Here is a 52,312-nt window from a genome sequence, read left to right as displayed (position 1 = left end):
TTGTCGAGCGCAACCTTGGCCGAACCCTTGGTGATCGGGATGTCGTCGCCGGGGAAGTCGTACTTCGACAGAAGCTCGCGGATCTCCATCTCGACCAGCTCGAGCAGCTCGGCGTCGTCGACCAGATCGACCTTGTTCATGAACACGACCAGCGCGGGAACGCCGACCTGGCGCGCCAGCAGGATGTGCTCGCGGGTCTGCGGCATCGGGCCGTCAGCGGCCGACACCACCAGGATCGCGCCGTCCATCTGGGCGGCACCGGTGATCATGTTCTTCACATAGTCGGCGTGGCCGGGGCAGTCGACGTGAGCATAGTGGCGCGCAGCCGTCTCGTACTCGACGTGAGCGGTCGAGATCGTGATGCCGCGGGCCTTCTCCTCGGGAGCCTTGTCGATCTGGTCATAGGCCGTGAACGTCGCGCCACCCGACTCCGCCAGAATCTTCGTGATCGCAGCCGTCAAAGACGTCTTGCCATGGTCAACGTGACCAATCGTTCCAATGTTGCAATGCGGCTTCGTGCGAGCGAATTTCTCTTTGGCCATCGTAGCCTCCGTCAGTCAAATCGTTGTTGCGTTTAAAGCAGGTCGGGCTGGTGATCAGGCGTATTTGGCCTGGACCTCGGCGGCCACCGCCGACGGAACCTGCTCATAGTGATCGAATTGCATGGTGTAGTTCGCCCGGCCCTGGCTGAAGGACCGCAGCTGGTTGACGTAGCCGAACATGTTGGCGAGCGGGACCATCGCATTCACGACGACCGCGTTGCCGCGCATGTCCTGGCCCTGGATCTGGCCGCGACGCGAGTTCAGATCGCCGATGACCGAACCGGTGTAGTCTTCCGGGGTCACGACCTCGACCTTCATGATCGGCTCGAGCAGCACGGAGCCGCCCTTCTGCAGACCTTCACGCAGAGCGGCGCGCGAAGCGATTTCGAAGGCCAGGGCCGACGAGTCGACTTCGTGGAAGGCGCCGTCGATCAGCGTCACCTTGACGTCGACCACCGGGAAGCCGGCGATCACGCCTGAGCCGATGACCGAGTTGAGGCCCTTTTCGACGCCGGGGATGTATTCCTTCGGAACCGTACCGCCGACGACCTTGGACTCGAACTCGAAGCCCTTACCCGTCTCATTGGGCTCGACCACCAGCTTGACGCGGGCGAACTGGCCCGTACCGCCGGTCTGCTTCTTGTGGGTGTAGTCGATCTCGACCTTCTTGGTCAGCGTCTCGCGATAGGCCACCTGGGGAGCGCCGATATTGGCATCCACCTTGTAGGTCCGGCGCAGGATGTCGACCTTGATGTCGAGATGCAGCTCGCCCATGCCCTTGAGAATGGTCTGGCCGCTCTCCTGGTCGGTCGAGACGCGGAAGGACGGATCCTCGTTGGCGAGCTTCGCCAGCGCCAAGCCCAGCTTCTCCTGGTCTGCCTTGGACTTCGGCTCGATCGCGATCGTGATGACCGGCTCGGGGAATTCCATGCGTTCCAGGATGACGGCCTTGATCGGGTCGCACAGCGTGTCGCCGGTGCGAACATCCTTGAGACCGGCCAGGGCGACGATGTCGCCGGCGAAAGCCTCCTTGATGTCCTCGCGGTTGTTCGCGTGCATCAGCAGCATGCGGCCGACGCGCTCTTTCTTGTCACGGGTCGAGTTGATCACGCCCTGGCCGGTCTCGACCTTGCCGGAATAGACGCGGCAGAAGGTGATCGTGCCGACGAACGGATCGTCCATGATCTTGAAGGCGAGCATGGAGAAGGGATCCTCGTCCGTCGGGTGACGAACGGTCTCTTCCTCGGTCTTGAAGTCGATGCCCTTGATCTCGCCGCGATCCACCGGGGACGGCAGGAAGTCGACGACGGCATCAAGAAGCGGCTGCACGCCCTTGTTCTTGAAGGCCGAACCGCAGAGCACGGGATGGAAGGCGCGACGCTGCACGGCCGTGCGGACGAGACGACGCAGGGTCTCGGCATCCGGCTCGGTGCCATCGAGATAAGCTTCCATAGCCGCATCGTCCATGTCGACGGCGGCTTCGATCAGCTTGCCACGATACTCGACGGCCTTGTCGAGCAGATCGGCCGGAATGTCCTTCTCCTCGAAGGAGGCGCCCAGCGCTTCGCCGTTCCAGACGATCGCCTTCATCTTGATCAGGTCGATCACGCCGGCGAATTCAGCCTCGGCGCCGATCGGGATCTGCAGGCAGACGGGCTTGCCGGCGACGCGGTCGATGATGTCCTGGACGCAGCGATAGAAATCGGCGCCGGTCTTGTCCATCTTGTTGACGAACACGACGCGTGGAACGTCGTACTTGTCGGCCTGGCGCCAGACGGTCTCGGTCTGGGGCTCGACGCCCTGGTTGCCGTCGAGCACGCAGACAGCACCGTCGAGCACGCGCAGCGAACGCTCGACTTCGATGGTGAAGTCGACGTGGCCGGGGGTGTCGATGATGTTCAGGCGATGCTCGCGCCACAGGCAGGTCGTCGCAGCGGAGGTGATCGTGATGCCACGCTCCTGCTCTTGCGTCATCCAGTCCATGGTGGCCGCGCCGTCATGGACTTCGCCGATCTTATGCGACTTGCCCGTATAGAACAGGATGCGCTCGGTCGTCGTCGTCTTGCCGGCATCAATGTGGGCCATGATGCCGAAGTTGCGATAACGGTCGATGGGATGGGTACGGGCCATGAGAATGCTTTCGTCTTTCCGAGGTCGAGCCGACGATTACCAGCGATAATGCGAGAAGGCGCGGTTGGCTTCCGCCATCCGGTGCGTGTCTTCACGCTTCTTGACCGCGTTGCCACGGTTGCTGGCCGCATCCATCAGCTCCGAGGAGAGACGCTCGACCATGGTCTTGTCGTTGCGGCCGCGAGCGGCCGTGATCAGCCAGCGGATCGCCAGCGCCTGACGGCGCTCGGTGCGAACCTCGACCGGAACCTGATAGGTGGCGCCGCCGACGCGACGCGAACGCACCTCAATCGCCGGAGCGACGTTCTCGAGTGCGCTCTTGAAGACGGCAAGCGGGTCGCTCTTCATCTTGCTCTCGATGATATCGAAAGCGCCGTAGACGATCCGCTCGGCGGTCGACTTCTTGCCTTCGTACATCACCGAATTCATGAACTTCGTCACGATGATATCGTGGAACTTCGGATCGGGAATGATCTCGCGCTTTTCGGCGCTATGGCGGCGGGACATCGTCTAGTCTCCGGTCAAATCTTCAACGCTGCGAACCGGCCCGGGCCTTGATGCCCCTGCCGGTCAGGCAGAAATTACTTGGGACGCTTGGCGCCGTACTTCGAACGGCGCTGCTTGCGGTTCTTGACGCCCTGGGTGTCGAGCACGCCGCGCAGGATGTGATAGCGCACGCCGGGCAAGTCCTTGACGCGGCCGCCGCGGATCATGACCACGGAGTGCTCCTGGAGGTTGTGACCCTCACCCGGAATGTAGCCGATCACCTCGAAGCCGTTCGTCAGGCGCACCTTGGCGACCTTACGCAGCGCCGAGTTCGGCTTCTTCGGCGTCGTCGTGTAGACGCGCGTGCAGACGCCACGCTTCTGCGGGCAGGACTCGAGCGCCGGAGCGGTGTTGCGCGCCTTGACGGGCGAACGCGGCTTGCGAATGAGCTGGCTGATTGTCGGCATTCTGGCCTCTCGCTCCCATTGAGCGTTTGGAAATCGCTAAATCTTGGCCCAGGCCGGTCGTTGCCATGACACAAACGAAGCCGCGCCATCGGCTCCCCGCAGGGGGCCTCAGGCGCGTTCGCCAGCAGAGGATCACGGATCGCTCCGCGTTCATGCATCTTGCCATGTCGTCAATCGACGCTGGAATTCCGGTGGAGTTTCGGCCGCGAAATTCGCCGGCAACAAGGCCAAGGCGACATACGTGTCCGACAACCACCGATAGTGGCGCGCTTATGCATCGGGGATAGATTCGCGTCAACCCCCAATCTGTAGGATCGAAACGCGAAAAGCCCCTGCCCTGCGGGTTTCGCGCCCCGAAACACCGCATTCGCTCAAATGCGACATGGCCGCCCCCTTGCGGGAGCGGCCATGTCCAACTGTTGCAGTCCGCGCGGGCGCGGACGAAGGATTACTCCGCCGCGGGCAGAGACGCCTCGACCGCCTTGGCGGCAGACGCAGCCGCCCTCGCTGCGGCTTCCGCCTTCTGGCTGACGATGAGATCGTCGCGACGCGTCGCTACCTGCTTGATGCGGGCAACCTGCGCGCCGGTTCCGGCCGGGATCAGCGAGCCGACGATGACGTTCTCCTTGAGGCCTTCCAGCGTGTCGTACTTGCCGTTGACCGCCGCCTCGGTGAGGACGCGGGTGGTCTCCTGGAACGACGCCGCCGAGATGAAGGAGCGCGTCTGCAGGCTCGCCTTGGTGATGCCGAGCAGCACGGGGACGCCGGAAGCGGGCTTCTTGCCCTCCTCCTTCATCTTCGCGTTGATCTCCTGCAGCTCGATGCGGTCGATCTGGTCGCCGGTCAGGATGTCGGTATCGCCGCCATCCGTGATCTCGACCTTCTGCAGCATCTGCCGGACGATCACCTCGATGTGCTTGTCGTTGATGCCCACGCCCTGGAGGCGATAGACCTCCTGGATTTCGTTCACCAGATAAGCCGCCAGCTCCTCGACGCCCTTGATCGCGAGGATGTCGTGCGGGGCCGGATTGCCGTCGAGGATGTAGTCGCCCATCTCGACGACGTCGCCGTCCTGGAGATGGATGTGCTTGCCCTTGGGGATCAGGTATTCGAGCCCCTCGGAACCGTCATGCGGCGTCAGCGTCACGCGACGCTTGTTCTTGTAGTCCTTGCCGAAGCCGATGACGCCGGCCTTCTCGGCGATGATCGCCGCATCCTTCGGACGACGGGCCTCGAACAGCTCGGCCACCCGCGGCAGACCGCCGGTGATGTCGCGGGTCTTGGCCGAGTCGGTCGAGACACGCGCCAGCACGTCGCCGGCCTTGATCGAGGCGCCGGGCTCCATCGAGATGATGCCCTCCACCGGCAGGATGTAGCGAGCCTCGCCGCCACGGGCCAGCTTGGCGATCTTGCCGTCGGGGCCGTGGACCGTCAGCGCCGGACGCAGGTCCGACGTACGGGCCGAGCCGCGCCAGTCGATGACGACGCGCTTGGAGATGCCGGTCGCCTCGTCGGTCGTCTCGGTGATCGACATGCCGTCGACCAGATCCTCGTAACCGACGGTGCCGTCGACCTCCGCCAGGATCGGGCGGGAATAGGGATCCCACTCGATCAGGCGCTGGCCGCGCTTGACCTTGTCGCCCTCGTCGATCCGCAGCTTCGAGCCGAACTGGACGCGATGCACCGCGCGCTCCGCCCCGTCCGGGCCGACGATGACCACGGCGATGTTGCGCGCCATGGCGATCAGGTCGCCGTCCGTGTTGCGGGCGAGGTTGCGGTTGCGGATCTTGACCGTGCCTTCGAAGTTCGACTCGGTGAAGGACTGGTCCGCGATCGTCGCCGCGCCGCCGATGTGGAAGGTGCGCATGGTAAGCTGCGTACCCGGCTCGCCGATCGACTGCGCCGCGATGACGCCGACGGCCTCGCCCATGTTGACGGGCGTGCCGCGGGCCAGATCGCGGCCGTAGCAGGTCGCGCAGACACCGTTCTTGGTGGCGCAGGTCAGCACTGAACGGATCTTCACCTCCTGCACGCCGGCAGCGTTGATCGCCTCGATATGGCTTTCCTCGATCATCGTGCCCTTCGGCACCAGGACCTTGCCGTCGATATCCGTGACGTCCTCGGCCGCGGAGCGACCCAGGATACGGATGCCGAGCGAGGCCACGACCTGGCCGGCGTCGATGATGGCACGCATCTTGATGCCGCTCTCCGAACCGCAATCGGTCTCGGAGATGATGGCATCCTGCGCCACGTCGACGAGACGACGGGTCAGATAGCCGGAGTTGGCCGTCTTCAGCGCCGTATCGGCCAGGCCCTTGCGGGCGCCGTGGGTCGAGTTGAAGTACTCGAGAACGTCGAGGCCTTCCTTGAAGTTCGAGATGATCGGCGACTCGATGATCTCGCCCGAGGGCTTGGCCATGAGACCGCGCATCGCGGCGAGCTGCTTCATCTGCGCCGGCGAACCGCGCGCACCCGAATGGCTCATCATGTAGATCGAGTTGATCGGCAGATCGCGACCGTTCTTGTCCTTCTTCACGGTCGAGATGCGCAGCATCATCTCCTGCGCGAGCTTGTCGGAGCACTTCGCCCAGGCATCGACGACCTTGTTGTACTTCTCACCCTGGGTGATCAGGCCGTCCTGGTACTGCTGCTCGTAATCCTTGGCCAGCGCGCGGGTGGTATCGACGATCTCCCACTTGTTCTCTGGCACGACCATGTCGTCCTTGCCGAAGGAGATGCCGGCCTTGAAGGCGTGGGTGAAGCCCAGCGACATGATGCGGTCGCAGAAGATCACCGACTCCTTCTGACCGCAGCCGCGATAGACGGCGTCGATCATCCCGGAGATTTCCTTCTTGGTCATCAGGCGGTTGCTGACGTCGAAGGTCATGTTCGCGTGCCGGGGCAGCGCCGTCGAGAGAATGACGCGGCCCGGCGTGGTGTCGTAGATCTTGGTGTAGTCCTTGCCGTCGGCGCCGAGGCCGGTCCAGCGGTATTTGATCTTCGAATGCAGCGTCACGACTTTCTCGTGCAGCGCGTACTCGAGCTCGCCGAAATCACCGAAGATCTTGCCCTGGCCCGGCTCGCCGTCCGAGACGATCGAGAGGTAGTACAGGCCGAGCACGATGTCCTGCGACGGCACGATGATCGGCAGGCCGTTGGCGGGGTGCAGGATGTTGTTGGTCGACATCATCAGCACGCGCGCTTCGAGCTGCGCCTCGAGCGACAGCGGGACGTGCACGGCCATCTGGTCGCCGTCGAAGTCCGCGTTGAAGGCGGCGCAGACCAGCGGGTGAAGCTGGATCGCCTTGCCTTCGATCAGCGTCGGCTCGAACGCCTGGATGCCCAGGCGGTGGAGCGTCGGCGCGCGGTTCAGCATCACCGGATGCTCGCGGATGACCTCGTCCAGGATATCCCAGACCTCGGGCTTCTCCTTCTCGACGAGCTTCTTGGCCTGCTTGACCGTGGTCGAGTAGCCCTTGGCGTCGAGGCGCGCATAGATGAACGGCTTGAACAGCTCGAGCGCCATCTTCTTGGGCAGGCCGCACTGGTGCAGCTTCAGCTCCGGGCCGACGACGATGACCGAGCGGCCGGAATAGTCGACGCGCTTGCCGAGCAGGTTCTGGCGGAAGCGGCCCTGCTTGCCCTTCAGCATGTCGGCGAGCGACTTCAGCGGGCGCTTGTTGGCACCCGTGATGACGCGGCCGCGACGGCCGTTGTCGAACAGCGCATCGACCGATTCCTGCAGCATCCGCTTCTCGTTGCGGATGATGATGTCGGGCGCGCGCAGCTCGATCAGCCGCTTCAGGCGGTTGTTGCGGTTGATGACGCGGCGATACAGGTCGTTCAGGTCCGACGTCGCGAAGCGGCCGCCATCGAGCGGCACCAGCGGACGCAGATCAGGCGGGATCACCGGGATGATGGTCATGACCATCCATTCCGGCTTGTTGCCCGAGAGCTGGAAGGCCTCGATGATCTTGAGGCGCTTCATCAGCTTCTTGGGCTTCAGCTCCGACGTCGTCGTCGCGATCTCATGCTTGAGATCGGCGTTGATCTGGTCGAGGTCGAGCGCGCGCAGCATCTCGCGGATGGCTTCCGCGCCGATCATGGCGGTGAAGGTGTCGGCGCCATACTCTTCCTGGCAGCGGACATACTCTTCTTCCGAGAGCAGCTGACGGTCCTTGAGGGGCGTCAAGCCCGGCTCGATGACCACATACGACTCGAAATAGAGGATGCGCTCGAGATCCTTGAGCGGCATGTCCATGAGCAGGCCGATGCGCGAGGGCAGCGACTTCAGGAACCAGATATGCGCGACCGGGGCGGCGAGCTCGATATGGCCCATGCGCTCGCGCCGGACCCGGGCGAGCGTGACTTCCACGCCGCACTTCTCGCAGATGACGCCCTTGAACTTCATGCGCTTGTACTTGCCGCACAGGCACTCGTAGTCCTTGATCGGCCCGAAGATGCGGGCGCAGAACAGACCGTCGCGCTCCGGCTTGAAGGTCCGGTAGTTGATGGTCTCCGGCTTTTTGATCTCGCCATAGGACCAGGACAGGATCTTCTCCGGGCTCGCGATCGAAATCTTGATCGCGTCGAAGGCCTGCTGCACCGGCTGCTGGCCGAAAAGGTTCATGACCTCTTGCTTCATCGCCTGTCTCCTCTCGCCGGCGGGGGTGGAGCACCGCCCTGCCCGGCTTCGTCAATTCAATGGCCGGCGGCGTCAGTGCCGCCGGCAAATTATCTCTAGCGCGGCGCGAACCGGCTCACTCGGCCGCTTCAGCCGGGGGCAACTCGCCCGGCTTCACCTTGTTGCTGATCAGCTCGACGTTGAGGCCGAGCGAGCGCATTTCCTTGACAAGAACGTTGAAGCTCTCGGGGATGCCCGCCTCGAAGTTGTCCTCACCGCGCACGATCGACTCGTAGACCTTGGTGCGGCCCGCAACGTCGTCCGACTTCACCGTCAGCATTTCCTGCAGCGTGTAGGCGGCGCCATAGGCTTCCAGCGCCCAGACCTCCATCTCGCCGAAGCGCTGCCCGCCGAACTGCGCCTTGCCACCCAGCGGCTGCTGCGTGACGAGCGAGTACGGACCGATCGAACGCGCATGGATCTTGTCGTCGACGAGGTGGTGGAGCTTCAGCATGTAGATGTAGCCCATGGTGACCTTGCGGTCGAAGGGCTCACCGGTCCGGCCGTCATAGAGCGTCGACTGGCCCGACGAATGCAGACCGGCCTGCTCCAGAAGCCGCTCGATATCGGCCTCCTTGGCGCCGTTGAACACCGGCGTCGCCATCGGCACGCCGCGGCGAAGGTTCTGGCCCATCTCGACGAGTTCGGCCTCATCCATCGAGGCGATGATCTCGTTGTCGTCGTAGACGGCTTCGAACGAGGCCCGCAGCGCCTTGTAGTCGCTCGACTTCTTGTAGGCGTCGAGCGCCGCGCCGATCTGCTTGCCGAGACCGGCAGCAGCCCAGCCCAGATGGGTCTCCAGGATCTGCCCGACATTCATGCGCGACGGCACGCCCAGCGGGTTGAGCACGATATCGGCATGGGTGCCGTCCTCGAGGAACGGCATGTCCTCGGCCGCAACGATGCGCGAAACCACGCCCTTGTTGCCGTGACGGCCGGCCATCTTGTCGCCCGGCTGGATCTTGCGCTTCACCGCGACGAAGACCTTGACCATCTTCATCACGCCCGGGGGCAGTTCGTCGCCGCGCTGCAGCTTCTCGACCTTGTCGAGGAAGCGCTGCTCGAGGCGCTTCTTCGACTCGTCGTACTGCTTCCGCATCGCTTCGATCTCGGTCATCAGCGGGTCGTCGCCGACCGCAAACAGCCACCACTGCGAACGCGGGAACTCGCTCATGCCCTCGCGGGTGATGACCGTGTCCTTCTTGAAGCCCTTGGGCCCGGCGAGGCCGACCTTGCCATTCAGGATGTCGCCGAGACGCGCGAAGGTGTTGCGGTCCAGGATCGCCTGCTCGTCGTCGCGGTCCTTGGCGAGACGCTCGATCTCCTCGCGCTCGATCGCCTGGGCGCGCTCGTCCTTGTCGACGCCGTGGCGGTTGAACACCCGGACCTCGACAATCGTGCCCTGCACGCCCGGCGGGACACGAAGGGAGGTGTCGCGGACGTCCGAGGCCTTCTCGCCGAAGATGGCGCGCAGCAGCTTCTCTTCCGGCGTCATCGGGCTTTCGCCCTTGGGCGTGATCTTGCCGACGAGGATGTCGCCAGCCGCCACTTCGGCGCCGATATAGACGATGCCGGCCTCGTCGAGGTTCTTCAGCGCTTCTTCCGAGACGTTCGGGATGTCGCGCGTGATCTCCTCCGGACCCAGCTTGGTATCGCGGGCCATGACCTCGAACTCCTCGATATGGATCGAGGTGAAGATGTCCTGCGAGACGATGTTCTCAGAGAGAAGGATCGAGTCCTCGAAGTTGTAGCCGTTCCACGGCATGAACGCGACGAGCACGTTGCGGCCGAGCGCGAGCTCGCCGAACTCGGTCGACGGGCCGTCGGCGACGATGTCACCCTTCTTGATGATGTCGCCAACGCGCACCAGCGGACGCTGCGTGATGCAGGTCGACTGGTTGGAGCGCTGGAACTTCTGCAGGCGGTAGATGTCTACGCCCGGCTTGGTCGGGTCCATCTCGTCGGACGCGCGGATGACGATACGCGTCGCATCGACCTGGTCGACGACACCCGAGCGACGGGCCGCGATGGCCGCGCCTGAGTCACGGGCGACCACGGCTTCCATGCCGGTGCCGACGAAAGGCGCGTCGGCGCGAACCAGCGGCACCGCCTGACGCTGCATGTTCGAGCCCATCAGCGCGCGGTTGGCGTCGTCGTTCTCGAGGAACGGGATCAGCGCCGCGGCGACCGAAACCAGCTGCTTGGGCGAGACGTCCTGGAAATCGACCTTGTCGACCGGCGTGACGATGACTTCACCGGCGCGGCGGCAGACGATCAGGTCGTCGGTGAGACGGCCTTCCTTGTCGACGGCGGCATTGGCTTGGGCGACGTTGTACTTCGCCTCCTCCATCGCCGAGAGATAGATGATCTCGTCGGTCTGCTTGCCGTCGCGGATGCGACGATAGGGGCTCTCGATGAAGCCGTACTTGTTGACGCGCGCGAAGGTGGCGAGCGAGTTGATCAGGCCGATATTCGGGCCTTCCGGCGTCTCGATCGGGCAGATGCGGCCGTAATGCGTCGGGTGCACGTCGCGCACCTCGAAGCCGGCGCGCTCGCGGGTCAAACCACCCGGTCCAAGCGCCGAAAGGCGACGCTTGTGAGTGACTTCTGAGAGCGGGTTCGTCTGGTCCATGAACTGCGAGAGCTGCGACGAGCCGAAGAACTCGCGCACCGCGGCAGCCGCGGGCTTGGCGTTGATCAGGTCCTGCGGCATCACCGTGTCGATATCGACCGAGGACATGCGCTCCTTGATGGCGCGCTCCATGCGCAGCAGGCCCAGGCGGTACTGGTTCTCCATGAGCTCGCCGACCGAGCGCACGCGGCGGTTGCCGAGATGGTCGATGTCGTCGATCTCGCCCTTGCCGTCGCGCAGGTCGACCAGCGCCTTGACGACCGCGAAGATGTCTTCCTTGCGGAGAATCCGGACGGTGTCCTCGGCGTCGAGGTCGAGGCGCATGTTCATCTTGACGCGGCCGACGGCCGAGAGGTCGTAGCGCTCCGAATCGAAGAACAGCGACTGGAACATGTTCTCGGCGGTCTCGAGCGTCGGCGGCTCGCCGGGACGCATCACGCGGTAGATGTCGAACAGCGCCTCTTCACGGCGCGAGTTCTTGTCCACGGCGAGCGTGTTGCGGATATAGGGACCGACCGTGATGTGGTCGATGTCGAGCACCGTGATCTCGTTGTAGCCCTTGGCGATCAGGTCGACGAGGTTGCCCTTCATCTCGCCGGTCTTCGCCTCGGCGGCCATCGTCAGCTCTTCGCCGGCCTCGGCATGCACTTCGCCGGTCTGGAGATCGACGATGTCCTCGGCGATGTACTGGCCGACGAGATCCTCGTCGGTCGCGCGCAGGAACTTCAGGCCCTTCTCGGCGAGCTGGCGCGCGGTACGGGCGACGAGCTTCTTACCCGCCTCGACCACGACTTCGCCGGTGTCGGCGTCGATCAGGTCGACGGTCGCCTTGAAGCCCTTCATGCGCTCGGCGTCGTAAGGCACGCGCCAGCCCTTGGCGTCGCGCACATAGGTGATGTGGTTGTAGAAGCGGCTGAGGATCTCCTCGCCGTCCATGCCGAGCGCGAACAGCAGCGACGTCACCGGGATCTTACGCTTCCGGTCGATGCGCGCGTAGACGATGTCCTTGGCGTCGAACTCGATGTCGAGCCACGAGCCGCGATACGGGATGATGCGGGCGGCGAACAAAAGCTTGCCCGAGGAATGGGTCTTGCCCTTGTCGTGGTCGAAGAACACGCCCGGCGAACGGTGCATCTGCGAGACGATGACGCGCTCGGTGCCGTTGACGATGAAGGTGCCGTTGTCGGTCATGAGCGGCATGTCGCCCATGTAGACATCCTGCTCCTTGATATCCTTGACCGACTTCGCCTGGGTGTCGGGATCGATATCGAACACGATCAGGCGCAGCGTCACCTTGAGGGGCGCGGAGAAGGTCATGCCGCGCTGACGGCACTCGTCGACATCGTATTTCGGTGGCTCGAAGGTGTACTTGACGAATTCGAGCAGCGAGGCGCCCGAGAAATCGCCGATCGGGAACACCGAGCGGAAGACCGACTGCAGGCCTTCGTCGCCGCGGCCGCCCTTGGGCTCTTCGACCATCAGGAACTGGTCATAGGACGCCTTCTGAACCTCGATGAGGTTCGGCATCTGCGCCACTTCCTTGAGTTTTCCGAAGAACTTGCGGACGCGCCTGCGGCCCTGGAGGGAATCGACCATGTTGTTCCTCGCAATCTCGGACGGCTTACCCGGCGATCCGCCGAGGGCGACAAGGGTCGCCGGGTAAGCCGCTCGACGCATCATCGCGCCGACATCATCTCAAAAACGGACCCCGCAACGCAAAGCTGCACCCAGGGCCTTTGCAACCTTCCCGCACCACCATGCGGAAACGACGCGACAGCCCCGGAGGTGGAGGCCACCCCGGGACTGTCAGGTCTTGACTAGGGTCGGACCGGCATCAAGCCGGCCCTGCTCACTTGAGCTCGACCTTGGCGCCGACGGCCTCGAGCTGCTTCTTGAGCTTCTCGGCCTCGTCCTTGGTCACTGCTTCCTTGACAGGCTTCGGAGCGGCTTCGACCAGGTCCTTGGCTTCCTTGAGGCCCAGGCCGGTGATGGCGCGGACTTCCTTGATGACCTCGATCTTCTTGTCGCCGATGGCGGCAAGAATGACGTTGAACTCGGTCTGCTCTTCGACGGCGGCGGCAGCGGGGCCGGCGGCCGGGCCGGCAACCGCAACGGCGGCAGCGGCGGAAACGCCCCACTTCTCTTCGAGAAGCTTGGCGAGGTCGGCGGCCTCGAGGACCGTGAGGGAGGACAGCTCGTCGACGAGCTTGGCAAGATCAGCCATGATAGGCTCCTATAGGGTTAAGAGGTTCGAACGGTTTTCAGGGGTAACTGGCCTGGATCAGGCCGCATCCTTGTCGGCATATGCCTGGAACACGCGCGCCAGCTTTGCAGCCGGAGCGGTCGAGAGCTGGGCGATCTTCGTTGCAGGGGCCAGCAGGAGGCCGAGCAACTTGGCGCGCAGTTCATCGAGCGAGGGCATGGAGGCCAGGGCCTTGATGCCTTCGGGGTTCAGGGCGGTCTTGCCCATCGCGCCGCCGAGGATAACGAGCTTGTCGTTTTCCTTAGCGAAAGCGATGGCGACCTTCGGCGCCGCGACCGGATCGTTGGAATAGGCGATCAGGGTGGGACCCGTCAGCAGGTTGCCGATGGACGCGACGTCGGTGCCTTCAAGAGCGATCTTGGCCAGCCGGTTCTTTGCGACCTTCACGGTGGCGCCATTGGCCTTCATCTCGCGACGAAGCTTCTGGAACTGAGCCACCGTCAAACCCGCATAGTGGGCCACGACAACGACCGACGTGTTCGCAAACACGCCGTTCAGGGTCGCGACGGCATCATTCTTTGCCGCTTTATCCACTGGGCTCTCTCCGGTAGGCGGCAGGCCTTTGGGGGCTCGCCGCCGGTTGCACTTGCCACCCCTCAAAAACCCCGGTTGACACCGGTGCTTCATCGGAGCGACGCTCAGTGCCCTGTCCCCTCTCCGGCTTCGAAGCCGCGATCGGGCGAGATGGTTCGAACCGTCTTCGGGATCTCGCGACCCCGCTTGAGCTCTTGCACCGTCTATGCAGGCCTCTTGGCGAAATTATGCCCTCGGGCGAACCCTCGGAGCACCTGCAGTCTCAGACAGGACTGGGTGATTCGAACCGGAAGATCGCTCTCCAGGCTCGCACAACCCATTCTTTGGCGGTAAACCGCCAAAAAACGCGAAACGGACCCCCTCGTGCGAAGCACGCTGGAGCCCACATCACTTATGGAAACAGGCAAGCGTCATAGCGCCTTCGCCCGCCTCTGCCAAGTGGCGTCTCGACCCGCAAAGGTCAAGACGCATGCTTTGGCCAGCGCGAACCGGCCAAAGCGCAGGCAAGCCCGGATCAGCCGCCGAGGACGGTGTTGGGCTCGATCTTGACGCCCGGACCCATCGTCGAAGAGATCGCGACGCGCTGGATATAGGTGCCCTTGGCGCCGGCCGGCTTGGCCTTGGCGACCGAGTCGGCGAAGGCCTTGATGTTCTCGGACAGCTTCTCGGCTGTGAACGAGACCTTGCCGACGGCGGCATGCACGATGCCGGCCTTCTCGACGCGGAATTCGACCGAACCGCCCTTGGAGGCGGCGACCGCGTTGGTGATGTCCATGGTCACGGTGCCGACCTTCGGGTTCGGCATCAGGCCGCGCGGGCCGAGCACCTTACCGAGACGGCCGACCAGCGGCATCATGTCCGGGGTCGCAATGCAGCGATCGAACTCGATCGTGCCCTTGGAGACGATCTCGACCAGCTCTTCCGCGCCGACGATGTCGGCTCCGGCCTTCTTGGCCTCTTCCGCCTTGGCGCCGCGCGCGAACACAGCGACGCGCAGGACGCGGCCCGAGCCGTTGGGCAGATTGCAGACGCCACGGACCATCTGGTCGGCGTGACGCGGATCGACGCCCAGGTTCATCGAGACCTCGACGGTCTCGTCGAACTTGGCGGTGGCGCGCTCCTTGACGAACGCGATCGCGTCGTTGAGCGGGTAGAGCTTGGTGCGGTCAATGCCTTCACGGCCCTTGACGACGCGCTTTCCGATATGTGCCATGTTCGCCCCCTCAGCCCACGACTTCCAGGCCCATGGATCGGGCGGAGCCCTTGATCATGGACGAGGCGGATTCGACCGAATCGCAGTTGAGATCGGCCATCTTCTTCTCGGCGATCTCGGTGATCTGGGCGATGGTGACCTTGCCAACATTGCCGCCGCGACCGGGGGTCTTGGAACCGGCGGTCAGGCCGGCGGCCTTCTTCAGCCAGTAGGACACCGGCGGCTGCTTCATCTCGAAGGTGAAGGAGCGGTCTTGATACGCGGTGATGATCACCGGGATCGGCATGCCCTTTTCCATCTGCGCGGTCTTCGCGTTGAAGGCCTTGCAGAATTCCATGATGTTGAGGCCGCGCTGACCCAGCGCCGGACCGATCGGCGGCGACGGATTGGCCGCGCCCGCCGGAACCTGAAGCTTCACGTAACCCGTGATCTTCTTTGCCATGATGGCTGCTCCTGCCGTCCGCCCCGATGCCTATCGGAACGACGACGACCCTGCCCGGACATTGCTTGTCCCGGACCCGGGTGGTTGCAGAGCGTGGTGCGGCATGAAGCTCCGGCTGGCGAACCGGCATGCCTCCCACGCATGTGAGGCGCGGCCTATGACACAGGACCGCGCCGAAGGGAAGAGACTAAAGCTTCTCGACCTGGCCGTATTCGAGCTCGACCGGCGTGGCGCGGCCGAAGATCGAGACGGCGACCTTCAGGCGAGCGCGGCCGTGATCGACATCCTCGACGACGCCGTTGAACGACGCGAAGGGACCGTCCGCGACCTTCACCTGCTCGCCGATCTCGAAGACGATGGTCGGCTTGGGACGCTCGACGCCCTCGGCAACCTGCCCCTTGATCCGCATCGCCTCGCTCTCGGGGATCGGCATCGGCTTGGCCTTGTCCGCGCCCAGGAAGCCCGTGACCTTCGGCGTGTTCTTGATGAGGTGATAGACCTCGTCGGTCATCTCGCACTTCACCAGCACATAGCCGGGGAAGAATTTGCGCTCGGCTTCGACCTTGCGGCCGCGGCGAACCTCGATGACCTTTTCGGTCGGGACCAGCACCTCGTCGAACTTGTCGGCGAGATTGCGCTGCGCCGCCTGATCGCGGATCGACTGCGCGACCTTGTTCTCGAAGTTCGAATAAGCGTGGACGATGTACCAGCGGGTGCTCACGTTCTTGATTCCGTTCAACGGGCGCCGAGGATGATGCCGAGCGACCAGCGGATGATGGTGTCGGTAAAGAGGAAGAACAGGCTGGAAACGACGACCATGGCGAGCACGAGGCCCGTGGTGATCAGGGTCTCGCGCCGCGACGGCCAAGTCACCTTGGACGCTTCGGTGCGAACGTCCTGCAGGAAGCTGAAAGGGCTGCTCTTGGCCATGGCACTCGCCTTAGGGTTCCGGTCATCCCGCCGCGAGCTTGTCGCCGCGACGCCGAATCGACCGTCCTGAAAGATTCGCGGCGCGGGGCTCAGGGAGCCGCGCGCCGTCATGGGATGCGTCTTACAACGGGCCGGGCCGTTAGCCAAGCACCTTTTCAGAAGGCGCGCGGCAGGTGTGTCAGACCCGCTGCGCCGCCATCAGCAGGAAGGCCGGGCGCTCCCGCTCCCTCGCCCATTCGCGATGCGCCAGAACCTGTTCCGGGCTCGGCCCCCATTCGACGAGCCGTTGCAGGGCAAAGCCGTTGCGGCTCAGCAGATCGAGATAGGTCGCGATCGTCCGGTGCTGTTTGACGACGCCCTTGGCGAGCCAGTCGGTCGTGCGCGGCCCCTCGTCGAGATAGCCGTTCACCGGCCAGGTCGCCCGCCCGGCGCCGTCCTGCGACCAGCCTTGCAGCACAGGCGCCGTCATCAGCGGATGCTCGACCGAACAGACCAGCCGCCCGCCGATGGGCAGCGCTACGGCGACGCGGGCGAGCAGGTCGCCGAGATCGACGAGATAATGAAAGGCCAGCGAGCTGTAGGCGAGGTCGAAGCCGGCCGGTTCCGGCACGAAGCCTTCGAGATCGGCGCGCTCATAGGTGATGGCAACGGCGTCGGTCTCCGTCCATGCCCGCTCCAACATTCGCTCCGACACGTCGATTCCGAGCACGCTCGAGGCGCCCTGCCCGGCCGCCCAGCGGCAAAACCAACCGAAGCCGCAGCCGAGATCGAGAACGCGCGCGCCGGCGAGATCGGGCAGCATCGCCTGGAGCGTCGGCCATTCCGGCGCGCCGTCGAGACCGTGAACCGATCGCGGCAACGCACTGTAGGCGCTGAAGAATGCGGGAGAGTCGTAGATGTTCTGCGTCATCGTCGTCCGACGGTGGCAGCGCCCGGCCGAAACTGGCACGAGGAAACTGGCAGGGGCGGTAGGGCTCGAACCTACGACAACCGGTTTTGGAGACCGGTACTCTACCAACTGAGCTACACCCCTGTAGTCGGCGGTGGTTTGCCTCAACCGCTCCGGCTTTTCAAGTCGAAAATCGCAGCAGGCCTACCGCCAGACACGAAAAAGGGCGGCGTTTCCGCCGCCCCTTCAAAGCTCTGCAGTCGGTGCCTGATCAGGCAATGATCGAAGCGACGACGCCGGCGCCGACGGTCCTGCCGCCTTCGCGGATGGCGAAGCGCAGCTTCTCTTCCATCGCGATCGGCACGATCAGGTGGACTTCCATGGCGATGTTGTCGCCAGGCATCACCATCTCGGTGCCCTCGGGCAGGTGCACCACGCCGGTCACGTCCGTCGTACGGAAGTAGAACTGCGGGCGGTAGTTGGTGAAGAACGGGGTGTGGCGGCCGCCCTCCTCCTTGGTCAGGATATAGGCCTCGGCCTTGAACTTGGTGTGCGGCTTGACCGAACCCGGCTTGCACAGGATCTGCCCGCGCTCGACATCCTCGCGCTTGGTGCCGCGCAGAAGCGCGCCGATGTTGTCGCCGGCCTGGCCCTGGTCGAGCAGCTTGCGGAACATCTCGACGCCGGTCACCGTCGTCTTCACGGTGTCCTTGAGGCCGACGATCTCGATTTCCTCGCCRACCTTGACGATGCCGCGCTCGACGCGACCGGTYACCACCGTGCCRCGRCCCGAGATCGAGAACACGTCCTCGACCGGCATCAGGAACGGCAGGTCSAGCGGACGCGCCGGCTGCGGGATGTACTCGTCGACCGTCTTCATCAGCGCGATCACCGCGTCATGRCCGATGGTCTTGTCGCCRTTGTCGAGCGCAACCTTGGCCGAACCCTTGGTGATCGGGATGTCGTCGCCGGGGAAGTCGTACTTCGACAGAAGCTCGCGGATCTCCATCTCGACCAGCTCGAGCAGCTCGGCGTCGTCGACCAGATCGACCTTGTTCATGAACACGACCAGCGCGGGAACGCCGACCTGGCGCGCCAGCAGGATGTGCTCGCGGGTCTGCGGCATCGGGCCGTCGGCCGCCGACACCACCAGGATCGCGCCGTCCATCTGCGCCGCGCCGGTGATCATGTTCTTCACATAGTCGGCGTGGCCGGGGCAGTCGACGTGAGCATAGTGACGCGCTGCCGTCTCGTACTCGACATGGGCCGTCGAGATCGTGATGCCGCGGGCTTTCTCCTCGGGAGCCTTGTCGATCTGGTCATAGGCCGTGAACGTCGCACCGCCCGTCTCAGCCAGAATCTTCGTGATCGCAGCCGTCAAAGACGTCTTGCCATGGTCAACGTGACCAATCGTTCCAATGTTGCAATGCGGCTTCGTGCGAGCGAATTTCTCTTTGGCCATGACACCCTGTTCCTGATCGACGGCCCTACGCGGCCGGAAAACGCGGTCGCATTAGGGGGTTTTCACCAGCAATGCAAGGTTTGCGCAGATCGGGTCCTTCAACCGGCCGCTGCCCCGGCCGCAGCGCTACACCCGACCAGATGCCGTGCGGCTCACGGGATGACTGCCAGCCCCTCGGGACCGAGCCTGTAGATCAGTTTGCTCACCGGAAAGCCGCCATCGGGAACCTTCGTCAGCGATCGCAGCGCCGCCACCGCCTCGGGATCGTCGGCGTCGGCAAAAACGAGCATGTCGCGCGACGGCACGCCGATGGCGACACTGCGCGGCAGATTCGGGACGTGCTTCCAGGGATTTGGCAAGATCAGGATCGACGCATTGTAGTCGCCATTGCCGACATGGAAGGCACGCAGCTTACCAAATTCCCGAATCTCCAATTTGTTGACGCGCCGGATCCAATTGTCCATGGCCGCGCGGAGCATGTCAGCGTCGCTCATCCCGTAGTCTGCGCCCTCGCCGACGGTGACGAAGCGCATCATCTTCGGCAGATCGCGCGCCACCGCGACGATGATGTCCCCGGCGAGCGGAACATGGACCAGCCGGGCCTGGGAGACGCCCTGCTTCCGCGCCATGCCGGCGAATTGCTCGAGATAGGACCGGTTCTTCAAAACCAGCACGAGTGTCGAGCGGAACCGCGCCGCCTCGGCCTCCGGCTTGGGGACCCGCTGGCCTGCCACCGCCTCGGCGACGCGTTGCGCCAGCTTGTCGAAGGCGCCCTGCCGGCTCTTCGCGTCCGGCAATCCATTGAACTTCGCGCTGAGCTGGGCCAGCCCCATCCTGACTTCATGGCCGCGAGGCGCCCGGAAGACGACATCGCCGCGTTCAATCCGCAAGTCGGTGACGCCGGTGCGACCGCTTAACAGGCCGGTCAGTAGCGCCGCCATCTCGGCCTCGCTCAGCGCACGCGGCTGGTCGAGCCGCTCGCGTCCAAGCGTCTGCGCTTCCGAGATCGTCGCGGCCGCGAGTGCGACGACGATCGCCACCAACATGGTCAGCCAGCGTGCCATGACGAGTTCCCCAACCCGCGATCACCATCGCACAAAAGAGAACATTATGGCAACATTCTTCATCGGTTCTTACGCCAGCATGGCCCCGAACACCCGCCGGTAACGAGCCACCGCTTCGTCCTCGCCCGAGACCTTCTCCGGGTTATCGGAGAGCTTGACCGCGGGCCGCCCATTCGCCTTCGAGACCTTGCAGACCAGCGACATCGGATCGAGCGCGCGCGAGCCGTCGGGCGAGCAGCCGACGAGGTCGTTGGTCAGGTCCGTGCCCCAGCCGAAGGCCATGCGGACCTTGCCGTCGAAATGGCGATGGACGCGCTCGATGGCATCGACGTCGAGCCCGTCGGAAAAGACCAGCAGCTTCTCCTTGGGATCGCGCCCGCGCTCGCGCCACCACGCGATGATCTCCTCGCCGGCCGGGATTGGCGGCGCCGAATCCGGACGAAAACCCGTCCAGTCGGCGACCCAATCGGGAGCATCGCGCAGGAAGCCCGTGGTGCCGAAGGCGTCGGGCAGCGCGATCAGCAGGTTGCCGCCATAGACCTGACGCCATTCGTCGAGGACGCGATAAGGCGCGCGCCCGAGCTCCTCGTCGCCATCGGCGAGCGCGGCCAGCACCATCGGCAGTTCATGGGCGTTGGTGCCGATCGCCTCGAGATCGTTGTCCATCGCCAGCAGCACGTTGGAGGTGCCGCTGAAGGCCGGTCCCAGCCCCTCTTTCAAGGCCTCGACGCACCAGCGCTGCCAGAGATGGCCGTGGCGCCGCCGCGTGCCGAAATCCGACAGGCGAAGATTCGGCAGCTTCTGAAGCCGCTCGACCTTGTCCCACATCTTGGCCTTGGCGCGGGCATAGAGCACATCGAGCGCAAAGCGCTTCTGGCCGTTCATGACCCGGCGTGCCCTGAGCTCGTTGATGATCGCCAGCGCCGGCACCTCCCACATCGTGGTGTGGGTCCAGGGCCCCTCGAAATGCAGCTCGTACTGCCCGTCGACCTTGCGAAGGTCGTATTCGGGCAGACGGAAATCGGCGAGCCAGGTGATGAACTCCGGCGAGAACATCTGCGTCTTGCCGTAGAACGAGTTGCCCGCCAGCCAGATCAGCTCCTTCTTCGAAAAGCGGACCTCGCGGGCATGGTCGAGCTGGGCGCGCAATTCCGCCTCGTCGACGATGTCGGCGAGGCGAATATGCCGGGAGCGGTTGATCAGCGAGAAGGTGACCTCCACCTCCGGATGGAAGGCGCGGATCATCTGCAGCATCAAGAGCTTGTAGAAATCGGTGTCGAGCAGGCTGCGGATGATCGGATCGAGCCGCCAGCCATGATTATAGGTTCGCGTCGCGATGTCGGTGAGCGTCATCGTCAGATCCTGTCGGCGTCTCGGCGCATCAGAACAGCGCCTTGAGCGCAAGGGCAAGCGAGGACGGCGCAAGCGAGGGCCAGGCCGCCGCGCCCAGCGAGAGCAGCGCGAGCGCGACCAGCAGTACGCCGAGCAGCGGCAGCACGGCCCGGAACACCGCCCCGGCCGGAACGCGGGTGATGCCGCTGACGACATAGATGAGTATGCCGAGCGGCGGCGTCAGACCATGGATCATCAGGTTGACCACGAGGATGACCCCGAACTGAATCGGATCCAGCCCCGCCGCGACCGCGACCGGCAACAGCAGCGGCGCCAACAGGAGGATCGCGGCGCCGATATCGAGGAACAGCCCGGCGACCAGCAGGACGAGGTTCGACAACAGCATCACCGCATAGGGTCCGCCACCCAGCGCCGTCACCAGCCCCGCCATCAGGTCCGAGACCCGGTCGAGCGCCAGCAGGAAGGCAAAGGGCGCCGAGGCACCGATCAGCACGCCGATCGCCGAGGCTTCCGTGGCGGTGCTGCGCAGCGCGGCGAGAACGCCCCGGCTGTTGAGGCTGCGCAGCGCGAGGCAGGTCACGAGCGCATACGTCACAGCCAGCGCCGAGGCCTCCGTCACCGTGACGACGCCGAAGCGGATGCCGACCACGACCACGATACCAAGCCCGATCGCCGGCAGCGCGCCGATGAGGCTCGATGCCCGCTCGCGCGTGGGCGCCTTTGGCGTCGCATCGACGACGTCGCGCACCGTCAGATGGATGCCGATGGCAAGCGCCAGCGCCAGCACGCCACCGGCGACGAAACCGCCGACCAGCAGCGCCCCGACCGAGAGATTGGTCGCCGTCGCCAGCAGCAGGAAGGCGATCGAGGGCGGAATGATGTTGTCGAGCATCGAGACGCCGGCGACGATCGCCGCCGCATGGGCCGGCGGATAGCCGCGCGCCACCAGCGTCGGCGCCATCACCTTGGCCCCGAAGGCGGCATTCGCGACCGATGAGCCCGAGGCGCCCGAGAACAGCACGCTCGAGACCAGCGCCGTCTGGGCAAGCCCCGCACGCCGATGCCCCACAAGGGCCGCCGCAAACCGCACCAGCCGCTCGGCGAGACCACCGGAGGTCAAAAGCTCGCCCGCGAGCAGGAAGAACGGGATCGCCAGCAGCAGGAATTTCGAGACGCCTGCGACGGTGTTCTGGACGATCGCCGGTTCCGGCAGCAGCCCCCCAAAAGCCCCGGCAATCGACGCGCCCGCGAGCAAGGCCAGCGGCAGCGGCGCGCCGAGCAAGAGCCCCGCGCCGGCCAGCACGGCCGCGGCAAGGCTCGGCGCCGTCAGGAACAGCCCGCTCGAAAGCTGCGCCAACCCGTAGAAGGCCAGGCCGAGCAGGAGCGCAGCCAGCGCATCGGCCCAGCCGCGATCCAGCGCCGCACGCAGCAAGAGCACTACCACCGTCAGCCCACCGCCGAGCGCAAACATCGCAAAGCGCAGCGATTCCGGCAGGCCGAGCACGGTGGAGGTGCCGCCGACGAGCGCGGCGACATTCGCGCCGCCGACCGCCAGCACCAGCGCACCCTGCACGGCGATGCCCCCGGCCAGCGCATCAGCAAACCGCCGGCCGCCCGCCGGCAGCAGCCGCACCAGAACGTCGAGCCGCATCGACAGGGCACCCGTGACGGCCAACGGTGCGCCGACGGCGATCAGCGCGACATGCAGCCAGATCGCCAACTCATCCGACCAGACGAAGCCGCCACCGAACAGGTAGCGCCGAGCCACGGCCGCCATCACCACGACGAACAGCGCGGCGAGAATAGCGGCACCGAGCCCTTGCAGGCAGGATTCCAGCGTGGCGAGGACGCGCGCCAGCCGGCGGGCGCCCTGCCCGCCTTCGTCCTGCCGCGTTATGCCAGAATCGCCCGCCACATCGAATCCTGTTCTGCGCCTGATCCTATATCGCCTGACTCCGGCTATGGGTCGCCCTTAGATGCGCAGCGGGTCCCGCTCGCGTTGACACAAAGGTTGATCTCGGCAAGGACCAAGCCTTGCCGGCGCCTCCTCGGTTGCGATGTCCGCCGCATATGACAATGGCCGGAGTCGGGGCTGATGGTGATGGCGCAGGCGGCGCAGTCTTTCGTCGAGAGGGTGCGCGACCGTTCGGTGGTGATCGGCGTGGTCGGGCTCGGCTATGTCGGCATCCCGCTCGCGCTGGCTGCGCTGGGCCAGGGCATCAGGGTCGTCGGCTTCGATATCGACCAGGCTCGCGTCGAGCAGATCAATGCCGGCCGCGAAACCATCAAGCACATCCCGATGGACCTGATCGTCGAGGGACTGGCGAACGGGCGTTTCGAGGCGACCACCGATTTCGAGCGGCTGGCCGAACCGGACGCCCTGCTGATCTGCGTGCCGACGCCGCTCTCGCGCCATCGCGAGCCCGACCTGTCCTATGTCGTGAAGACCACGCAGGAGATCGGTAAGCGCCTGCGCCAGGGCCAGCTCGTCGTGCTGGAATCGACGACCTATCCCGGCACCACCGACGAATTGATGCGCCCGATCCTCGAACAGGCGACGGGGTTGAAGAGCGGCACCGATTTCTACCTCGCCTATTCGCCCGAGCGTGAGGACCCCGGCAACGCCCAGTTCGGCACCTCCGACATCCCCAAGGTCGTCGGCGGCGACGGAGCCGATGCGCTCGCCATGGCGGATGCGCTTTATGCGGCGCTGGTCGTCAAGACCGTGCCGGTCTCGTCCACGGCCACCGCCGAGGCGGTGAAGCTGACCGAGAACATCTTCCGCGCCGTCAACATCGCGCTCGTCAACGAGCTGAAACAGGTCTACGCCGCGATGGGCATCGACATCTGGGAGGTGATCGACGCCGCCAAGACAAAACCTTTCGGCTACATGCCGTTCTATCCGGGGCCTGGCCTCGGCGGCCACTGCATCCCGATCGACCCGTTCTACCTGACCTGGAAGGCGCGCGAATTCGACATCGCCACGCGCTTCATCGAGCTCGCCGGCCAGATCAACACCGAGATGCCCTATCTGGTCGTGGACAGGCTCGCCGAACTCGTCGACCGCCAGCTCGGACGCAGCTTCAGCGGGGCGCGCATCCTCGTTATCGGCCTCGCCTACAAGAAGAACGTCGAGGACATGCGCGAGAGCCCGGCCCTCAAGCTGATCGAGCTGATCGAAGCCCGCGGCGCGCAGGCCGCCTATCACGACCCGCATATCCCCGCGATCCGCAAGACCCGCAAGCATGGCGGACTGACCGCCCGAACCAGCACGAAGCTGACGGCCGAAAGCCTCCAGGGCTTCGACGCCGTGCTGATCGCGACCGACCATGACGATGTCGATTACCGGCTGATCGTCGCCCATGCGAAACTCGTCGTGGACACCCGCAATGCCTGCGCCCGCCACGGGCTGGCCGGGCCGACGATCTTCAAGGCCTGAAGGCGGCACGAGCGAATCTGAGCCGACTTACGATCTCGCGGCCTAAAGACTGTCCCGGCGGATCAGGTCGGCAGCTTTTTCGGCGATCATCAGCACGGCGGCCTGGGTGTTGCCGGAGACCACCGCCGGCATGACCGCGGCATCGGCGACGCGCAGGCCGTCGATGCCGCGGACGCGCAATTCCGGATCGACGACGGCGCCGGGCCCCTGCCCCATACGGCAGGTCCCCGACGCGTGATAGATCGTCTGGCCGTTGTCGCGGGCGAAGGCGAGCCAGTCCGCATCGCTGTCGCACTCCGGCCCCGGCGCCATCTCATGGCTGCGATAGGCATCCATCGCCGGCTGTCCGACGATCTCGCGCGCGATCTTCATGCCGTCGACCATGCATTGTTGATCGGCGGCGATTGCGAGGAAATTCGGCCGGATCGCGGGGGCCGTGTCGGCGTCGGGCGCGCGGGCATGGATGGTGCCGCGCGATTCCGGCCGCAACTGCGTTACGCCGATGGTCATGCCGGGCTCGCGGTCGAGCCGGCGCTCGGCCGCGTTGGCGTAGCTCGCATGCATGAAGAAGTACTGGACGTCGGGCCCTTCGATCTCGGGCCGTGTCCGCACAAAGCCATGCGCCAGCCCGGTCCCGAGCGTCAGGATGCCCTTCCGCGTCAGGAAATACTGCGCGACCGCCGCCGCCAGCCGCCAGCCGCGCGTCGTCTCGTTCAGCGTCACCGGCAGCTTCACCCGCCAGTTCATGCGCGTGCAGAAATGGTCGCTGTAATTGGCGCCGACGCCCGGCAGGTCATGGCGGAGAGGCAGGCCGGCCGCCGCCAGCACGGCGGGGTCGCCGATGCCGGACAGTTCCAGCAGATGCGGCGTCTGGATCGCGCCTGCCGCCAGGACGACGCTGTGGCCCGCGGCCGCCTGTCGCTCCGTGCCATCCACGCGATAAGTCACGCCGGTAGCGCGCGCGCCGTTGAGATCGATGCGCAAGACATGCGCGCCGGTGATGACACGTAAGTTTGGGCGGCCGCGGGCCGGCGCCAGATAGGCATCGGCGGCGCTGACCCGTCGGCCATGGCGCTGGTTGACCTGATAATAGCCGAAGCCGTCCTGCGTCGGGCCGTTATAGTCGCGGTTGCGCGGATAGCCGGCCTGCCCGGCTGCCGCGATGAAGGCCTCGGCGATTTCCGGGCGCTCCTTGACTTGCGTCACCGGAAACGGGCCATCGCGGCCGCGCGTCGCGTCACCCTCTCCGTCATAGGCTTCGAGCTTGCGGAAATAGGGCAGCACGTCTGCGAAGCTCCAGCCGCTGCAGCCAGCCTGAGCCCAGCCGTCGAAATCCTGCGCCTGGCCGCGGACATAGATCATGCCATTGATCAGCGTCGAGCCGCCCAGCCCCTTGCCACGCGGGATCGCGATCTCGCGATTGCGCGTGCTCTCCTCCGGCTCGGTCTGGAAACGCCAGTTGAAGGTTGGATTGACCAGCAGCTTGCTGAAGCCTGCGGGGATCGGAATCCAGAAGCCCTTGCCCTCGCCGCCCGCCTCCAGCATCAGCACGCTGCGGCGGCCATCCTCGCTCAGGCGGTTGGCGAGCACGCAGCCGGCCGTGCCGCCGCCGACGATGATGTAGTCATAGGCCTCGTTGGCAGGCATTGTCATGCGGTCGCCCCGGCAAGCGGCGTGCCGCGCTCGGCCATCACCCTGACGATGCCCGCCATCACTTCTTCGCGCCCGGCGAAGGCGGCGCGTTCGAGCACCTTCGAAATCGTCGGCGAGGCCTCGCGGCCATGGACGCGCTGGACCGGTTGGTCGAGCCAGTCGAACAGGTGGCGGTGCAGCTCATCGGCCAGCATCGCGCCATAGGAGGTGCCGCGCGCGCCCTGCTCTACGATCAGGACGTTGTGCGTCTTGCGGACGCTTTCGCCGATGGTCTCCCAGTCGAGCGAGGCGCGGTCGAGCGTGCGCAGGTCGACGATCTCGGCGTCGACGCCGAGCGCCTCAACGGCCTCCAGGCTGCGATGGACCATGGCCGAATAGGTCAGGATGGTGAGGTCGCCGCCCTCGCGGACAATCTGCGCCTTGCCCAGCGGGATGGTGTAGTCGAGGTCGTCAGCGGGGATCATGCCGTTCATCTGGTAGAGATCGACATGCTCGATCACCAGCACGGGGTCGCTGCCCCTCAGAGCCGCGTTCATCAGGCCGATATAGTCCTGCGGCGTCGAGGGCGCGACGATGCGCCAGCCCGGCGCGGTCGCGAAGACGCCGGCGGGGTCGAGCGAATGCTGCGAGCCATAACCCGTGCCCATCGCGATCTTGCTGCGCAGCACCAGCGGCACGTCGGTCGTGCCGCCGAACATGTGGCGGGCCTTGCCGATCTGGTTGAAGACCTGATCGGCCGCGACCCACATGAAGTCCGGATACATGAACTCGATGATCGGACGGTAGCGCCCATCCATGGCAAGCCCGCCGGCGAGGCCCGTAAAGGCGTTCTCGCTGATCGGCGTGCCGAGCACGCGGCCGGGAAAGGCGGCGGCCAGCCCGCGCGTGGCGCCATTGGTGCCGCCCTTCAGGCGGTGGATGTCCTCACCCATGATGACGATGGACGGATCGCTCTCCATCCGGCGATGCAGCACATCGGCGATGGCATCGACGAATTTGCGCTCGACCGTCGGTCCGGCAGGCGGCCCCTCGGAAGGCAGCGCCGGCAGTTCGCCGCGCAGGCCGATATCGACAAAGGCAGTGTCGGGCCACAGATTGGGACGGATGCGGCGGCGGTTGCCCTCGGGCTCCAGCAATCGCCCGGTGATGTCCTTCATCAGGGCGACCGCGCGCTCACGTAGATCGGCCACGGCTCCGTCATCGATCAGCCCCAGCGCCGTCATTTCGGTCGCGACGCGCGCCAGCGGATCGCGGGCTCGCCAGGCGGCCTCCTCGTCCTTGGTGCGATAGCCGAAAGCGGAGCCGGGCAGCGGCCCGTTCTGGTGGAAGTAGCGATAGACCTCGAGTTCGATCAGGGCCGGCCCCTTGCCGGCGCGCGCGAGCGCTGCGGCTTCCTGCGTCGCCAGATGCACGGCGAGCGGGTCCATGCCGTCCACGCGCCAGGCGGGGATGCCGAAGCCGGGCCCGCGCCCCGACAGGCGCGTCTCGCAGGTCGCCTCATCGACATGGGTCGCGACGGCATAGAGGTTGTTCTCGACGACGAAGAGCAGCGGCACAGCCCATGCTGCGGCGAGGTTCATCGTCTCCAGCGTCGAGCCGATATTGATCGCGCCGTCGCCGAAAAAGGTCACCGCGAGATCGCCGGTGCCGGCGAGCTTGTGGGCCATGGCGGCGCCGGCCGCGAGCGGCACGCCGCCGCCGACGATGGCGTTGGTGCCGAGCGCGCCGGCTTCGATCCAGCGCAGATGCATCGAGCCGCCGCGGCCATGGCCGAAGCCGGGTTCGAGGCCGAGGATCTCCGCCAGGCTCCGGTGCAACATGCCCTCGACCGGCAGCGCGAAATCCGAGACCGGATCGAGCGTCGGCGCGAGATAGGACAGTGTCTTGGCCAGGAACTGGTGGTGGCCGCGATGCGAGCCGTTGACCTGATCGGAGGCACGCAGGCCGATCACGGATCCAACCGCCCCGCCCTCCTGCCCGATCGAGGAATGGGCCGGGCCATGGACCAACCCCTCGCCGGCGAGTTCGAGCACGCTCTCCTCGAAGGCGCGAATCAGGTGGAGCTGCGTCAGCATGCTGCCGAGCAAGGCAGGATCGGCAGCCTTCCAGTCGGCCGGGGTGGAGCGCAGCGCCGTCCAGGGCGCCTGCGCGTGGAGCTTTTCGCGGATGGGCATCAGCACCCTCCTCCGACCGCCGAGGCGAACAACACCCCATCCGAGCCCTCATCCTGAGGAGCGCCGCAGGCGCGTCTCGAAGGAGGTTCCAGATGGTTCGGGAACCTCCTGAAGCATCCTTCGAGACGCCATTCCCAAGGGAATGGCTCCTCAGGATGAGGGCTGTAGGAATGGCTGACCAAATTCTCAGAGATAACCATTGGCGCTCCAGCCTCCATCGACCCCGGCGACCTGCCCCGTAATCGCGCTCGCCTCGTCGCTGGCGAGGAAGGCGGCGAGATCGGCCACCTCTCCGGGCTCGATGAAGCGGCCGATCGGCATGCGATTCGTCAGCGCGTCGGCATCGAGCCGGCCGCGTGCGATCAGGTCGTCGAGGAAAGGCGTGCGGACATAGCCCGGCGCGAGCGCGTTGACGCACAGGCCATGGCGCGCCCATTCGAGCGCCAGCGCCTTGGCCATCATCGCGACGCCGCTCTTGGAGACGCAGTAGCCGATGCGCTCGGGCGCGGCGACGACGCCATACATCGACGCCATCAGCAGGATGACACCGCGCTTGCGCGGGACCATGCGGCGCCCGGCGGCCTGCGCCGTCAGAAAGACGCCGTCGAGATTGACGGCCATCACCCTGCGCCAATCGGCGAAGCTCAGATCCAGTGTCGGAGAATTCTGCGAGATGCCGGCATTGGCGACGACGATGTCGAGCGGGCCTGTCCCGGCCTCGGCCTGGCCGAAGGCCGCGTCAACCGCTTCCGGATCGCAGACGTCGCAGGTGATGAAGGCCGCGTTCTCGATACCGGCCAGCGCCTCAGTGGCAGCCGCGTCCCGGTCGAGCACGACGACACGGGCGCCGCGTCCGGCGAAACGCCGGGTCATCGCGAGCCCAAGACCGGAGGCGCCACCCGTGATCAGCGCGACCTTGCCGGCGAGGTCGCGGTTGCGATCGGGAACCGGGGTGGCGCTCATGGCGTGATGCCCGGTGACGTCATGCCCATGAAATCGCCCATCATCTCGAGCTGGCATTCGAGCATCGGCAGGCCGTAATGGATGCGGCAGCCCCTGGCCTGGGCGGCTGCGAGCAATGCGGTGACGCGGGGCTGCATGATGACCTCGGCGACGATCTGGCCGGGCACGAGCCGCGAAGCGTCGAGCGGCAGAGGATCCCCCCCGGCGAGGCCAAGCGAGGTGCCGTTGACGACGATGTCGGGGGCGGCCGCACCGGGTTCGTCGAGATCGATGGGCAGCGCCGGAAAGGCCGATGCCAGCCGCCGCGCCAGATCCTCCGACTTCGCCCGCGTGCGGTTGGCGATCGAGAGGCCGGCGACACCCGCTTCGGCGAGTGCGAAGGCCACCGCATTGGCGGCACCGCCTGCCCCAAGCAACAGAACCCGGCGGCCCTTTGGCTCGAAGCCCTCGCGCCGCAGCCCCGCGACGAAGCCGAGCCCATCGAGGATTTCGCCGACGAACCGGCCATCGGCCCCGCGCCGGACGCAGTTGACCGCGCCGACCAGTTCGGCCTGTCGGGAAACCGCGTCGCAGAGCGCGACGATCGCCGTCTTGTGCGGGACGGTGACGACGAAGCCGCCGAGCGTCTTCATCCGTTTGAGGCCGGCGACCACGGTGGTGAGGTCATCGACCCCGACATGGACCGGCACCATCACTCCGTCATGGCCACGCCTCTGCATCAGCGCGTTCAGCTTCTGCGGCGTCTGCACATGATGGACCGGGTCGGCGAGGATCGCATAGATCCGGGTGTGGCCGGAGATCTCCGTCATCTGCTCTAAATCCCGAGATAGGCGGTCTTGATGTGGGGATCGGCGAGAAGGCCGGCGCCTGTGTTCTCCATGGCGATGCGGCCGTTCTCGATCACATAGGCGCGCTGCGCGATCTTGAGCGCGTGGAAGGCCTTCTGCTCGACCAAGAGCACCGTCGTGCCCATGGCGCAGATGCGCTCGACGATGCCGAACATCTGCTGGACGATGATCGGCGCGAGGCCGAGCGAGGGTTCGTCCAGCATCAGCAGCCGGGGCTTGGCCATCAGCCCGCGCGCGATCGCGACCATCTGCTGCTCGCCGCCCGAAAGCGAGCCGGCGAGCTGGTCGAGCCGTTCGCGGACGCGCGGGAAGATCTCCAGCACCTCCTCGAAGCGGGCGGCCGAGCCGTCGCGGGCATTGGCGTGGTAGCAACCCATCATGACGTTGTCCCGGACGGTCATGACCGGGAAGAGCTGGCGGGCTTCCGGCACCATGACGAGGCCGCGCCCGACGATGTCGGCGGGCGTCGCGCCTGCGATCTGGTGGCCGTCGAACTCGATTGTGCCGGAATCGGGCTTCACGAGCCCGGAGATCGCGCGCAGCAGCGTGGTCTTGCCGGCGCCGTTGGCGCCGATGATGGTCACGACCTCGCCCTTGCCGATCCTGATCGAGACGTCCTGGAGGATCGTGGTGCGGCCGTAGCCGGCCGTCAGCTCAGAGACCTTGAGCATTGGCGAAATCCTCTCCGAGATAGGCCTCGATCACCCGGCGATCCCTGACCACGGATTGCGGATCGCCCTGCGCGATCACCTTGCCGGAATCGATCACGATGATGCGGTCGGACAGGCTCATGATCGCCTGCATGTTGTGCTCGATCGCGATCACCGTGACGCCGGCATCGCGGATGGCGCGGATCAGCGCGACCATCGTCTGCGTATCGGTCTGACTCTGGCCGGCCATGACCTCGTCGAGCAGCAGGATATCGGGCTCGGTCGCAAGCGTGCGGGCGACTTCGAGGCGCTTGAGATCGCCAATCGGCAGGTTGCGGGCCTCGACCTCGCGGACATGCTGCAGGCCGACCAGCGACGACACCCGCAGCGCCACTGCACGCGCCGAGGCGACATCGGGATTGCGCATGAAGGCGCCGATCATGATGTTCTCGATCACCGTCAGCTTGCCGAACGGCTGAACGATCTGAAAGGTACGCCCGACACCGGCGCGGGCGAAGGCATCCGCGGTTGCCGGCGTCGTCGCCTTCCCGCCCGAGACGATGGCGATGCTGCCGGACGAGGGCTGGAGGAAGCCGGAGATCTGGTTGAACAGCGTCGTCTTGCCGGCGCCATTGGGGCCGATGATGCCGAGGATCTCGCCGCGCTTGAGCACCATCGAGACGTCGTCGGTCGCGGTCAGGCCGCCGAAGCGCATGACGAGATTCTTCGCCTCCAGCATGGTCTCACCGGGGGTGCCGCCGATCTGGCGCAATGCCGGAGCTTCCTGCTCCGGCCGGGGCTGCCCGCCCGGCAGCCTGTCGATCCAGCGCCCGACACGAGTCCCGAAGGTGCCGACCAAGCCGCCCGGCAGCGTCAGGGTGATCAGCACGAGCACGGTGCCGTAGACGAAGCCGTGCAGGCCGTTGGCGGAGGCGCCAAGCCAGCCGCGCGCCAGTTCCGCGATCGGAACCACCAGCACCGTGCCGAGCAACGGGCCCGCGACCGTGCCGAGCCCGCCGATCAGCGAGAACATCGCCACCTCGATCGAGGTCGAGAGCGAGAACATCGTCGCCGGCTCGAGGAAGGTCGTATACATCGCGTGGAAGGAGCCGATCAGGCTGGTCAGCGCGGCCGAGATCACGACGGCCTTCAGCTTGACGTCGGTCGGGCTGATGCCGGCGGCGGAGGCCGCGTCCTCGCGCTCGCGCACCGCCGTCAGATAGTAGCCGAGCCGCGCATTGCGGATGACCCAGGACACGATCAGCGTCAGCAGCAGCAGGCCGAAGGCAATGATCAGGTAGTTGAATTTGTCCTGGAAGATCATCCAGGCCCAGCCGATCTTCAGCGGCACGATCAGCCCCGCCGATCCGCCGGTGACGCCGTGGAAGTGGATCGCCAGCAGGCGGATAACCTCGAGGAAGGCAATCGTCGCCAGCGAGAAGAACGGCCCGCGCAGGCGAAAGCAGGGATAGCCGATACAGACAGCGACCACAGCCGAGAGCGCAGCGCCCGCCCACATGCCGATCCAGGGCGAGAGGCCGACATGCTGGATCAGCAACGCGGTCGTGTAGCCGCCGATGCCGTAGAACATCATATGGCCGAGCGAAAGCTGGCCGGCATAGCCGCCGACGATGTTCCAGGCGGTCGAGAGGCCGGCGAAGACGCAAATCGTCACGAAGACGTGGATGATGAAGGCTGAATCGCTGAGCGCCGGGATGATCAGCAGCAGCGAGAGCAGCAGCAGCGCGACGTAGACGCGCGGATGGGTCAGCGCGGAAAGCCGGCTTGGCTTCACCACGGCGACGGGTGCTGCGGTTGCGATCGGGGAGGTCATGCGCTCACTCCGTCCCACGGCCGAAGCCGAACAGGCCGGTCGGCTTGAAGATCAGGATCAGGATGAAGATCGCGAAATAGACGACCTCCTTGAGATCGGGCGCGATGTAGTAGCCTGACAGGCTGTCGACGATGCCGATGATCATCGCGCCGGCAAAGGCGCCGTACATGCTGCGCATGCCGCCGAGCACGACGACGACGAAGGCGGTCAGCACGAAATAGGAGCCGATCGTCGGCGTCACCGGGAACAGCGGCATGACCAGCGCGCTGGCGAGCCCGACGCAGGCCGCGCCCAGCCCGAAGGAGATGATATAGATGCGGTCGACCCGCACGCCCATCAGCAGCGCGGCGTTGCGATTCTGCGCCGTGGCCCGGATGGCGCGGCCAAGCGGCGTCTTCTGCATGAAGAGGTGCAGACCTGCGACCAGCGCCAGCGCGCAGGCGAGGATGACGATCTGTCCCGACAGCACCGTGTAGCCACCGAGCGAAACCGACTGGCGGGCGCTGGGCGTCGAGACCGAATAGAGATCGGCCCCGAAGATCATCAGCGCCAGGTTCACCAGCGCCGTCGAGAGGCCGACCGTGGCGAAGATCTGGATGTGCTCGTCGGCATTCAGCAGCGGCTGGATGATGAAGCGCTGCACCAGCGCGCCGACGCAGAACAGCAGCACGACCACCGGCACAGCCGAGACGTAAGGGTGCCAGCCCAGCTTGGTGGCGAGCAGATAGGTCGCGTACATGCCGATCATCAGGAATTCGCCATGGGCGAAGTTCACGACGCGGACGATACCGAAGATCAGCGTCAGGCCGACGCTGATGATGGCGTACATGCTGCCAAGCATGATGCCGTTGAGCAGCAACTGGACAAGCACGTCCATGAAGGGCGTCTCCGAAGTCGAATCTGTCGAAGCAAAGGATGTCGGACGCGGAGCATGAGAGGGCCGCTGTCGGCGGCCCTCAGCCTTCATCATGTCCGCAAGGGGTAGACCGGGCCGCGGCGTCAGTTGGTGCCGATGCCGACCTTCATCTTGGCCACGGCCGCATCGGCCGGGAACACAGTGACGAGCTCGCCGCTCTGCCACTGCATCAGGAAGGGCACGGCGCGGCTGTTCTGCCCGCTCTCGGCGAATTTCGCACCCCAGCCCGTCGCGGTGCCGCCGACGGGCACATCGACAGCCATCACGGCCGTGCGGATCGAGGCCGCCTTCAGGTCCGGCGCCTTCTCCATGGCGTCGAGGAAGACCAGCGCGCCCATGTAGTTGGCCAGCGAATGGCCCGAGCGCGGCGCCGTGCCGTATTTGGCCTGGTATTTCTTGACGAAATCATCGACGCCGGGCGCCGCCTTCGGATTGGTGCGGAACTGGGTGAAATCGACGTTGAGCGCGCCTTCCATGTGCTCCGCGCCGATTGCCAGCATGGTGTCGCGCAGCGAGTAGCCGCCGCCGGCGCCGATCATGGCCTTGGGCTTGAAGCCCTGCTCTTTCATCTGGCGGAAGAACAGCACGGTGTCGTTCTGGTAGGAGGTCTGCAGCACGACATCGGCACCGGCCGTCTTGAGACGGAGGATCACCGGTGTCAGGTCGACCGACTTCGCCGAATAGGGCAGCGTCTCGACGATGGTGACACCCTTCTCCTTGGCCCGGGCCGTCTGGTAGCCGGCGACGGTCTGGCCGTAGAGCGAATCCTCGTGGATGATCGCGACCTTGAGCGACTTGGCCTCGACGCCGAGCGCCGGCGCGATGGCCTCGCCCACGGCATCAACCATGCGGGCGGCGAAATCGCGCGCGGTCGGGTTGGTGCGGTAGACGTTCTTGAAGCCGCGCTCGGTGATCGGGTCGGAGATCGCGCCGAGCTCGAAATAGGGCACGCCGGCCAGCTCCGCGACCTGCGTCGCCGCGATCGAGAGCGAGGACGAATAGGTCCCGAAGATCACCGGTACCTTGTCGACCGAGGTCAGGCGCCGCGCCTCGCCGACGGCCTGGTTGGGCTCGACCGCATCGCCCTTGACGATCTCGATCTTCTGCTTCTTCAGCCCGCCGGCGGCATTGCGCTCCTCGATCGCGATCTCGAGGCCCCGGAAGCTTTCGTCGCCGAGCAGCGCGAGGCCGCCCGAGAATGGATAGAGTGCGCCGATCTTGACCTGGGCAACGGCTGGTACGGCCGACAGAGTCAATACCGCAGCCAGCGCTGCGCGCGTTACGAACCTCATCATGTCCTCCCTGGGACCGCTGTCACGAGCATTTCTTGCGGTCCCCATCGTCTGATGCGTCCCGGCCGGACGTTTCGCCGACGGCCGGATAATGCAGATAACCAAGTTGCCTGACAAGTAGGGTTTTGCTAACGCTTGAACCAAGGCAGGGCGAACGGCACAAGAGCGGTTCAAGCCCAGGCTGGAGCATCGTTTGGTCCAGCGATAAACGAGCCCGAATTCAGGGAGAGACGACGATCATGGCATTGCCGCAGACGATGAAGCAGGTGCGCTTTTCCGGGCCGGGCGGCCCGGAGGTGATCGAGATCGAGACCGCGCCGCTGCCGAAGCCCGGCCCCGGCCAGGTGCTGATCGCGGTCGCGGCAGCGGGAATCAACCGGCCAGACTGCCTGCAGCGCGCCGGCGGATATCCGCCTCCCCCCGGCGCGACGCAGATTCCCGGGCTCGAGGTCTCCGGCCATATCGCTGCCGTCGGCAACGGTGTCGCGGAAAGCCGCATCGGCGAAGCCGTCTGCGCGCTGGTGATCAGCGGCGGCTATGCGCAATACGCCGTGGCCGACGAGCCGCTCTGCCTGCCGGTGCCGAAGCCGCTGTCGCTGCTGGAGGCCGGCGGGCTGCCCGAAACGTATTACACCGTCTACGACAACGTCTTCACGCGTGGGCGCCTGAAGAAGGGCGAGACGATCCTCATCCATGGCGGCTCCAGCGGCATCGGCTCGACCGCGATCCAGCTCGCCAGGCATGCCGGTGCGACCGTCTATGCGACGGCCGGCTCGCCAGAGAAATGCGCCTTCTGCCGCTCGCTCGGCGCCGAGCAGGCGATCGACTATCGCGCCACGGACTTCGTCGAGGAGGTCAAGCGGCTGACCGACAAGAAGGGCGTCGATGTCGTGCTGGATATGGTCGGCGGCCCCTATATCCAGCGCAACATCAACATCCTGGCGCTGGAGGGGCGGCTGGTGCAGATCGCCTTCCTGCAGAGCAGCAAGGCCGATCTCGACCTGATGAACGTGATGCTGCGACGCCTGACGCTGACCGGCTCGACGCTGCGGGCGCGCTCGGTCGCGCTCAAGGCCGAGATCGCCGCGCACTTACGCCGCGATGTCTGGCCGCTGCTGGAAGCCGGCACGGTGAAGCCGATCATCCATGCCACATTCCCGCTGGAGCAGGCGCGGCAGGCGCATGAGCTGATGGAATCGAGCGCCCATCTCGGCAAGATCATGCTCGAGGTCGGCAAGTGAGCAGCCATCTGACCAGCCATCGCGGCAAGGTCGTGCTCGTCACCGGCGCCGGGCGCGGCATCGGCCAGGCGATCGCCGACGCCCATGCCGCGGCCGGCGCCAGCGTCGCCTATCTCGACCATGATCCTGCGCTCGCGGAGGCGGCGGCCGAAGCTGCGCGGGCCCGCGGTGCGACGACGCTGGCGGTTTCCGCCGATGTCGCCGACGAGGCTTCGGTCAACGCGGCCGTGGCGCGCATCACCGACGTGCTCGGGCCGATCGGTGTGCTGATCAACAATGCCGGCGTCTCGCCCAAATCAGGGGCGGACGGCAAGCGCGCCGTTCTGGGCGAGATGAGTGCCGCCGAATGGCGCCGGGTGCTCGACGTCAACCTGACGGGCGCGTTCCTTTGCGCCAGCGCGGTCGTGCCCGCGATGCGCGCGGCTGGGCGCGGCTCGATCGTCAGCGTCTCCTCGGTCGCCGGCAAGACCTATTGCGACATTGTCGGCGTCCACTATGCCGCGACCAAGGCGGCGCTGATCGGCTTCACCAAGCATCTGGCGGGCGAACTCGGCCCCGACGGCATCACCGTGAACGCGGTGGCGCCGGGCCGGATCGACACGCCGCTGATGCGGGGCACGGCTCCGGAAGCCAACGAGGCGGCGCGGATGGCGACGCCACTGCGCCGGCTCGGCAGCCCCGAGGATGTCGCCCAGACCTGCCTGTTCCTGACCTCCGACAACGCCGCCTTCGTCACCGGACAGGTCTGCGACGTGGCCGGCGGCTGGCTGATGACCTGAGGCGCGCCGTGATCGACTTCTCCCGCAAGGTGCTGCTGTTGACGGGCGCGAACGGGGCAATCGGACGGGCCATCACGACGCTCTTTCACCGCCACGGCGCGACGTGCGCGCTGACCGACCTCGATATCGATGGCATGACGGCGTTCGCCCGCGAACTCGATCCCGGCGGAGAACGCGTGCTGGCGCTGCGGCAGGATGCGGCGCTGGCCGTGGACGCCGAGCGCGTGGTCGAAGCCACGGTGGCACGCTTCGGGCGCATCGATGCGCTGGTGACCGCAGCGGGGCTCTATCGCGACCGGCTGGTCAGCGAGATGAGCGAGGCCGAATGGCGCCAATCGATCGCGATCAATCTCGACGGCGTCTTCCATAGCTGCCGCGCCGCCATCCCACATCTGGCGGAGGGCTCGACGATCGTGAACATCGCCTCGATGGCCGGCCATCGCGGCAGCTACGCCCATGCGCATTATGCGGCGGCCAAGGGCGGCGTGCTCAGCCTGTCGCGCTCGCTGGCGCTCGAACTGGCGCCGAAGATTCGCGTCAATGCCGTCTCGCCGGGGCTGATCGAGGGGCCGATGGTGCAGCCGCTCATCGCGAGGAAGCCGGAGCTGATCCAGACCACCCCGATGAAGCGGTTGGGAACGGCTGACGAGGTCGCGGGCGTCGTTGCTTTCCTGTGCTCCGATCTGGCACGGTTCGTCACCGGCGAGACCATTCACGTCAATGGCGGCCTGCACATCGCCAGCTAGGATCGATTGAACCTCATGGTCGCCGACAAAAGCCGATCCGAGCAGCGTGACATTCTGGGACGAGCCCCCTCGCTCGCCGACACGCTGGCGCTCAGGCTGCGCGACGAGATCGCATCGGGCCGGCTCCAGGCCGGCGAGCGCCTGCCGACCGAGCAGCAACTCGCCCTGACCTATGGCGTCAGCCGCCCGATCGTGCGCGAGGCGGTCGGCCGGCTGAAGCATGACGGGCTGGTGCTGTCGCGCCAGGGCGCCGGGGCCTTCGTCGCCGAGCCCGGATCAAGCTCGGTCTTCCGGCTCGATGTCGCGGATTTTTCGGACAAGGCGGAGCTGCGCCACATCGTCGAATTGCTGATGGCGGTCGAGGCGTCCGCGACCGAGCATACGGCCGAGCGCCATAGCGAGGCCGATCTCGCCACGATCCGCACCCGGCTGGACGCGATGCAGGCCGCGATCGACCGCGGCGAATCCGGCGTCGACGAGGATGTCGCCTTCCATCGCGCCATCATCGACGCCACCGGAAATCCGTTCTTCCGCGATCTCTCGGAGTTTCTCGACCGGCGCGTGCGAAATTTCATCCGCACCGCCCGGGCCAACACGGCCCGCCTCGCCGGCATGGCGCAGATGGTGCAGGGCGAGCATCAGGCCATCTTCGAGGCGATCGTCGCGCGCGATCCGCAAAGGGCCCGCGTAGCTGCCGAAACGCACCTCAAGAACGCCGCCGCGCGACTCGCGCTCTATCTCGGGCGGTAACGAGGGCGGGGCGCTACATCGCCCAGCCGATCGCGCTCGCGCGCCGGCTGGATCAGTCGCTGCGCGCTGTGGCCCGCCCGCGCAAGGACAGGGCGGCACGGCCGATTAGCGGCATCAGCAGCAAGGTGAGGCCGATCGCCATCAGCGTCGAGACCAGCGGGTTGGACCAGAAGATCGAGAGCGAGCCCTGGCTAAAGATCATCGACTGGCGGAAGGCGTCCTCAGCCTTGTCGCCGATGACCATGGCGAGCACCAGCGGCGCGATCGGGTAGTCCAGCTTCTTGAAGACGTAGCCGACGAGGCCGAAGATCAGCGCCAGCCAGATGTCGAAGCCCTTGCCCGCAGCGGTATAGGCGCCGATGAAGCAGATCACCACGATCACCGGCCCGATGATCGAGAACGGGATGCGCAGGATCGAGGCGAAGAGCGGCACCGTCGCCAGCACGACCACGACCGCGACGACATTGCCGAGATACATCGAGGCGATCAGGCCCCAGACGAAATCGGGGCGGTCGGTGAACAATGTCGGGCCGGGGTTCAGCCCCCAGATCATCAGGCCGCCCATCATCACGGCGGCGGTCGCGGAGCCGGGAATGCCCAGCGCCAGCATCGGCAGCATCGCGGCCGAACCCGCCGCATGGTCGGCCGTCTCGGGCGCGATCACACCCTCGGGCTCGCCCTTGCCGAACTTGGCCGGGTTGCGCGAGGAGCGCTTGGCCATGGCGTAGCTCATGAAGGAGGCCGCTGTAGGCCCGCCCGGCGTGATGCCCATCCAGATGCCAATCAGCGAGGAGCGCAGCAGCGCGAGCCAGTAGCGCGGCAGCTTGGCCGCCGTCAGCACCACGTCGCGGATGCGGACCTTGGCGGCGACGCCCTCGAATTTGAGCCCTTCCTCCATCGTCAGCAGCAATTCGCCGATGCCGAACAGGCCAATCACCGCGATCAGGAAGGAGACGCCGGCGAGCAGCACGTCGAACTCGTAGGTCAGGCGGACATTGCCAGAGACCGAATCCATGCCAATGGAGGCCAGGGTGAAGCCGATGCCCATCGAGACGATGGTCTTCAGCGGCGAGGCGCCGCCCAACCCTATGAAGCTGGCGAAGGTCATGAAATAGACCGCGAAATACTCAGGCGAGGAGAAGCGCAGCGCGAATTTCGCGACCCAGCCCGACAGCAAGGTGATCAGGATGACGCCGGCCAGCGCCCCGAATCCGGCCGAGAGGAAGGCGAAGGACAACGCTTCCGTCGCCCTGCCCTGCTTGGCCATCGGGTGGCCGTCGAATGTCGTCGCCACCGATGAGGGTTCGCCGGGGATGTTGAACAGGATCGAGGTGGTCGAACCGCCGAAAAGCGCGCCCCAATACAGCGAGGTCAGCAGGATGATGGCCGAGACCGGATCCATGCTGAAGGTCAGCGGCAAGAGCAGCGAGACGCCGTTGGGGGCGCCCAGCCCGGGCAGGACGCCGACGAGCACGCCCAGCAGCACGCCTGCCATCATCAGCAGCAGATGATGCGTGGTCAGGGCGACCGAAAAGCCGTGCATCAGATTGGCGAGGTTATCCATGGCTCACGGCACCGTTCGTGGTTGCGCGTCGGTCACAGGCCGAGCAAGGGCTCGAGCGGCCCCTTGAGCAGGCTGATCTGGAAGAATTTCTCCAGCGCGAGATAGAAGAAGGCGGCCGTGCCCAGCGCCGTCGCGAGCGTTCCCAGCCAGCCGTAACGACCTTGAAAGCGCATGGTGAAAACGAGGTAGAGGATCGTCGCGACATACATGCCGAGCGTGGCGCTGAACGCGACGAAGGCGAGCAGCGGCAGGAGAAAGGACAGGACCCGCAGCCCGCGCTCGCGATCAAGGAAGAGCTCATCGAGCCCGGCCGAGCCTGCGAAGCGACCGGCCGCCGTGACGACCAGTGTGCCCAGGCTCGCCAGCGCGACCAGACCGCCGATGTAGAACGGAAACGCGCCGGGCTGGGGACCCGAGGAATCCCAGCCGATGCCGAATTCCAGCGCGCCATTGACGATGACGAGGCCGAACGCCAGCGTCGCCAGCGCGGTCGCGATCTCGGCCCAGAAGCGGGTGATCATGGCTGGGATGCCCCTTCCTGCAAAGCTAGGCGGCTGATTTTCCTCGCGCCGTCATCCCGGGCGGAGCGAAGCGGAGACCCGGGATCCATGCCGGAACGGTTCAGGCATGGACCCCGGATCGGCGCCGCTCGGCGGCTTGTGCGGGATGACGTGGAGGTTGGGGTGCTTACTTCGCGACCCAGCCTTCGTTCTCGAAGACCTTCTTGTTGGCGGCGTCATCCTTGGCGACGAAGTCAGCCAGGTCTTGGCCTTTCATGAACTTGGCCGTCTGCGCGGTGCGACCCACGAACTCCTGCCATTCCGGCGTCTTGGAGACCTTCTCCAACACGTCGGCGTAGAAGGCGACGGCGTCGGCCGGGACTTCGGCCGGCAGCCAGACGGTGCGCGGCATCTGGAAGGTCTCCAGCGGCAGGCCGGCTTCCTTGCAGGTCGGGATGTCGCCCCAGCCCTTGCCCTCGAAGACCGGATCGCTCTTGGCGAGCCGCACTGGCGAGAAGACGCAGAGCGGCTTGACCTGCCCGGCCTTCCACTGGCCGATATTCTCGTTGGGATTGTTGACGTTGGAGTCGATATGGCCGCCGGCGAGTTGCACGGCCGCCGCGCTGCCGCCCTGGAACGGGACATAGATCCATTTCACGCCGGTCGCGTCCTGGATCATCGAGGTCAAGGTCTGGTCGGTGTCCTTCGACTGGCTGCCGCCCATCTTGAAGCCCATCGGCTTGGCCTTGACGGCATCGAGATAGGCCTTGGCGTCGGCATAGGGCGCATCGCCCTTGACCCAGAGCAGGAATTCGTCGAGCGCGAGACCGGCGACCGGGGTCAGATCGCTGTACTTGTAGCCGAGCTTGGCGACATAGGGCAGTAGATAGGCGTTGTTGGTGCCGAAGATGACGCGGTTGGGATCGCCCTTGGCGCCCTTGCCGTAGACATAGCCCTCGGCGCCTGAGCCGCCGCCCTTGTTCACCACAACGATCGGCTGGTCGATCAGCTTGTGCTTGCTGATGATCGACTGGATCATGCGGGCGAAGTTGTCAGTACCGCCGCCGGCACCCGAGGTGACGACGAATTCGACGGGCTTGGTGGGCTGCCAGGCCTGCGCTGCGCTGGTGGCGCCAAGCGCGAAGGCTCCAACGAATGCGGCTGTGATGCTGATGGTCTTCATGCGTTTTACTCCCTGAAGGATTGGTTTTTCGCGACCGCTCTCGAGCGGCGGTCTTTGAAAGAACGTTCTGGTGTCAGGCGGCGGCCTTGGCCCTCGCCTTGCCGTCCTGGGCCATCTTGATGGCGAGCGCGAGCGCGGCGCGGGTGGCGCCGAGATTGGCGACGCCTCGGCCTGCGATCTCATAGGCGGTGCCATGGGCCGGCGTGCAGATCGGGAACGGGAAGCCGCCGATCAGGGTGACGCCGCTGTCGAAGCCGATCAGCTTCATCGCGATCTGGCCCTGGTCGTGATACATCGTCAGAACCGCGTCGAAATCGCCGTTCCGGGCGCGCAGGAACACCGTATCGGAGGGGAACGGCCCCTCGACGGTGAAGCCTTTCGCCTTGGCTGCCTTGACCGCGGGCTCGATGGTGTCGATCTCGTCGCGGCCGAAATTGCCGCCGTCGCCGGCATGGGGATTGATGCCCGCAACCGCGATGCGCGGCGGGTCGAAGCCGGCCAGACGCAGATTGGCATCGGCCAGCGTCAACGCCCGCAGGATGCGCTCCTGCGTGATGTTGGCGGCCACCTCCGAGAGCGGGATATGCGAGGTCACCCGCGCATTCCAGAGCTTGTCCAGGATGTTGAATTCGCTCGCAGGCCCCTCGAAGCCGATCGCGTCGCGCACGAAGCGTATCTCGTCGTCATAGCCGGGATAGGCGAAGCGCATCGCCGCCTTGTTGAAGGGCGTGAAGAAGACGGCATCGGCTTTGCCCGAGGCAGCGAACTGCAAGGCATGGCGGAAATTGTCGGTCGCAGCCTTGCCGCCGGCCAGCGTCGCCGTGCCGCGCTGCAGATCCGCCGGATCATGGTTGCCGAGATCGATGAAGACGGGCTTGTCGCCAAGCGGAAGGGCATCGCCCTCACGGATGACGCGTACCTGCGGATCGACCGCACCATCCTTGATGCCAAGTTCGAGCAGGCGCGCATCGCCGAAGACGACGTAACGCGCCGCCGCGCGCAGATCGGGCTCGGCGAGGATGCGCGCGGTCAATTCCGGGCTGATGCCCGAAGGATCGCCCATCGCGACGGCAATCACCGGCAACTCGTTCTGCGCCCGATTGTCCATAGCCCTGCTCCGCTGACTGGCCCCGCTGACCTCTGGCTAGCACAGGGCCCCGCAGCTCACAAGTATGCTGTATGCAGCATAATCACCGTGGTATAGGCATGCCGGAAAGGCATGGAGTCGCCAAGGCAGTCACGATGCGGGTAGACGAAACCATAAACTCCCACGCGCATGACGCGAGCATCAGCGCCGGGGCCGCCGGGAGCGCTTTCGTGGCCGTCGGTTTGACAGCGCCGGGTCCGCGTGCCGTAACCGGCACGGACACAGCCCTGGTGGAGCAGCGATGAGCGAGCCTGCGATCGACTATCCCCGGATCACGCGCCGGACCCTGCATGACGAGGTGCTGGAGCGGCTGCGCGACATGATCATCGAGGCGCGTCTCGCCCCCGGCCAGCGCATCAACGAGGGTCTGGTCGGTGCCCAGCTCGGTGTCTCCCGGACGCCGTTGCGCGAAGCGATCAAGACGCTCGCCAGCGAAGGCCTGGTCGAGATCCTTCCGGCCAAGGGCGCCATCGTGCGTCGTTTCTCGGCGCAGGATCTCGCCGACATCCTAGAGGTGCTCAAGACGCTGGAGCAGCTCGGCGGAAAGATCGCCTGCGAGCAGGCGAGCGATGCCACGATCGAAGCGATCCATGCCATGCATCGGCAGATGATGGTGCTCTACGAGACCCGCAGCCGGCTGGAGTATTTCAAGCTCAACCAGGACATTCACAGCGCGATCGTGGCAGCGTCGGGCAATGCGGCACTGATGGAGATGCACGCGACCCTGCAGGCGCGGATCAAGCGGCTGCGATTCGTCGGCAATGAGGGGCCGGTCAAATGGGCCGGCGCCGTGGCGGAACACGAGGAGATGATGGCGGCTTTGCTGAAGCGCGATGCCACGGAGCTGAGCCGGATCATCGGAATCCACATGGACTCGACGCTGCTGCGGGTTCGCGAGGTGCTCTGACCGGCCGCGGCAGGGCGCCGGCTCTCAGCTTTCCGAGGCCTGGTCCGCAATGGCCTTGTCAAGGCGGCTGACGGTCTCGTCCAGGCTTTCGGCGACGCCGAGCATGAAATCCTTGCCGAATGCGATGATCGTGTCCGGCGGCTCGCCCTTGAAGGTATAGACGACGCTGACCAGGAGCGGATTGACGTAGACGGGCTTGCCGTCGGCGGGGGAGGTGAACTTGCAGAGCTTGGGCATGGGCGTCTCGCGACTCGATGCAGGAGCAGGAGCTATACGACAGACGAGCGTCGCGCGCTGCCACGCGAACCCTCGTGCATCGCCCCGGCTTGAGGCGGGCGAACAAAGCTCTACCATCGGCGCGGACTCAGCAGGTGGCGCGAGAACAGCGATCAGATGACGAATAGCGATGCTCGCGAGCCCGCCTCCCCCTTGCAGATCTATTTGGTCCGGCATGGCCAGACCGAATGGTCGCTGTCGGGGCAACATACCGGCCGCACCGATATCCCGCTGACGCCCCGGGGCGAGGACGAAGCTCGGGCACTCGAGGCCTCGTTTCGGGGGCTGGCGTTTTCGCATGTGCTGGCCAGCCCGCGCCAGCGCGCGCGCCAAACAGCGGCACTGGTTGGGCTCGGCGCGGCGGTCGCGGTCGAGCCCGATCTCGCCGAGTGGGATTATGGCGATTATGAAGGCCTGCGCTCGGTTGAAATCCGTGCCCGGCGACCTGGCTGGAGCATCGTCCGCGACGGCTGTCCCAACGGCGAGTCGCCGGCCCAGATCGCGGCGCGCGCAGACCGGCTTGTGGGCTTTTTGTCAGCGCTGACGGGCAATGTGGCCGTGTTCACACATGGGCATTTCGGCCGCTGCCTCGCGGCACGCTGGATCGGCCTCGACCTCACGGCCGTGCAGAACCTGCTGCTCGGCACGGCCTGCTACGGCGTGCTGGGCTACGATCCCGGCCATCCGGAGAACCGCGTCATCGCCCACTGGAACATCGCCGCCGCCTGATCGGGCCTCCCTAAAGGCCGACTTTGCCGGATGTCAAAGCGCCGTGCTTCATTGTAAGTCCGAACCCTCATGGACCTCACCGCGCCGCTCATGAGCCTTGCCGATCATGGCCCGCTGCTGCTGACGACGCTGCACATCGTCACTGCCGGCACGGTGACGATCCACGCCCTGATCCGCAAACGCGACGTGCCGGCCGCGATCGGCTGGATCGGGCTGGCCTGGCTCTCGCCGTTCTTCGGGCCGATCCTCTATTTCGGCTTCGGGATCAACCGGGTGAAGCGCCGCGCGATACGCCTGCGCGGCGTCGCCGGCGGTGGCGGCTTCCCGGGTCAACCTGGCGCCACCGCCGGTGAACCGGCCGGCAGCCTTCAGACCGCCGTCGGCCGGATCATCCGCTCCGGCATCGCATCGGGCAAGGTGGCGGCGGTGCTGGATTGCGGCGACGAGGCCTATCCACGCATGCTGGCCGCGATCGACGGCGCCCAGACCAGTGTCGCGCTCTCGACCTTCATCTTCCGGACGGACGAGGTCGGGCTTCGCTTTATCGACGCGCTCGTTCGCGCCCATCGCCGCGGCGTCGCCGTGCGGGTGCTGATCGACGGGTTCGGCGGCGGCTTCCTGTTCTCGCGGGCCTATCACCGGCTGCGGCTGGAGGGTGTTCCCACCGCCCGCTATCTGCACTCCCTGCTGCCGTGGAAGATGCCGCTGCTCGATCTGCGGCTGCACAAGAAGATCCTCCTCATCGACGGCGAGACGGCGTTCCTCGGCGGGCTCAACATCGGTGCCGACAATCTGCGCGCGACGATCCCGAGAGACCGCGTGCGCGACATTCACTTCATGATCGAAGGCCCGGTCGTGAAGCAGGTCGCCGAGAGCTTCCAGGACGACTGGGCCTTCTCGACATCCGAGACTCTGGAAGGCCCGTCCTGGTTTCCGGCCGAACATCGCGAGGGCGATGCGCCGGCGCGGGTGATCTCGTCAGGCCCCGACCAGAGCGTCGATCAGCTCATGCTCGTCCTGCTGTCGGCGATCAACTCCGCCTCGGCGTCGATTCGGATCGCGACGCCTTACTTTCTGCCCGACGAGCAGGTGCTGACCGCGCTCCAGCTTGCGGCGCTGCGGGGCGTCGCGGTCCATGTCGTCATCCCGGCCGTCAACAACCATCGCCTGATGGGTTGGGCGATGCAGGCGCATATCCGGCCGCTGCTCAAGGTCGGCTGCCATGTCTGGCGCTCACCACAGCCCTTCGACCATTCGAAGCTGGCAACGGTCGACGAATCATGGAGCCTGATCGGCAGCGCGAACTGGGATGCACGCAGCCTGCGGCTGAACTTCGAAATCACCATGGAGTTCTATGATCAGGAACTGGCCAAACGGCTTAACGGCATCATCGACGGCAAGCGCGGCGATGCCGTCACGCTGGAACAGATCGACGCGCGCTGGCCGATCGTGAAAATTCGTGATGCGGCGGCCCGGCTGCTGATGCCCTATCTTTGATATCGACGAGCGAGGTCGCGTGAAGGTCGCATCCTACAACATCCACAAATGCCGCGGCACCGACCGGCGCGTCCGGCCCGACCGGATCGTCTCCGTCCTCGCCGAGATCGGCGCCGATCTGGTGGCGCTGCAGGAGGTCGATCGCCGCTTCGGCCAGCGCACCGGCCTGCTCGATCCTGCCGCCATCCTGCGCGAGACCGGGCTGCACCTGCTCGTCCAGTCCGATGTCGTCGACGGGCATGGCTGGCACGGCAATGCGCTGCTCGTGCGCGGCGAGCCATTGTCCTACCGGCGCTTCCGCCTGAAGCTGCCGGGGATCGAGCCGCGCGGCGCGGTCGTCGCCGAACTCGACCTCGGCGAAGGCAGGTTCCGCGTCATCGCCGCCCATCTCGGCCTGTTGCGCCGCTCGCGGATCGACCAGGCCACCGCGCTGCTGCACGCCTTCCTCGAACTCGCGCCGATGCCGACGATCCTGCTCGGCGATTTCAACGAATGGCGGCGCAGCCGCAGGTCGGCGCTCGATGTGCTGGCACCGCACTTCGCCAATATGAGGCCGCCGGCCAGCTTCCCATCGCGCCGCCCGATGCTGCCGCTGGACCGCATCCTGGCCTGGCCGGACGGGCTGATCTCCGAGCTGTGCGTGCATGACTCCGCGCTGGCGCGAAAGGCATCGGACCACCTGCCCCTGACGGCCCACGTCGACATCGCGGGCTGCCAGCTCGGCCTGGAAAGTGCAGCCTGACCGCTGCCCCCAGCCCACTTGCCCTAGCCCACTGCCAGGCGCCCTGAACTCGGGGCCTCAAAGCATTCTTCCGGAGATGTCAGACGATGAGCCGCAACGGGCAGCCGATCAGGGTCGGGGTCGATATCGGAGGCACCTTCACCGACATCGTCATGGAAGTCGGAGACATGGAAACCGGCACGCAGCTGCATTCGACCAAGCTCCTGACCACCTATGCCAATCCCGAGCAGGCGATCATCGACGGCGTGCTGCAGGTGGCCGGGATCGCCGGCGTCTCGCCGAGCGAGATCGACATCATCATCCACGGCACGACGCTGGCGACCAATGCGCTGATCGAGCGCAAGGGCGCGCGCACCACCTTCATCACCACGAAGGGCTTCCGCGACGTCATCGAGATGCGGACCGAGAACCGGTTCGAGCAATACGACCTCGACATCGTGCTGCCGCCGCCCTTGGTCGAGCGCAACCATCGCCATGTGCTGGACGAGCGCATCGGCGCCGATGGCAGCGTGCTCAAGGCGCCGTCACAAAGCGACATCGAGGAGCTGGCCGAGCGTATCGTCGCGGGCAGCTACGAGAGCGTCGCGATCGGCTTCATGCATGCCTATCTCAACGGCGCGCATGAGCGGCTGATGCGCGAGGCGCTGCTGGCGCGCGCGCCAGGCCTGTCGGTCTCAATCTCGTCGGAGGTCTCGCCGCAGATGCGCGAGTTCCAGCGTTTTAACACCGTCTGCGCCAATGCCTATGTGAAGCCGCTGATGGCCTCATACCTGAACCGGCTGGTCGAACGCCTGGCCGGCGTCGGAGCGACCTGTCCGGTCTTCATGATGCATTCGGGCGGCGGCATCATCAGCGTCGAGAGCGCCGCCGAGTTCCCCGTACGCCTGCTCGAATCCGGTCCGGCGGGCGGGGCGATCTTCGCCGCCCATATCGCCGCCGGGCACGGGCTCGACCAGGTGCTGTCCTACGACATGGGCGGGACCACGGCGAAGATCTGCCTGATCGAGAAGCAGGTACCCAAGACGGCCAAGACATTCGAGGTCGCGCGGACCTATCGCTTCAAGAAGGGCTCGGGCATGCCGATCTCGATCCCGGTGATCGAGATGGTGGAGATCGGTGCCGGCGGCGGCTCGATCGCCACCATCGATGCGATGCGGCAGATCCGCGTCGGGCCGCACAGCGCCGGCTCCGAGCCCGGCCCGGCCTGCTATGGCCGCGGCGGCGACAGGCCGACCGTGACCGATGCCGATCTGCTGCTCGGCAAGCTCGATCCCGACGATTTCGCCGGCGGCACGATCAGGCTCGCGACCGAGGCTTCGCGGCAGGCAATGCACAGCGCGCTCGGCGAGAAGCTCGGCGTCGACGAGACGACGGCCGCCTTCGGCCTCTGCGAGATCGTCGACGAGAACATGACCAATGCCGCCCGCATGCATGCGGTCGAGAACGGCAAGGAGCTCTCCGGCTTCACCATGATCGCCTTTGGCGGCGCTGCGCCGCTGCATGCCGCGCGGCTCTGCGACAAGCTCGGCATCGACCATCTGCTGGTGCCGCCCGGCGCCGGCGTCGGCTCGGCGATCGGGTTCCTGCGCGCGCCCTTCGGCTTCGAGTCGGTGCGCAGCGCCTATCTCCGGCTCAGTCGCTTCGACGCCGGCAAGGTCAATGCCGTGCTCGGCGAGCTGGCACAGGAGGCGTCGGGCTTCGTCCATGCCGGAGCGCCTGACGTGACGCCGATCCTCGAATGCGTCGCCTATATGCGCTATGTCGGCCAGGGCTGGGAGATCCCTGTCGCGATCGAGATCCGCGACTATGGTGCGGATGGCGGCGCGGTCTTCCGTACGCTTTTCGACGAGGCCTATGTTGCGCTCTTCGACCGGCTGATCGACGGACTCGACGTCGAGATCGTGAGCTGGTCGCTGCGAGCGAGTTCGCCGGTTCCGCCAGCTCAGGCCGTAGCCAGGGTTGCCGGCGGCCGCGACATGCCCGCCTCCGGTAGGCGCCCGCTCTTCGAGGCCCATGACGGTGCTTTCGTCGCGGCGGCGATCGTCGCACGCGCCGGGATGCAGCCTGGAGACAGGGTCGCAGGCCCCGCCATCGTCACCGAGCGCGAGACCACCACGATCGTCACATCCGGGCGCGAAGCCGTGATGCAGGCCGATGGCTGCCTGCTGCTGCGGCGCAAGCAAAGCTGAGCGGGATCAAGACCATGGCACAGACAGCATTGTCCGATGTCCGCATGCAGATCATGTGGAACCGCCTGATCTCCGTGGTCGAGGAACAGGCGATCACGCTGATCCGCACCGCCTTCTCGACCAGCGTGCGCGAATCCGGCGACCTGTCGGCGGGTGTCTTCAACAAGGCCGGTTTGATGATCGCGCAGGCGGTCACCGGCACGCCCGGCCACGTCAACGCCATGGCCGAGGCCGTCGGCCATTTCATCCGCGACATCGGACCCGAGAACATCTTCGAGGGCGACGTCTACATCACCAACGATCCGTGGAAGGGCACCGGCCACCTCCACGACATCACCATGGTGACGCCCTCCTTCCGCAAGGGCGCGCTGATCGGCTATTTCGCCTGCACGGCCCATGTCGTCGATGTCGGCGGACGCGGCTTCGGTCCCGATGCCAACGAGGTCTATGAAGAGGGCATCTTCATCCCGATCATGAAGTTCGCCACGCGCGGCACGGTCAACCGCGACCTCGTCAACATCCTGCGCAACAACATCCGCGAGGCCAACCAGGTCATCGGCGACATCTACTCGCTCGCCGCCTGCAACGAGACCGGCCACAAGCGCCTGATGGACATGATGGAGGAATTCCGGATCGACGATCTGGAGGCGCTGGCCGATTTCGTCATCGAGCGCAGCCATACGGCGACCGTCGAGCGCATCGCGGCGCTGCCGCATGGCGTCTACGACAATGTCATGCGCGTCGACGGCTATGGCGCCCCGGTCGAGATCGCCGTGCGCGTCACGGTCGACGAAAGCGGCATCCTGACCGATTTCTCCGGCACCTCGGGACCGAGCCCCAAGGGCATCAACGTGCCGCTGATCTATACAGTCGCCTATGCCTGCTACGGCCTGAAATGCGCGCTCGCGCCCGATATTCCCAACAATGCCGGCTCGCTGTCGCCGTTCCGGATCACCGCGCCCGACGGCTGCATCCTGAACGCGAAGCACCCGGCCCCCGTGGCGGTGCGCCATGTGCTCGGGCATTTCGTGCCCGATGCGGTGATGGGCGCGCTGCACAAGATGCTGCCGGGCAGGATTCCGGCGGAAGGCGCCGGCGCGCTCTGGAACCTGCATCTCAGCGCCCGTGCGTTGACCGGCAAGGACGCGCCCAGGGATGGCGGCCAGCGCGCCGAGGTGCTGCTGTTCAACAGCGGCGGCGGCGGCGCCCGGCCGACGCTGGACGGGCTCAGCGCGACGGCCTTCCCGAGCGGCGTGCACACCATGTCGATCGAGGCGACCGAGCATGTCGGTCCAGTGATCTTCTGGCGCAAGGAACTGCGCGAGGGGTCGGGCGGCGCCGGGCTCCGACGCGGGGGGCTCGGCCAGATCGTCGAGATCGCCGCCACGGCCGGGCACGAATTCCACTTCAACGCGATGTTCGACCGCGTCGCCCATCCCGCACGCGGCCGCGAGGGCGGTAAGGACGGCGCGCCGGGTTCGGTCTCGCTCGATGACGGCACCGCATTGTCGGCCAAGGGACGCCAGCATGTGCCGGCCGGCCGGCGGCTGGTGCTACAACTGCCGGGCGGCGGCGGCTACGGCAGGCCCGAGGAGCGCGAGGCGGCCGCGGCCGAACGCGATGTTGCCTTCGGCTATGTCAATGCGACCTGAGCCGCGCAAGCTGCGTTACCCGCGCGGCGCGGCGATAACCGCTCCCGGCCGGGCGAAACGGGCTTCGATCGCGGCGATATAGGCGTCCCGCGATGGCCCGAGATGCTGGCGGCAGAGCGCGACGAGGCGGTCGCGGTCGCCGGCTGCGAGCGCGTCGACCATCGCGGCGTGCTCGTCGCGGGCGAGCCGCAGATGCTCGGGGCTCGCGGCGGTGATCGAGCGCGCGCCATGGACCTTCTGCGCCAGCCCTTGGATCAACTCGACGAGATGAGGATTACCGCAGGCGCCAAATAGCGTCTCGTGGAACTGCATATTGGCGCGGAAGGCCGCGCGGGCATCGGCGCTCTCGACCGCAACCGCATGGCGCTGCTGGACGGCGCGTAGCTCGTCCAGGACGGTGGCCGAGGCCGGGAGGGGAATCTGCTGCGCGGCCAGCGTCTCCAGCGCCTCGCGCACCGAATAGATCTGCCTGACCTCGACCGGGTCGAGCAGCTTGACGACCGCGCCGCGGTTGGGAATGCGCTCGACCAGCCCGACCCGTTCCAGATCGGCCAGCGCCTCGCGCACCACATGGCGCTTCACGGCAAGGCGTTCGGCCAGTTCCTCCTCGACCAATCGCTCGCGCGGCAGGAGCCAGCCGAGGACGATCTCCTCCTCCAGCATCGCCGCGACACTGCGCACGCGCTCGGCGGTTTGGGCCTTCAAAACTGTCGCGATCATGCCAGTTTATAACCTTTCGACATAATTGTTGACAATCCCGTCGACGGCCATATTCCTACCCGCCATGAGCACGTCCGACGATACCTCAATCCTGAAGCCCGCAGCACGCGGCATGCGCCGCAATCTCGCGACCTATGGCGACCCCGGCTTCTCGCTGTTCCTGCGCAAGGCCTTCATCAAGGCCGCCGGCTTCTCCGACGATGCGCTCGACCGGCCGATCATCGGCATCACCAACACCTTCAGCGACTTCAACCCCTGCCATGGCAATGTGCCCCGGCTGATCGAGGCGGTGAAGCGCGGCGTGATGCTGGCAGGCGGACTGCCGATGGAGTTCCCGACGATCTCCATCCACGAATCCTTCGCCAACCCGACCTCGATGTTCCTTCGCAACCTCATGGCGATCGACACCGAGGAGATGATCCGGGCGCAGCCCTGCGATTCCGTCGTCCTGATCGGCGGCTGCGACAAGACCGTGCCGGCCCAGCTCATGGGCGCCGTTTCAGCCGATGTCCCCGCGATCCAGCTGATCACCGGCCCGATGCTGGTCGGCCATCACAAGGGCGAGGTGCTGGGCGCCTGCACCGATTGCCGCCGGCTCTGGGGGCAGCATCGCGCCGGCCAGATCGACGAGGCCGAGATCGAGGTTCTGAGCGGGCGCCTCGCGCCGACGCAGGGCACCTGCATGGTGATGGGCACGGCGTCGACGATGGGCTGTCTCGTCGAGGCGCTCGGCATCGCCCTGCCTGGCTCGGGCACGATTCCCGCCACCCATGCCGACCGCATCCGCGCCGCCGAGGCGAGCGGACGCGAGGCGGTCCGGCTGGCACAAG

At 66.0% G+C, this 52,312-nt stretch carries 43 protein-coding genes and 1 tRNA gene (1 of these 44 cut by a window edge); 12 read left to right on the top strand and 32 right to left on the bottom strand.

All coding sequences use genetic code 11. The features are described 5' to 3' along the window. The 18 genes from AC1DYU_RS17285 to AC1DYU_RS17200 all read right to left on the bottom strand — a co-directional run. A partial coding sequence (locus AC1DYU_RS17285) for a GTP-binding protein (protein WP_476792690.1) occupies positions 1 to 542 on the bottom strand: 542 nt, incomplete at its 3' end. A gap of 54 nt (positions 543 to 596) precedes the next feature. Beyond that, a complete protein-coding gene (gene fusA / locus AC1DYU_RS17280; protein WP_476792689.1) occupies positions 597 to 2,672 on the bottom strand; it encodes an elongation factor G in 2,076 nt (691 codons plus the stop codon). Positions 2,673 to 2,708: 36 nt separating this feature from the next. Then, complete coding sequence (gene rpsG / locus AC1DYU_RS17275; RefSeq protein WP_054144020.1) at positions 2,709 to 3,179, bottom strand: 30S ribosomal protein S7; 471 nt, start codon at positions 3,177 to 3,179, stop codon at positions 2,709 to 2,711. A gap of 74 nt (positions 3,180 to 3,253) precedes the next feature. Next, positions 3,254 to 3,625, bottom strand: a complete 372-nt coding sequence (gene rpsL, locus AC1DYU_RS17270; RefSeq protein ID WP_038358286.1) for a 30S ribosomal protein S12 — start codon at positions 3,623 to 3,625, stop codon at positions 3,254 to 3,256. Positions 3,626 to 4,073: 448 nt separating this feature from the next. After that, entirely contained in the window at positions 4,074 to 8,270 is a 4,197-nt protein-coding gene (gene rpoC / locus AC1DYU_RS17265) for a DNA-directed RNA polymerase subunit beta' (RefSeq protein WP_476792688.1), read from the bottom strand. Between the two features lie 115 nt (positions 8,271 to 8,385). Continuing rightward, complete coding sequence (rpoB, locus tag AC1DYU_RS17260) at positions 8,386 to 12,537, bottom strand: DNA-directed RNA polymerase subunit beta (RefSeq protein ID WP_476792687.1); 4,152 nt, start codon at positions 12,535 to 12,537, stop codon at positions 8,386 to 8,388. 253 nt (positions 12,538 to 12,790) lie between these two features. Then, positions 12,791 to 13,165 carry a 50S ribosomal protein L7/L12 gene (gene rplL / locus AC1DYU_RS17255; RefSeq protein ID WP_054144023.1) on the bottom strand — a complete coding sequence of 125 codons (375 nt, stop codon included), beginning with the start codon at positions 13,163 to 13,165 and terminating at the stop codon, positions 12,791 to 12,793. Between the two features lie 57 nt (positions 13,166 to 13,222). After that, positions 13,223 to 13,738, bottom strand: a complete 516-nt coding sequence (rplJ, locus tag AC1DYU_RS17250; protein ID WP_158487549.1) for a 50S ribosomal protein L10 — start codon at positions 13,736 to 13,738, stop codon at positions 13,223 to 13,225. A gap of 514 nt (positions 13,739 to 14,252) precedes the next feature. Further along, positions 14,253 to 14,951: a 50S ribosomal protein L1 gene (rplA, locus tag AC1DYU_RS17245; RefSeq protein ID WP_158487546.1), complete on the bottom strand. Its 699-nt coding sequence runs from the start codon at positions 14,949 to 14,951 to the stop codon at positions 14,253 to 14,255. Positions 14,952 to 14,961: 10 nt separating this feature from the next. Next, positions 14,962 to 15,393 (bottom strand): 50S ribosomal protein L11, encoded by a 432-nt coding sequence (gene rplK, locus AC1DYU_RS17240; protein ID WP_054144026.1) that lies wholly within the window; start codon positions 15,391 to 15,393, stop codon positions 14,962 to 14,964. A 187-nt stretch (positions 15,394 to 15,580) separates the two neighbouring features. Further along, positions 15,581 to 16,114 carry a transcription termination/antitermination protein NusG gene (gene nusG / locus AC1DYU_RS17235; protein ID WP_158487547.1) on the bottom strand — a complete coding sequence of 178 codons (534 nt, stop codon included), beginning with the start codon at positions 16,112 to 16,114 and terminating at the stop codon, positions 15,581 to 15,583. A 14-nt stretch (positions 16,115 to 16,128) separates the two neighbouring features. Beyond that, positions 16,129 to 16,323: a preprotein translocase subunit SecE gene (secE, locus tag AC1DYU_RS17230; RefSeq protein ID WP_054211887.1), complete on the bottom strand. Its 195-nt coding sequence runs from the start codon at positions 16,321 to 16,323 to the stop codon at positions 16,129 to 16,131. Between the two features lie 178 nt (positions 16,324 to 16,501). Continuing rightward, positions 16,502 to 17,233 (bottom strand): class I SAM-dependent methyltransferase, encoded by a 732-nt coding sequence (locus AC1DYU_RS17225; protein ID WP_476792686.1) that lies wholly within the window; start codon positions 17,231 to 17,233, stop codon positions 16,502 to 16,504. Positions 17,234 to 17,280: 47 nt separating this feature from the next. Beyond that, a tRNA-Trp gene (locus tag AC1DYU_RS17220) sits at positions 17,281 to 17,356 on the bottom strand. A 127-nt stretch (positions 17,357 to 17,483) separates the two neighbouring features. After that, the gene (gene tuf, locus AC1DYU_RS17215) at positions 17,484 to 18,674 is read right to left on the bottom strand and encodes an elongation factor Tu (RefSeq protein WP_476792685.1); all 1,191 of its coding nucleotides are present in this window, start codon (positions 18,672 to 18,674) and stop codon (positions 17,484 to 17,486) included. 152 nt (positions 18,675 to 18,826) lie between these two features. Then, positions 18,827 to 19,738 (bottom strand): DUF1444 domain-containing protein, encoded by a 912-nt coding sequence (locus AC1DYU_RS17210; protein WP_476792684.1) that lies wholly within the window; start codon positions 19,736 to 19,738, stop codon positions 18,827 to 18,829. A gap of 69 nt (positions 19,739 to 19,807) precedes the next feature. Further along, a complete protein-coding gene (gene pncB, locus AC1DYU_RS17205; RefSeq protein WP_476792683.1) occupies positions 19,808 to 21,091 on the bottom strand; it encodes a nicotinate phosphoribosyltransferase in 1,284 nt (427 codons plus the stop codon). Positions 21,092 to 21,119: 28 nt separating this feature from the next. Next, positions 21,120 to 23,006, bottom strand: coding sequence for a TRAP transporter large permease (locus AC1DYU_RS17200; RefSeq protein WP_476792682.1), 1,887 nt, complete (start codon positions 23,004 to 23,006; stop codon positions 21,120 to 21,122). A 186-nt stretch (positions 23,007 to 23,192) separates the two neighbouring features. On the opposite strand from AC1DYU_RS17200, the gene AC1DYU_RS17195 reads away from it, so the two are divergent. Further along, complete coding sequence (locus AC1DYU_RS17195) at positions 23,193 to 24,530, top strand: nucleotide sugar dehydrogenase (RefSeq protein ID WP_476792707.1); 1,338 nt, start codon at positions 23,193 to 23,195, stop codon at positions 24,528 to 24,530. Positions 24,531 to 24,572: 42 nt separating this feature from the next. Here the strand turns inward: AC1DYU_RS17195 and AC1DYU_RS17190 are convergent, their stop codons facing one another. The 8 genes from AC1DYU_RS17190 to AC1DYU_RS17155 all read right to left on the bottom strand — a co-directional run bounded on the left by AC1DYU_RS17190 (position 24,573) and on the right by AC1DYU_RS17155 (position 34,860). After that, positions 24,573 to 26,183 (bottom strand): GMC family oxidoreductase, encoded by a 1,611-nt coding sequence (locus AC1DYU_RS17190; RefSeq protein ID WP_476792681.1) that lies wholly within the window; start codon positions 26,181 to 26,183, stop codon positions 24,573 to 24,575. Continuing rightward, positions 26,180 to 28,357 (bottom strand): alpha-ketoacid dehydrogenase subunit alpha/beta, encoded by a 2,178-nt coding sequence (locus AC1DYU_RS17185; protein WP_476792680.1) that lies wholly within the window; start codon positions 28,355 to 28,357, stop codon positions 26,180 to 26,182. Before AC1DYU_RS17185 ends, AC1DYU_RS17190 begins: the two co-directional genes overlap by 4 nt. A gap of 186 nt (positions 28,358 to 28,543) precedes the next feature. Next, on the bottom strand, positions 28,544 to 29,320 hold the full coding sequence (locus AC1DYU_RS17180) for an SDR family NAD(P)-dependent oxidoreductase (protein ID WP_476792679.1): 777 nt from the start codon (positions 29,318 to 29,320) through the stop codon (positions 28,544 to 28,546). Continuing rightward, the gene (locus AC1DYU_RS17175) at positions 29,317 to 30,129 is read right to left on the bottom strand and encodes a shikimate dehydrogenase family protein (RefSeq protein ID WP_476792678.1); all 813 of its coding nucleotides are present in this window, start codon (positions 30,127 to 30,129) and stop codon (positions 29,317 to 29,319) included. The genes AC1DYU_RS17180 and AC1DYU_RS17175 overlap by 4 nt, the downstream gene beginning before the upstream one ends. A 5-nt stretch (positions 30,130 to 30,134) precedes the next feature. Next, positions 30,135 to 30,839 carry a branched-chain amino acid ABC transporter ATP-binding protein gene (locus AC1DYU_RS17170; protein WP_158486318.1) on the bottom strand — a complete coding sequence of 235 codons (705 nt, stop codon included), beginning with the start codon at positions 30,837 to 30,839 and terminating at the stop codon, positions 30,135 to 30,137. Next, positions 30,823 to 32,652 (bottom strand): branched-chain amino acid ABC transporter ATP-binding protein/permease, encoded by a 1,830-nt coding sequence (locus AC1DYU_RS17165; RefSeq protein WP_476792677.1) that lies wholly within the window; start codon positions 32,650 to 32,652, stop codon positions 30,823 to 30,825. The genes AC1DYU_RS17170 and AC1DYU_RS17165 overlap by 17 nt, the downstream gene beginning before the upstream one ends. Before the next feature lie 4 nt (positions 32,653 to 32,656). Further along, on the bottom strand, positions 32,657 to 33,529 hold the full coding sequence (locus AC1DYU_RS17160) for a branched-chain amino acid ABC transporter permease (RefSeq protein ID WP_108050485.1): 873 nt from the start codon (positions 33,527 to 33,529) through the stop codon (positions 32,657 to 32,659). A 122-nt stretch (positions 33,530 to 33,651) separates the two neighbouring features. Continuing rightward, positions 33,652 to 34,860: an ABC transporter substrate-binding protein gene (locus AC1DYU_RS17155; protein ID WP_476792706.1), complete on the bottom strand. Its 1,209-nt coding sequence runs from the start codon at positions 34,858 to 34,860 to the stop codon at positions 33,652 to 33,654. A gap of 239 nt (positions 34,861 to 35,099) precedes the next feature. Between AC1DYU_RS17155 and AC1DYU_RS17150 the strand changes: the two genes are divergently transcribed. From AC1DYU_RS17150 to AC1DYU_RS17135, 4 genes are read left to right on the top strand one after another with little or no spacing between them, the layout of a single operon-like run. Next, positions 35,100 to 36,101: an NAD(P)H-quinone oxidoreductase gene (locus AC1DYU_RS17150; RefSeq protein ID WP_476792676.1), complete on the top strand. Its 1,002-nt coding sequence runs from the start codon at positions 35,100 to 35,102 to the stop codon at positions 36,099 to 36,101. Continuing rightward, positions 36,098 to 36,880: an SDR family oxidoreductase gene (locus AC1DYU_RS17145; RefSeq protein WP_476792675.1), complete on the top strand. Its 783-nt coding sequence runs from the start codon at positions 36,098 to 36,100 to the stop codon at positions 36,878 to 36,880. Before AC1DYU_RS17150 ends, AC1DYU_RS17145 begins: the two co-directional genes overlap by 4 nt. A gap of 8 nt (positions 36,881 to 36,888) precedes the next feature. Continuing rightward, positions 36,889 to 37,626, top strand: coding sequence for an SDR family NAD(P)-dependent oxidoreductase (locus AC1DYU_RS17140; protein ID WP_476792674.1), 738 nt, complete (start codon positions 36,889 to 36,891; stop codon positions 37,624 to 37,626). 15 nt (positions 37,627 to 37,641) lie between these two features. Continuing rightward, a complete protein-coding gene (locus AC1DYU_RS17135; protein ID WP_476792673.1) occupies positions 37,642 to 38,376 on the top strand; it encodes a FadR/GntR family transcriptional regulator in 735 nt (244 codons plus the stop codon). A 52-nt stretch (positions 38,377 to 38,428) separates the two neighbouring features. Here AC1DYU_RS17135 and AC1DYU_RS17130 read toward each other — a convergent pair whose 3' ends face one another. From AC1DYU_RS17130 to AC1DYU_RS17115, 4 genes are all read right to left on the bottom strand, one after another. Continuing rightward, positions 38,429 to 39,940: a tripartite tricarboxylate transporter permease gene (locus tag AC1DYU_RS17130; RefSeq protein WP_476792672.1), complete on the bottom strand. Its 1,512-nt coding sequence runs from the start codon at positions 39,938 to 39,940 to the stop codon at positions 38,429 to 38,431. 32 nt (positions 39,941 to 39,972) lie between these two features. Beyond that, positions 39,973 to 40,461, bottom strand: a complete 489-nt coding sequence (locus tag AC1DYU_RS17125; RefSeq protein ID WP_476792671.1) for a tripartite tricarboxylate transporter TctB family protein — start codon at positions 40,459 to 40,461, stop codon at positions 39,973 to 39,975. A 166-nt stretch (positions 40,462 to 40,627) separates the two neighbouring features. Next, positions 40,628 to 41,623: a Bug family tripartite tricarboxylate transporter substrate binding protein gene (locus tag AC1DYU_RS17120; protein ID WP_476792670.1), complete on the bottom strand. Its 996-nt coding sequence runs from the start codon at positions 41,621 to 41,623 to the stop codon at positions 40,628 to 40,630. 73 nt (positions 41,624 to 41,696) lie between these two features. Next, positions 41,697 to 42,731: a 4-hydroxythreonine-4-phosphate dehydrogenase PdxA gene (locus AC1DYU_RS17115; RefSeq protein ID WP_476792669.1), complete on the bottom strand. Its 1,035-nt coding sequence runs from the start codon at positions 42,729 to 42,731 to the stop codon at positions 41,697 to 41,699. Between the two features lie 280 nt (positions 42,732 to 43,011). Here AC1DYU_RS17115 and AC1DYU_RS17110 point away from each other — a divergent pair, with 280 nt between their 5' ends. Next, positions 43,012 to 43,677: a GntR family transcriptional regulator gene (locus AC1DYU_RS17110; protein ID WP_158486307.1), complete on the top strand. Its 666-nt coding sequence runs from the start codon at positions 43,012 to 43,014 to the stop codon at positions 43,675 to 43,677. 24 nt (positions 43,678 to 43,701) lie between these two features. On the opposite strand, the gene AC1DYU_RS17105 is transcribed toward AC1DYU_RS17110, so the two are convergent. Then, a complete protein-coding gene (locus AC1DYU_RS17105) occupies positions 43,702 to 43,914 on the bottom strand; it encodes a hypothetical protein (RefSeq protein ID WP_158486306.1) in 213 nt (70 codons plus the stop codon). 156 nt (positions 43,915 to 44,070) lie between these two features. On the opposite strand from AC1DYU_RS17105, the gene AC1DYU_RS17100 reads away from it, so the two are divergent. From AC1DYU_RS17100 to AC1DYU_RS17080, 5 genes are all read left to right on the top strand, one after another. Next, a complete protein-coding gene (locus AC1DYU_RS17100) occupies positions 44,071 to 44,682 on the top strand; it encodes a histidine phosphatase family protein (protein WP_158486305.1) in 612 nt (203 codons plus the stop codon). A 69-nt stretch (positions 44,683 to 44,751) separates the two neighbouring features. Next, positions 44,752 to 46,179, top strand: a complete 1,428-nt coding sequence (locus tag AC1DYU_RS17095) for a phospholipase D-like domain-containing protein (RefSeq protein ID WP_158486304.1) — start codon at positions 44,752 to 44,754, stop codon at positions 46,177 to 46,179. A 19-nt stretch (positions 46,180 to 46,198) separates the two neighbouring features. Further along, positions 46,199 to 46,921: an endonuclease/exonuclease/phosphatase family protein gene (locus tag AC1DYU_RS17090; RefSeq protein ID WP_476792668.1), complete on the top strand. Its 723-nt coding sequence runs from the start codon at positions 46,199 to 46,201 to the stop codon at positions 46,919 to 46,921. Between the two features lie 86 nt (positions 46,922 to 47,007). Continuing rightward, on the top strand, positions 47,008 to 49,110 hold the full coding sequence (locus AC1DYU_RS17085) for a hydantoinase/oxoprolinase family protein (protein ID WP_476792667.1): 2,103 nt from the start codon (positions 47,008 to 47,010) through the stop codon (positions 49,108 to 49,110). Positions 49,111 to 49,124: 14 nt separating this feature from the next. Further along, positions 49,125 to 50,762 (top strand): hydantoinase B/oxoprolinase family protein, encoded by a 1,638-nt coding sequence (locus tag AC1DYU_RS17080; RefSeq protein WP_476792666.1) that lies wholly within the window; start codon positions 49,125 to 49,127, stop codon positions 50,760 to 50,762. Positions 50,763 to 50,777: 15 nt separating this feature from the next. Here AC1DYU_RS17080 and AC1DYU_RS17075 read toward each other — a convergent pair whose 3' ends face one another. After that, a complete protein-coding gene (locus AC1DYU_RS17075) occupies positions 50,778 to 51,482 on the bottom strand; it encodes a GntR family transcriptional regulator (RefSeq protein WP_476792665.1) in 705 nt (234 codons plus the stop codon). Positions 51,483 to 51,546: 64 nt separating this feature from the next. On the opposite strand from AC1DYU_RS17075, the gene AC1DYU_RS17070 reads away from it, so the two are divergent. Then, on the top strand, positions 51,547 to 52,312 hold the 5' portion of the coding sequence (locus AC1DYU_RS17070) for an IlvD/Edd family dehydratase (protein ID WP_476792664.1). Its footprint extends 956 nt past the window's final position; 766 of the gene's 1,722 nt are visible here — the first part of the coding sequence; the start codon lies at positions 51,547 to 51,549; its stop codon lies off the right edge, out of view.

This window comes from Allobosea sp. P2_B12 (genome assembly GCF_056404835.1).
Note: the sequence above shows the minus strand (reverse complement) of the source record. Positions and strands in the feature narration are given on the sequence as shown.

What these genes read in the sequence shown, in the direction of transcription:
- pncB (WP_476792683.1), bottom strand. Translation starts at nt 21,091, where the DNA reads ATGACGCTCACCGACATCGCGACGCGAACCTATAATCATGGCTGGCGG.
- AC1DYU_RS17115 (WP_476792669.1), bottom strand. Translation starts at nt 42,731, where the DNA reads ATGGACAATCGGGCGCAGAACGAGTTGCCGGTGATTGCCGTCGCGATG.
- rpoB (WP_476792687.1), bottom strand. Translation starts at nt 12,537, where the DNA reads ATGGTCGATTCCCTCCAGGGCCGCAGGCGCGTCCGCAAGTTCTTCGGA.
- AC1DYU_RS17100 (WP_158486305.1), top strand. Translation starts at nt 44,071, where the DNA reads ATGACGAATAGCGATGCTCGCGAGCCCGCCTCCCCCTTGCAGATCTAT.
- secE (WP_054211887.1), bottom strand. Translation starts at nt 16,323, where the DNA reads ATGGCCAAGAGCAGCCCTTTCAGCTTCCTGCAGGACGTTCGCACCGAA.
- AC1DYU_RS17075 (WP_476792665.1), bottom strand. Translation starts at nt 51,482, where the DNA reads ATGATCGCGACAGTTTTGAAGGCCCAAACCGCCGAGCGCGTGCGCAGT.
- rplA (WP_158487546.1), bottom strand. Translation starts at nt 14,951, where the DNA reads ATGGCACATATCGGAAAGCGCGTCGTCAAGGGCCGTGAAGGCATTGAC.
- AC1DYU_RS17110 (WP_158486307.1), top strand. Translation starts at nt 43,012, where the DNA reads ATGAGCGAGCCTGCGATCGACTATCCCCGGATCACGCGCCGGACCCTG.
- AC1DYU_RS17170 (WP_158486318.1), bottom strand. Translation starts at nt 30,839, where the DNA reads ATGCTCAAGGTCTCTGAGCTGACGGCCGGCTACGGCCGCACCACGATC.
- AC1DYU_RS17135 (WP_476792673.1), top strand. Translation starts at nt 37,642, where the DNA reads ATGGTCGCCGACAAAAGCCGATCCGAGCAGCGTGACATTCTGGGACGA.
- AC1DYU_RS17085 (WP_476792667.1), top strand. Translation starts at nt 47,008, where the DNA reads ATGAGCCGCAACGGGCAGCCGATCAGGGTCGGGGTCGATATCGGAGGC.
- rplL (WP_054144023.1), bottom strand. Translation starts at nt 13,165, where the DNA reads ATGGCTGATCTTGCCAAGCTCGTCGACGAGCTGTCCTCCCTCACGGTC.
- AC1DYU_RS17190 (WP_476792681.1), bottom strand. Translation starts at nt 26,183, where the DNA reads ATGACAATGCCTGCCAACGAGGCCTATGACTACATCATCGTCGGCGGC.
- AC1DYU_RS17080 (WP_476792666.1), top strand. Translation starts at nt 49,125, where the DNA reads ATGGCACAGACAGCATTGTCCGATGTCCGCATGCAGATCATGTGGAAC.
- AC1DYU_RS17160 (WP_108050485.1), bottom strand. Translation starts at nt 33,529, where the DNA reads ATGGACGTGCTTGTCCAGTTGCTGCTCAACGGCATCATGCTTGGCAGC.
- AC1DYU_RS17150 (WP_476792676.1), top strand. Translation starts at nt 35,100, where the DNA reads ATGGCATTGCCGCAGACGATGAAGCAGGTGCGCTTTTCCGGGCCGGGC.
- AC1DYU_RS17165 (WP_476792677.1), bottom strand. Translation starts at nt 32,652, where the DNA reads ATGACCTCCCCGATCGCAACCGCAGCACCCGTCGCCGTGGTGAAGCCA.
- rplK (WP_054144026.1), bottom strand. Translation starts at nt 15,393, where the DNA reads ATGGCAAAGAAGATCACGGGTTACGTGAAGCTTCAGGTTCCGGCGGGC.
- AC1DYU_RS17225 (WP_476792686.1), bottom strand. Translation starts at nt 17,233, where the DNA reads ATGACGCAGAACATCTACGACTCTCCCGCATTCTTCAGCGCCTACAGT.
- AC1DYU_RS17210 (WP_476792684.1), bottom strand. Translation starts at nt 19,738, where the DNA reads ATGGCACGCTGGCTGACCATGTTGGTGGCGATCGTCGTCGCACTCGCG.
- AC1DYU_RS17175 (WP_476792678.1), bottom strand. Translation starts at nt 30,129, where the DNA reads ATGACGGAGATCTCCGGCCACACCCGGATCTATGCGATCCTCGCCGAC.
- AC1DYU_RS17195 (WP_476792707.1), top strand. Translation starts at nt 23,193, where the DNA reads ATGGCGCAGGCGGCGCAGTCTTTCGTCGAGAGGGTGCGCGACCGTTCG.
- AC1DYU_RS17120 (WP_476792670.1), bottom strand. Translation starts at nt 41,623, where the DNA reads ATGAAGACCATCAGCATCACAGCCGCATTCGTTGGAGCCTTCGCGCTT.
- AC1DYU_RS17125 (WP_476792671.1), bottom strand. Translation starts at nt 40,461, where the DNA reads ATGATCACCCGCTTCTGGGCCGAGATCGCGACCGCGCTGGCGACGCTG.
- AC1DYU_RS17095 (WP_158486304.1), top strand. Translation starts at nt 44,752, where the DNA reads ATGGACCTCACCGCGCCGCTCATGAGCCTTGCCGATCATGGCCCGCTG.
- AC1DYU_RS17185 (WP_476792680.1), bottom strand. Translation starts at nt 28,357, where the DNA reads ATGCCCATCCGCGAAAAGCTCCACGCGCAGGCGCCCTGGACGGCGCTG.
- rpoC (WP_476792688.1), bottom strand. Translation starts at nt 8,270, where the DNA reads ATGAAGCAAGAGGTCATGAACCTTTTCGGCCAGCAGCCGGTGCAGCAG.
- rpsL (WP_038358286.1), bottom strand. Translation starts at nt 3,625, where the DNA reads ATGCCGACAATCAGCCAGCTCATTCGCAAGCCGCGTTCGCCCGTCAAG.
- AC1DYU_RS17105 (WP_158486306.1), bottom strand. Translation starts at nt 43,914, where the DNA reads ATGCCCAAGCTCTGCAAGTTCACCTCCCCCGCCGACGGCAAGCCCGTC.
- AC1DYU_RS17155 (WP_476792706.1), bottom strand. Translation starts at nt 34,860, where the DNA reads ATGAGGTTCGTAACGCGCGCAGCGCTGGCTGCGGTATTGACTCTGTCG.
- fusA (WP_476792689.1), bottom strand. Translation starts at nt 2,672, where the DNA reads ATGGCCCGTACCCATCCCATCGACCGTTATCGCAACTTCGGCATCATG.
- AC1DYU_RS17130 (WP_476792672.1), bottom strand. Translation starts at nt 39,940, where the DNA reads ATGGATAACCTCGCCAATCTGATGCACGGCTTTTCGGTCGCCCTGACC.
- rpsG (WP_054144020.1), bottom strand. Translation starts at nt 3,179, where the DNA reads ATGTCCCGCCGCCATAGCGCCGAAAAGCGCGAGATCATTCCCGATCCG.
- AC1DYU_RS17180 (WP_476792679.1), bottom strand. Translation starts at nt 29,320, where the DNA reads ATGAGCGCCACCCCGGTTCCCGATCGCAACCGCGACCTCGCCGGCAAG.